Annotated in this window: 53 protein-coding genes, 1 tRNA gene and 3 pseudogenes (2 of these 57 running past the window's edge); 39 read left to right on the top strand and 18 right to left on the bottom strand. The window is 42.6% G+C overall.

Translation table 11 applies throughout. The annotated features are described in order from the left end of the window. From ffh to CQ839_RS10635, 5 genes are all read left to right on the top strand, one after another. On the top strand, positions 1-1,311 hold the 3' portion of the coding sequence (ffh, locus tag CQ839_RS10655) for a signal recognition particle protein (RefSeq protein ID WP_103668252.1). 123 nt of this gene lie to the left of the window's left edge; the window shows 1,311 of its 1,434 coding nt (coding positions 124-1,434); its start codon lies off the left edge, out of view; the stop codon is at positions 1,309-1,311. A gap of 232 nt (positions 1,312-1,543) precedes the next feature. Further along, on the top strand, positions 1,544-2,416 hold the full coding sequence (locus CQ839_RS10650; protein ID WP_103668251.1) for an isoaspartyl peptidase/L-asparaginase: 873 nt from the start codon (positions 1,544-1,546) through the stop codon (positions 2,414-2,416). 247 nt (positions 2,417-2,663) lie between these two features. Continuing rightward, complete coding sequence (locus CQ839_RS10645; protein WP_103668250.1) at positions 2,664-3,680, top strand: NAD(P)/FAD-dependent oxidoreductase; 1,017 nt, start codon at positions 2,664-2,666, stop codon at positions 3,678-3,680. 238 nt (positions 3,681-3,918) lie between these two features. Further along, on the top strand, positions 3,919-5,232 hold the full coding sequence (locus CQ839_RS10640; RefSeq protein ID WP_103668249.1) for an adenylosuccinate synthase: 1,314 nt from the start codon (positions 3,919-3,921) through the stop codon (positions 5,230-5,232). 75 nt (positions 5,233-5,307) lie between these two features. Then, positions 5,308-5,859 (top strand): 50S ribosomal protein L25/general stress protein Ctc, encoded by a 552-nt coding sequence (locus tag CQ839_RS10635; RefSeq protein ID WP_103668248.1) that lies wholly within the window; start codon positions 5,308-5,310, stop codon positions 5,857-5,859. A gap of 268 nt (positions 5,860-6,127) precedes the next feature. On the opposite strand, the gene CQ839_RS10630 is transcribed toward CQ839_RS10635, so the two are convergent. Together CQ839_RS10630 and CQ839_RS10625 are read right to left on the bottom strand one after the other, a co-directional pair. Then, positions 6,128-6,757, bottom strand: a complete 630-nt coding sequence (locus tag CQ839_RS10630) for a Crp/Fnr family transcriptional regulator (protein ID WP_103668247.1) — start codon at positions 6,755-6,757, stop codon at positions 6,128-6,130. Positions 6,758-6,895: 138 nt separating this feature from the next. Continuing rightward, the gene (locus tag CQ839_RS10625; protein WP_103668246.1) at positions 6,896-7,978 is read right to left on the bottom strand and encodes a metallophosphoesterase; all 1,083 of its coding nucleotides are present in this window, start codon (positions 7,976-7,978) and stop codon (positions 6,896-6,898) included. A gap of 269 nt (positions 7,979-8,247) precedes the next feature. Here CQ839_RS10625 and mutS point away from each other — a divergent pair, with 269 nt between their 5' ends. From mutS to CQ839_RS10600, 4 genes are all read left to right on the top strand, one after another. Beyond that, positions 8,248-10,920 (top strand): DNA mismatch repair protein MutS, encoded by a 2,673-nt coding sequence (gene mutS, locus CQ839_RS10615; RefSeq protein WP_103668244.1) that lies wholly within the window; start codon positions 8,248-8,250, stop codon positions 10,918-10,920. Between the two features lie 143 nt (positions 10,921-11,063). Beyond that, positions 11,064-12,323 carry a late competence development ComFB family protein gene (locus tag CQ839_RS10610; protein WP_103668243.1) on the top strand — a complete coding sequence of 420 codons (1,260 nt, stop codon included), beginning with the start codon at positions 11,064-11,066 and terminating at the stop codon, positions 12,321-12,323. An 82-nt stretch (positions 12,324-12,405) separates the two neighbouring features. Then, entirely contained in the window at positions 12,406-13,935 is a 1,530-nt protein-coding gene (malQ, locus tag CQ839_RS10605) for a 4-alpha-glucanotransferase (RefSeq protein WP_103668242.1), read from the top strand. 209 nt (positions 13,936-14,144) lie between these two features. Next, entirely contained in the window at positions 14,145-15,491 is a 1,347-nt protein-coding gene (locus CQ839_RS10600; protein WP_103668241.1) for a hemolysin family protein, read from the top strand. 73 nt (positions 15,492-15,564) lie between these two features. Here CQ839_RS10600 and CQ839_RS10595 read toward each other — a convergent pair whose 3' ends face one another. Next, the gene (locus CQ839_RS10595; RefSeq protein WP_103668240.1) at positions 15,565-16,134 is read right to left on the bottom strand and encodes a Crp/Fnr family transcriptional regulator; all 570 of its coding nucleotides are present in this window, start codon (positions 16,132-16,134) and stop codon (positions 15,565-15,567) included. A gap of 120 nt (positions 16,135-16,254) precedes the next feature. On the opposite strand from CQ839_RS10595, the gene CQ839_RS10590 reads away from it, so the two are divergent. From CQ839_RS10590 to CQ839_RS10570, 5 genes are all read left to right on the top strand, one after another. After that, positions 16,255-17,409 (top strand): sulfate ABC transporter substrate-binding protein, encoded by a 1,155-nt coding sequence (locus CQ839_RS10590; protein WP_103668239.1) that lies wholly within the window; start codon positions 16,255-16,257, stop codon positions 17,407-17,409. A 194-nt stretch (positions 17,410-17,603) separates the two neighbouring features. Further along, entirely contained in the window at positions 17,604-18,467 is an 864-nt protein-coding gene (gene cysT / locus CQ839_RS10585) for a sulfate ABC transporter permease subunit CysT (protein WP_103668238.1), read from the top strand. Then, complete coding sequence (gene cysW / locus CQ839_RS10580; protein ID WP_103668237.1) at positions 18,460-19,341, top strand: sulfate ABC transporter permease subunit CysW; 882 nt, start codon at positions 18,460-18,462, stop codon at positions 19,339-19,341. The genes cysT and cysW overlap by 8 nt, the downstream gene beginning before the upstream one ends. 73 nt (positions 19,342-19,414) lie before the next feature. After that, positions 19,415-19,687 (top strand): NIL domain-containing protein, encoded by a 273-nt coding sequence (locus CQ839_RS10575; protein ID WP_258040696.1) that lies wholly within the window; start codon positions 19,415-19,417, stop codon positions 19,685-19,687. Between the two features lie 73 nt (positions 19,688-19,760). Continuing rightward, positions 19,761-19,831 (top strand) — tRNA-Cys (locus tag CQ839_RS10570). Between the two features lie 41 nt (positions 19,832-19,872). Here the strand turns inward: CQ839_RS10570 and CQ839_RS10565 are convergent. Next, a complete protein-coding gene (locus tag CQ839_RS10565) occupies positions 19,873-20,817 on the bottom strand; it encodes a LysR family transcriptional regulator (protein WP_103668235.1) in 945 nt (314 codons plus the stop codon). A gap of 183 nt (positions 20,818-21,000) precedes the next feature. Here CQ839_RS10565 and CQ839_RS10560 point away from each other — a divergent pair, with 183 nt between their 5' ends. The 6 genes from CQ839_RS10560 to CQ839_RS10535 all read left to right on the top strand — a co-directional run bounded on the left by CQ839_RS10560 (position 21,001) and on the right by CQ839_RS10535 (position 27,478). Further along, positions 21,001-21,474 carry a phosphate-starvation-inducible PsiE family protein gene (locus tag CQ839_RS10560; protein WP_103668234.1) on the top strand — a complete coding sequence of 158 codons (474 nt, stop codon included), beginning with the start codon at positions 21,001-21,003 and terminating at the stop codon, positions 21,472-21,474. 142 nt (positions 21,475-21,616) lie between these two features. Further along, positions 21,617-21,736, top strand: a complete 120-nt coding sequence (locus CQ839_RS10555) for a photosystem II reaction center X protein (RefSeq protein ID WP_094533443.1) — start codon at positions 21,617-21,619, stop codon at positions 21,734-21,736. A 194-nt stretch (positions 21,737-21,930) separates the two neighbouring features. After that, a complete protein-coding gene (locus CQ839_RS10550) occupies positions 21,931-22,674 on the top strand; it encodes a Ycf66 family protein (protein WP_103668233.1) in 744 nt (247 codons plus the stop codon). A 243-nt stretch (positions 22,675-22,917) separates the two neighbouring features. Further along, entirely contained in the window at positions 22,918-24,546 is a 1,629-nt protein-coding gene (locus CQ839_RS10545) for a serine/threonine-protein kinase (RefSeq protein ID WP_103668266.1), read from the top strand. Positions 24,547-24,612: 66 nt separating this feature from the next. After that, a complete protein-coding gene (locus CQ839_RS10540) occupies positions 24,613-25,998 on the top strand; it encodes an FAD-binding oxidoreductase (RefSeq protein ID WP_219817764.1) in 1,386 nt (461 codons plus the stop codon). 91 nt (positions 25,999-26,089) lie between these two features. Next, the gene (locus CQ839_RS10535; protein WP_103668232.1) at positions 26,090-27,478 is read left to right on the top strand and encodes a (Fe-S)-binding protein; all 1,389 of its coding nucleotides are present in this window, start codon (positions 26,090-26,092) and stop codon (positions 27,476-27,478) included. A 119-nt stretch (positions 27,479-27,597) separates the two neighbouring features. On the opposite strand, the gene CQ839_RS10530 is transcribed toward CQ839_RS10535, so the two are convergent. Then, positions 27,598-28,881 (bottom strand): diguanylate cyclase, encoded by a 1,284-nt coding sequence (locus CQ839_RS10530; RefSeq protein ID WP_181016169.1) that lies wholly within the window; start codon positions 28,879-28,881, stop codon positions 27,598-27,600. A gap of 393 nt (positions 28,882-29,274) precedes the next feature. Between CQ839_RS10530 and CQ839_RS10525 the strand changes: the two genes are divergently transcribed. Beyond that, positions 29,275-30,420, top strand: a complete 1,146-nt coding sequence (locus tag CQ839_RS10525) for an acyl-CoA desaturase (protein WP_103668230.1) — start codon at positions 29,275-29,277, stop codon at positions 30,418-30,420. A 154-nt stretch (positions 30,421-30,574) separates the two neighbouring features. On the opposite strand, the gene CQ839_RS10520 is transcribed toward CQ839_RS10525, so the two are convergent. From CQ839_RS10520 to CQ839_RS10475, 10 genes are all read right to left on the bottom strand, one after another. Further along, positions 30,575-30,796, bottom strand: a complete 222-nt coding sequence (locus CQ839_RS10520; RefSeq protein ID WP_181016168.1) for a hypothetical protein — start codon at positions 30,794-30,796, stop codon at positions 30,575-30,577. Positions 30,797-30,913: 117 nt separating this feature from the next. Further along, positions 30,914-32,398: a glutamate synthase subunit beta gene (locus CQ839_RS10515; RefSeq protein WP_103668229.1), complete on the bottom strand. Its 1,485-nt coding sequence runs from the start codon at positions 32,396-32,398 to the stop codon at positions 30,914-30,916. A 359-nt stretch (positions 32,399-32,757) separates the two neighbouring features. Beyond that, the gene (locus CQ839_RS10510) at positions 32,758-34,098 is read right to left on the bottom strand and encodes an SLC13 family permease (RefSeq protein WP_103668228.1); all 1,341 of its coding nucleotides are present in this window, start codon (positions 34,096-34,098) and stop codon (positions 32,758-32,760) included. Between the two features lie 87 nt (positions 34,099-34,185). Then, positions 34,186-35,382: a pentapeptide repeat-containing protein gene (locus tag CQ839_RS10505; RefSeq protein WP_103668227.1), complete on the bottom strand. Its 1,197-nt coding sequence runs from the start codon at positions 35,380-35,382 to the stop codon at positions 34,186-34,188. A 49-nt stretch (positions 35,383-35,431) separates the two neighbouring features. After that, complete coding sequence (locus CQ839_RS10500) at positions 35,432-36,142, bottom strand: helix-hairpin-helix domain-containing protein (RefSeq protein ID WP_103668226.1); 711 nt, start codon at positions 36,140-36,142, stop codon at positions 35,432-35,434. A 76-nt stretch (positions 36,143-36,218) separates the two neighbouring features. Next, positions 36,219-36,554: an NINE protein gene (locus tag CQ839_RS10495; RefSeq protein WP_103668263.1), complete on the bottom strand. Its 336-nt coding sequence runs from the start codon at positions 36,552-36,554 to the stop codon at positions 36,219-36,221. A 42-nt stretch (positions 36,555-36,596) separates the two neighbouring features. Beyond that, positions 36,597-36,809, bottom strand: a complete 213-nt coding sequence (locus tag CQ839_RS10490; protein ID WP_146048723.1) for a hypothetical protein — start codon at positions 36,807-36,809, stop codon at positions 36,597-36,599. Positions 36,810-36,916: 107 nt separating this feature from the next. After that, complete coding sequence (locus CQ839_RS10485) at positions 36,917-37,150, bottom strand: hypothetical protein (protein ID WP_219817763.1); 234 nt, start codon at positions 37,148-37,150, stop codon at positions 36,917-36,919. Positions 37,151-37,153: 3 nt separating this feature from the next. Further along, positions 37,154-37,615, bottom strand: a complete 462-nt coding sequence (locus CQ839_RS10480) for a PIN domain-containing protein (protein ID WP_258040694.1) — start codon at positions 37,613-37,615, stop codon at positions 37,154-37,156. 87 nt (positions 37,616-37,702) lie between these two features. Continuing rightward, positions 37,703-38,269, bottom strand: a complete 567-nt coding sequence (locus CQ839_RS10475) for a Uma2 family endonuclease (RefSeq protein ID WP_103668222.1) — start codon at positions 38,267-38,269, stop codon at positions 37,703-37,705. A 164-nt stretch (positions 38,270-38,433) separates the two neighbouring features. Here CQ839_RS10475 and CQ839_RS10470 point away from each other — a divergent pair, with 164 nt between their 5' ends. Further along, on the top strand, positions 38,434-39,708 hold the full coding sequence (locus CQ839_RS10470; RefSeq protein ID WP_103668262.1) for an aminotransferase class V-fold PLP-dependent enzyme: 1,275 nt from the start codon (positions 38,434-38,436) through the stop codon (positions 39,706-39,708). Between the two features lie 81 nt (positions 39,709-39,789). Beyond that, entirely contained in the window at positions 39,790-40,392 is a 603-nt protein-coding gene (locus CQ839_RS10465; RefSeq protein ID WP_103668221.1) for a CPBP family intramembrane glutamic endopeptidase, read from the top strand. A gap of 87 nt (positions 40,393-40,479) precedes the next feature. Here the strand turns inward: CQ839_RS10465 and CQ839_RS10460 are convergent, their stop codons facing one another. Further along, positions 40,480-40,755, bottom strand: coding sequence for an HU family DNA-binding protein (locus tag CQ839_RS10460; RefSeq protein WP_094531843.1), 276 nt, complete (start codon positions 40,753-40,755; stop codon positions 40,480-40,482). A 202-nt stretch (positions 40,756-40,957) separates the two neighbouring features. Then, a complete protein-coding gene (locus tag CQ839_RS10455; RefSeq protein ID WP_103668220.1) occupies positions 40,958-43,219 on the bottom strand; it encodes a transglycosylase domain-containing protein in 2,262 nt (753 codons plus the stop codon). A gap of 177 nt (positions 43,220-43,396) precedes the next feature. On the opposite strand from CQ839_RS10455, the pseudogene dnaE reads away from it, so the two are divergent. The 16 genes and pseudogenes from dnaE to CQ839_RS10390 form a co-directional block, all read left to right on the top strand. Then, a pseudogene (gene dnaE / locus CQ839_RS26015) lies at positions 43,397-45,475 on the top strand (DNA polymerase III subunit alpha); the annotation flags it as partial. After that, a pseudogene (locus CQ839_RS26010) lies at positions 45,455-46,258 on the top strand (LAGLIDADG family homing endonuclease); the annotation flags it as partial. The pseudogenes dnaE and CQ839_RS26010, both read left to right, overlap by 21 nt. A 423-nt stretch (positions 46,259-46,681) precedes the next feature. Continuing rightward, positions 46,682-47,185, top strand: a pseudogene (locus CQ839_RS26005) (DNA polymerase III subunit alpha); the annotation flags it as partial. A 17-nt stretch (positions 47,186-47,202) separates the two neighbouring features. Then, complete coding sequence (locus CQ839_RS24795; RefSeq protein ID WP_181016167.1) at positions 47,203-47,367, top strand: hypothetical protein; 165 nt, start codon at positions 47,203-47,205, stop codon at positions 47,365-47,367. Between the two features lie 169 nt (positions 47,368-47,536). Continuing rightward, on the top strand, positions 47,537-47,851 hold the full coding sequence (locus CQ839_RS10445; protein WP_103668218.1) for an urease subunit gamma: 315 nt from the start codon (positions 47,537-47,539) through the stop codon (positions 47,849-47,851). Positions 47,852-47,858: 7 nt separating this feature from the next. Further along, positions 47,859-48,281 carry an urease subunit beta gene (locus tag CQ839_RS10440; protein WP_103668217.1) on the top strand — a complete coding sequence of 141 codons (423 nt, stop codon included), beginning with the start codon at positions 47,859-47,861 and terminating at the stop codon, positions 48,279-48,281. Further along, on the top strand, positions 48,271-49,977 hold the full coding sequence (gene ureC, locus CQ839_RS10435) for an urease subunit alpha (RefSeq protein ID WP_103668216.1): 1,707 nt from the start codon (positions 48,271-48,273) through the stop codon (positions 49,975-49,977). Before CQ839_RS10440 ends, ureC begins: the two co-directional genes overlap by 11 nt. A 2-nt stretch (positions 49,978-49,979) precedes the next feature. Beyond that, positions 49,980-50,609, top strand: coding sequence for an urease accessory protein UreG (gene ureG / locus CQ839_RS10430; protein WP_103668215.1), 630 nt, complete (start codon positions 49,980-49,982; stop codon positions 50,607-50,609). A 47-nt stretch (positions 50,610-50,656) separates the two neighbouring features. Then, positions 50,657-51,538 (top strand): urease accessory protein UreD, encoded by an 882-nt coding sequence (locus CQ839_RS10425; protein WP_103668214.1) that lies wholly within the window; start codon positions 50,657-50,659, stop codon positions 51,536-51,538. Next, positions 51,535-52,047, top strand: coding sequence for an urease accessory protein UreE (locus tag CQ839_RS10420; protein ID WP_103668213.1), 513 nt, complete (start codon positions 51,535-51,537; stop codon positions 52,045-52,047). Before CQ839_RS10425 ends, CQ839_RS10420 begins: the two co-directional genes overlap by 4 nt. A gap of 19 nt (positions 52,048-52,066) precedes the next feature. Then, positions 52,067-52,753: an urease accessory protein UreF gene (locus CQ839_RS10415; RefSeq protein ID WP_103668212.1), complete on the top strand. Its 687-nt coding sequence runs from the start codon at positions 52,067-52,069 to the stop codon at positions 52,751-52,753. A gap of 307 nt (positions 52,754-53,060) precedes the next feature. After that, positions 53,061-53,801 (top strand): DUF4337 domain-containing protein, encoded by a 741-nt coding sequence (locus CQ839_RS10410; RefSeq protein WP_103668211.1) that lies wholly within the window; start codon positions 53,061-53,063, stop codon positions 53,799-53,801. A 62-nt stretch (positions 53,802-53,863) separates the two neighbouring features. Then, positions 53,864-54,067 (top strand): DUF751 family protein, encoded by a 204-nt coding sequence (locus CQ839_RS10405; protein WP_103668210.1) that lies wholly within the window; start codon positions 53,864-53,866, stop codon positions 54,065-54,067. Positions 54,068-54,125: 58 nt separating this feature from the next. Then, positions 54,126-54,428 carry a DUF6464 family protein gene (locus CQ839_RS10400; RefSeq protein ID WP_219817762.1) on the top strand — a complete coding sequence of 101 codons (303 nt, stop codon included), beginning with the start codon at positions 54,126-54,128 and terminating at the stop codon, positions 54,426-54,428. A 147-nt stretch (positions 54,429-54,575) separates the two neighbouring features. Next, entirely contained in the window at positions 54,576-54,980 is a 405-nt protein-coding gene (gene rbfA / locus CQ839_RS10395) for a 30S ribosome-binding factor RbfA (protein ID WP_103668208.1), read from the top strand. Further along, positions 54,973-55,602, top strand: a complete 630-nt coding sequence (locus tag CQ839_RS10390; protein ID WP_103668207.1) for a MotA/TolQ/ExbB proton channel family protein — start codon at positions 54,973-54,975, stop codon at positions 55,600-55,602. Before rbfA ends, CQ839_RS10390 begins: the two co-directional genes overlap by 8 nt. Before the next feature lie 228 nt (positions 55,603-55,830). Here CQ839_RS10390 and CQ839_RS10385 read toward each other — a convergent pair whose 3' ends face one another. Beyond that, a protein-coding gene (locus CQ839_RS10385) for an ATP-binding protein (protein ID WP_103668206.1) crosses the window boundary here: on the bottom strand, positions 55,831-57,671 show its 3' portion. It continues 340 nt past the right edge of the window; 1,841 of the gene's 2,181 nt are visible here — the last part of the coding sequence; the start codon falls outside the window, past its right edge; the stop codon is at positions 55,831-55,833.

The following is a 57,671-nucleotide window of genomic DNA, read 5'->3' as shown; positions in this document are numbered from 1 at the left end:
GATGTCAACTTACAGGTTGTCAAAGAATTTGTCGAAGAAATCTCCAAACAGGCTCAAGGCGCTGATGTCATCGCAGGTGTGCGCCCCGATCAGCAATTTATCAAGATCGTCTATGACGAATTAGTCAGGACGATGGGCGAGGCAAATGTGCCGCTCGCAGAGGCTGCCAATAGCCCAACAGTAATTTTGATGGCAGGTTTGCAGGGTACAGGTAAAACGACTGCTACCGCCAAATTAGCTTTACATTTACGCAAACTAGAGCGCACGACTTTATTGGTCGCCACTGACGTATATCGTCCTGCGGCGATCGATCAGTTGATTACCCTTGGTAAGCAAATCAATGTACCAGTCTTTGAAATGGGTGCAGATGCTGACCCTGTGGAGATTGCGCGACAAGGCTTAGCAAAAGCTAAAGAATTAGGCGTTGATACCGTGATCGTCGATACTGCTGGACGCTTGCAGATCGATCGCGACATGATGGATGAACTCAAGCGCGTCAAGGATGCGATCGCACCCGATGAAGTGCTGCTGGTTGTCGATGCGATGACAGGACAAGAGGCGGCGACATTAACTCGTACATTCCATGATGAGATTGAGATTACAGGCGCGATCTTGACCAAGATGGATGGTGATACTCGCGGTGGTGCGGCACTATCAGTAAGGCAGATTTCGGGACAGCCGATTAAGTTTATTGGTGTGGGCGAAAAGGTCGAGGCACTGCAACCCTTCTATCCCGAACGCATGGCTTCACGGATTTTAGGCATGGGCGATGTGCTGACGTTAGTTGAGAAAGCTCAAGAAGAAATCGACATCACCGATGCAGCTCAACTTCAAGAGAAAATCCTTAAAGCTCAGTTTGACTTTGACGACTTCCTCAAGAATACCCGCATGATGAAAAACATGGGTTCCTTTGGTGGGATGTTGAAAATGCTTCCAGGCATGAAAATCAATGACGCGCAAATCCAAGAGGCAGAAAAGCAACTCAAGCGCTGCGAATCAATGATTAGCTCGATGACAAAACAGGAAAGGAAAGATCCCGACCTAATTGCGAAAAGTCCTAGTCGTAAACAACGGATTGCTAGCGGTGCTGGTTATAAACTTCAGGATGTAACTAAGCTCGTCGCTGATTTCCAGAAAATGCGATCGCTAATGCAGCAAATGGGACAAGGCAAGATGCCTAACTTCCCTGGAATGCCCAACATGGGCGGCGGCGGGTTCCCTGGAATGGGCGGCATGGGCAACCAAGCCCCAGCGGGCAATCCTGTTTATGGCAAGAAGAAGAAAAAGAAAAAGGGATTTGGAGAATTATAGTTTGCAAATCTGTAGGGGTTTAGCATTTGCGCCACCATTTCTAAACTCTCCACCAAAATCTCAATCCGCAAATGCTAAACCCTCTAGGCTTTAACCGATCAATTTCCCCTTCGTTTTGAGATTAAGGGCAAAGCATTCCCAAATTCAAAGGATCTAAGAATTTATAAATTTCTGCGGGAATGCTTTGCCCCTACATAAATGTCTTAAATTAATCACCAATTACCAAAATCAAATGCAACCAAAAATCATTATTCATGGCGGCGCAGGTAGCACTGTCGAAAGTAAAGGCGGCTATGAACCTGTCCGCAAATCTCTATTTGCCGTACTTGAAACCGTTTATCCAATGCTACTTGATGGAACTAAGGCGATCGATGCTGTTGTCAAGGCTTGTCAAATGCTCGAAGATGATCCCCGATTTAATGCTGGGACTGGCTCCGTATTGCAGTCCGATGGACAGGTGCGGATGAGTGCTTCGATTATGGACGGCGATCGCCAAAGTTTTAGCGGTGTAATTAATACAGCTAGAGTCAAAAACCCTATTGATCTCGCTAAACATTTACAAACTAGTGACGATCGCGTTTTATCCGATTACGGCTCGGCGGAACTCACCCGTGAACTCGGCATCCCAATTTATAATCCACTCACTGATGAACGCCTCGCTGAATGGGTGGAAGAGCGTAAGACCAACTTCACTCGCAAAATGGCAGATGTGGCGATGGGGACAATTGGCGTAGTTGTTCTCGATCTATATGGCAGCATTTGTGCAGGCACATCAACAGGGGGGCGAGGCTTTGAGCGCATCGGCAGAGTCAGCGACTCAGCAACTCCTGCGGGGAACTATGCCACTAAGTTTGCAGGGGTAAGCTGTACTGGTGTCGGCGAAGATATTCTCGATGAGGGCTTTGCAACTAGGGTTGTGGTGCGTGTCACCGATGGCATGACTCTTCAGCAAGCTGTCGAAAAGTCGATTAATGAAGCGAAAAGCCGCGATCGCGATTTTGGGGCAATTTGTCTTGATGCTACTGGCGCGATCGCTTGGGGCAAAACTTGCCCTGTATTGTTTGCTGCATATCATGATGGCGAAAAAATGCAAGATACTTTATAAAGATCCAGCTATTCTCATTTTTAAAATTGGTTTTGATTAAAGTCCGCTGTCAGCGGACTTTAATCAAAACCAATTTTGGGATTTGCAGCGCCGTCGGCGTTGCGAATCCCAAAATTGGTTTCATAATGAGAATTGCTAGTAAAGATCTAATCGGTCTTTACCACCTATGACGATGAAAAACTATTTTTGATTGTTGCGATTAATTAAAGATGAGCTAAGCTCTTCAAGAGGCATGAACTGAAACTGTATGAAAGATGTAATCGTGATCGGCGCAGGAATGGCTGGCTTAACCTGTGCTCAACAACTAAAGCAAGCAGGGCTAGATGTCACCATCGTTGAAAAATCCGCAGGAGTCGGTGGACGTATGGCAACTAGACGTTTGCAAGGAACTTGGGTCGATCATGGAGCACAACTGCTTTCAGTTAAAAGTGACAACTTTGGCAGGTTTATACGTAAACTGCAAGAAAAAGGCATCGTTCAAGAATGGACGCGCAATGTTTACCAACTGTCATCATCTGGCTTGCGTCCTCCCAATGCCGATGAGCGTCATCCTCGATATTGCTGTCCTATGGGCATGACTGCGATCGCAAAATATCTTGCTAACGAAATTCCGATTATTAACAATGCCCGTATTGTCGGTGTTAGTCACAACGATATCAAATGGCAATTAGTGACTGATCGCCAAGAAGTCCTCGAAACTTCAGCGATCGTGTCTACTATTCCTGCGCCCCAATTTTTGCCGATATTTGAAGAGGTACTAGCGCCAGCACCAAGCTTTTTGCAAGCCGTGCAATCAGTCAAATTTGCCCCCAGTGTGACGATCATGGCTGGGTACAATGCTAGTAATTCTGTGCCAGTAGAATGGCAAGCAATTAGATGTATTAATGATCCGATTCTTGACTGGATTAGCTACGATAGCAGCAAACATCCAGACAAAGCTATGCAACCTGTCTTTGTCTTGCAAAGTACGGCTGAATTTGCCAAACAATCAATGGAAGAACCAGATCTAGAAATCGCAGGTAAGCCATTGCTCAATCAAGTTGGCAGATTATTAGAAAAATGGTTAGCCAGTCCTGAATGGTGGCAAGTTCATCGCTGGCGCTATGCCCTTGCAGAAGAGTCTTTAGGCGTTTCTTGTTTATCCACATCAATACCTTTGTCTCTTGTATGTGCAGGTGATTGGTGCGCTGGCAAAAATATTGAAGCCGCCTATCATTCAGGACTTGCGGCGGCTGAATCTGCGATCGAATTGCTCAAAGCTTAAAACTAGAAATAAAATGGCGGCTGTCACCCGCTAAACAATGATAAGCACCTCGGCATAATTAAAAACCCAGAGCCAAAAAACTGTACTGCCCGCGCAGCGGGCAGTACAGTTTTTTGGGTTTTATACTTAATTGCTTAGCCACTTAATTTCTGATTTTTGAATAAAGTGATTGACAATCAATACAATCCTTTGAGATGATTGATGATTGTGAGATTTTATTGATTGAGCATAAAGACCCTTGGCTAATGTAATTGTTATTGGGGCGCAGTGGGGTGATGAAGGTAAAGGTAAAATTACCGACTTGCTGAGCCGCTCCGCAGATGTCGTTGTCCGCTATCAAGGCGGTAATAATGCAGGACATACGGTCGTTGTTGGCGATCGCACCTTTAAGCTACACCTGATTCCTTCAGGAATCCTGTATCCCAAAACGGAATGCATCATTGCCAATGGCACTGTGATCGATCCGAAGGTGCTTCTTGAAGAAGTGGATCGACTCAAAGATTTGGGTATATCGACAGAAAACCTGTTTATTTCTGAAACCGCCCATGTCACAATGCCCTACCATCGTGAGCTTGATCGTGCCTCTGAGGCACAAAGAGCCGAGCATAAAATAGGTACAACTGGGCGTGGTATTGGTCCAACCTACGCGGATAAATCTGAGCGCGTCGGTATCCGTATAATTGATTTGATGGACGAAAAACGTATGCCTAAAAAGCTGCGTTGGGCGATCGAGCAAAAAAACATTGTTTTACAAAAGCTCTATAATTTAGAACCGCTTGATGTTGAATCAATCATCGAAGAATATCGCGGCTATGCTGATCGCTTGCGTCCTCATGTGGTCGATGCTTCACTAAAAATTGATGCAGCTATCCGTGAACGTCGCAATATTTTGTTTGAAGGCGCACAAGGAACTTTACTTGATCTTGATCATGGAACCTATCCTTATGTCACATCTTCAAACCCTGTCGCAGGCGGTGCTTGTATTGGCGCAGGCGTGGGGCCAACTTGCATCGATCGCGTGATCGGTGTTGCCAAAGCATATACAACTCGTGTTGGAGAAGGGCCTTTCCCCACTGAGTTGCATGATGAAATTGGCAATCACATCGGTGAGCGTGGTGCAGAATTTGGCACAACCACAGGACGCAAACGCCGTTGTGGTTGGTTTGATGGCGTAATTGGTCGTTATGCAGTTCGCATTAATGGACTAGATTGCCTTGCTGTCACCAAACTGGATGTCCTCGACGATCTCGAAGAAATCAAGGTTTGTACTGCCTACGAACTTGATGGCAAAGTCCTGCGCGACTTCCCTAGTGATGCTCGTGCCTTTGCTAGAGCAATCCCCATCTACGAAACCCTTCCTGGTTGGAAGCAATCAACTAGCGAATGCAAAGTCGTTGACGATTTGCCCAAAGAAGCAAAAGACTATCTTAAGTTTCTTGCTGATCTGACGGGAACTCCAATCGCGATCATCTCTCTAGGCGCAAGCCGAGGACAAACCATCATTGTGGAAGACCCAATTCATGGGCCCAAACGTGGTTTGTTGAGAGCTTAGTCTTTTAATTGTCGTTTTCACTAAAAACGACAATTAAAAGTTAGTTACTAAATTACCAATCACTAAATTATCAAAATGCAACTACAAATAAACGCTACTACTCGTCCTCCAGCTAACAATCGCGCCCTCCGTCGCAATGGTCAAATTCCTGCAACTGTTTATGGACATAAAGGATCTGAATCGATCTCGATCACTTTAGATGCTAAAGAAGCAACTACTCTATTACGCGAAGCCACGATCAACAACACAATGATCGAAGTAAATGTAACTGATGGCGACTTCAAAGGCAAAACATTATTGCGCGAAGTTCAAAACCATCCCTACAAACCTGCTATTTATCACCTCAGCTTTTTTGCGATCGAGTCTCAGTCGAAGATTGAAGTAGACATTCCTCTGCACTTCGTCGGTGTACCAGTGGGTGTAAAAGTTGGTGGTGGCTCCATTGACACAATCAAAAACCATGTACGTGTAGCTTGTGCTCCAAACAATATCCCTGAAAGCTTTGAAATCGATATTACTAATCTTGATATCGGCAAGGGTGTCCATGTTAGTGAAATTGCTTACCCTGAAGGTGTTAAGCCTGTAACTGAAACCACTGCTCTTGTTATTACCATTCTCAAGAAATAAAGAAAGGGCGCTAAGCGCCCTTTCTTTATATTTAAATAGGGTTGTGACGCAAAGCGCCACAACCCTATTTATTCAATTAAGAGGGTAAATACCCCACCGCTCTGCGGTGTAAGTAAATTCTAGTAAAAAAGAATTTGATACCCCGTCCGCTTGCGGCGGGGTGATTCATTACAGCAATTATCGATACCAAGAAAGTTTTTGAAAGTATTGCTAAGCAACACTTTCAAAAAATTTCTCGGTTCGGTTTTGAGCGCAAAGCGCTAAAAGTCTATACAAGAACTATATGCCGATCGCGATCAACCTTTAGCCATCCTTCATCTTGTAATAGCTTCATTGCTCTAGTCACAGTTACACGAGTACTGCTAATGGCGCTGGCAAGATGTTGATGCGTAAGGCGAACGGTTAAACGAGTTCCACCTTCGACAGGAATGCCGACTTCTTGCTTGAGCAAAAGCAGAATTTGACGGAGACGCTCTTCTACCCGTTTGTTACTAACTAGGGCTAATAAAGACTCGGTTTGCTGAAGCCGACGATTGAGGTGTTGCAAAATCCCTTGATAGAGTAGTGGGGAATTCTCTAACTCGATCAAAGTAAAGCGCATCAAGTCAATATCTGATAGAGCGATCGCTTGATATGGGTCGAGGTTTGTTAGAGGTAAGCCAAAGGGCATTGCTTGCACCGCAAAGCCAACCAAAACTTCATCACCTGAAGGATGCAAGGTATTGAGTTGCACCACTCCGCGACAAACCACCCAGACTTCATGGGGATACATGGGAATGATTTGTCCACTTTTGTAAGTGTGCATGGTGCGACCGCGATAAATTTCTTCGAGCGATCGCCGCCAGTCAGTTACTGAGGTTGTGGAGTTAAGATTGAAACTTGAGAACGTATATGTCATAAAAGCGTGAGGTACACATTTGTAATCCTATGTGTTTCTCGACACTATCGGGTTAAGCCTAGTTTATCTAATCAATAAATTTTTCTTAAATACTTAAATAAACCGAAAAAGGTGTCACGAAGTGACACCTTTTTCGGTTTATTTAAGAACTAGCGTAATATTATTATCCTTGGGAGGAACATCACTAAATGCTTCAAAATATTCTTTCGCTACAGTAGGAAAATTAGGGAACTCAAACTTGGCATCACCATCAGCAATATAAGCCCAAAAATAACGAAGCTCAGGAGTGAGAGTCTCGGCAAGTTCTAGAGGCAAATTAAGAGGGGGATGCGTCAATAGCCTTACTACAAATGGATGTGAGTGATCACCCATCCATTCCCGTGAGAAATGCAATAAATCAGCTTGCTCAGGAATTGATTTGACTCGAAAAGATTCAATCTCTAAGCGATCGCCTGATGCATCAGAAATGTAATTAAGAACGCGATATGGATGAGGATAGCTGACCAAAGAGCCTGTCGTAATGTCATAAAGATTGTAGCGATCGCTATAGGCAATATCCTGCACATGCAGATGTCCAGTAAAAACCAGCTTCACATTTGCTTGATGTAAAATTTTGCATAAGCGCTCAGTGTTACCAAGCATATAGCGTTTACCAAGTGCATTGCGTGACTGATCATGCATATGCTCCAGCACATTATGATGAATGGTTACTAGATTCAATTCATAATCTTGATTTTCTAGAACCAATTGCAACCAATCTAACTGCTCTTCATCAATCCAGCCAATCTGTTGACCATCAGCATCAAATTGATTGGAATTCAATCCAATTAGGCGGACATTAGGCAATACTTCACATTCATAATAGAGTTTATTTGGTTCGCTAAGCCCATATTTAAAGCCAAACTTAGTATAGTGAGGAGTGAACTGATCAAAGGTTTCTATTCTTGGTACGTCATGGTTTCCTGCAATCACATAGACAGGATAGGGAAGTTGGGCGAGGCACTCCGATAGCCATTGATGGTTCTCTGGCTCGCCATGCTGAGTGAGATCACCTGGTAAAAGTAAAAAGTCTAAATCTAGGGTAGCCAGTTGCGACAGCACCTCTTCAAATGCGGGGATACTGTACTCAACGAGATGAAATCGCGAAGGATGCTGCCAAATCGTATGGGGCAATGCGATATGCAAATCGGAGGCGATCGCAAATTTAAACTTAAGTGCCACCTAGATCCAAACCATGAATAATTACCTTTTGATTATAGGCTATAGCTAGATAAAACCCCAAAATGAGGTGTGGCACGAAGCGCCACATCTCCGCTGTAGCAATTTCCAATTAAACGAACCACAAGAAACTTTTTGAAAGCGTTGCTTTGCAACGCTTTCAAAAAGTTTCTTGGTTTGGGTTTGAGCGCAAAGCGCTGTAATTGCTATGTAATAGAGTCTAAATGCCATTTACAATGGTTGAATAACATTGTTTTAAGACCAAAATTGGAATGGCTGAATTAGCTCTATCGTCGGCTCTAGTTAATCGCGCTGCCCTCACACCGATGATGCTGCATTATATTGAGATGAAAGAGCAGTATCCTCATGCAGTGATGTTGTATCGGCTGGGGGATTTTTTTGAGGCGTTTTTTGAAGATGCAGAGCTAATTTCACGGGAATTGGAATTGGTGCTAACAGGTCGCGATGGGGGCAAAACAATTGGGCGCATTGCCATGGCAGGAATTCCTCATCATGCTCTTGATCGCTATGCTAATCAATTAGTTGAAAAGGGCTACTCGATCGCTGTTTGCGATCAAATGGAAGCTGCCTCCGAAGCGCAAGGACTAGTACGACGCGAAGTTACTAGAGTGATTACCCCTGGCACAGTGATCGAAGAGGGAATGTTGGCGGCTAAGAAAAATAATTTTTTGGTGGCGATCGCCAATGGCGGCGAGAATTGGGGCTTAGCATACACTGATATTTCTACAGGCGAGTTTTCCGTCACACAGTTAAATAGCACCGATCATTTAATTCAAGAACTATTACGATTACAACCTGCTGAAGTTTTGATTCCCATCGATGTACCAAATCCGCAATTATTTCGCGGTTCTAAAGCTGAGAAAACTGGAGCATTTTGGGAAGGAATTTCGCAGAAAAAACAATCCGTTTTACCTGAGCCTTATAGCGCTTTGCCTGAAAGCTTCTGCTATACACCGCGATCGCAAGCTCCTTTTGCCTTAGCTGAAGCCAAGCAGCGTATTCTCGACACATTCCGAGTGCGATCGCTTGAAGGTTTTGGCTGTAAAGCCTTACCTTTGGCAATTAGGGCGGCAGGTGGCATTTTAGAATATTTAGAATCCACCCAAAAAAGTGTAAAAATGCCATTGCAAGGAATTTCCACCTATGCGATCGCCGATTATCTAATTCTCGATAACCAAACGCGCCGTAATTTAGAAATCACCCAAACTGTTCGTGATGGCACTTACTATAGTTCGCTATTATGGGCACTTGATAAAACTACAACAGGCATGGGGAGCCGAGCTTTACGGCGTTGGCTATTACAACCTCTCAAGGATATTGCCGCCATTAATGAACGTCTTGATACAATTACCGAATTACTCAAACAACATTCTCTCCGCAAAAATTTGCGAAGTTGTTTGAGTCAAATCTATGATATCGAACGTTTATGCAGTCGCATTGGAGCAGGTACGGCAAATGGGCGAGATCTGATTGCTGTAGCAATGTCACTAGAAAGAATGCGTGATGTTGCCGATGTTGTCGCCAAATCTAATTCTCGCTATTTAAAAGCTTTACAGTCTGTGCCATCGGAACTATTACAACTTGGTTCACAGTTACAACGCACGCTCGTTGAAGAACCACCGATTTATATTACCGAAGGAAATATCATTCGTTCAGGAGTCAATGAGCAGCTCGATCATCTGCGTCAACAGAGTCGTGATGATGTGGAATGGTTGGCTGCTTTTGAGAAACAGGAAAAAGAACGTACAGGTATTAACACACTCAAAGTTGGCTTTAACAAAGCTTTTGGCTATTACATTAGTATCTCGCGCGGCAAAAGTGAACAGGCTCCAGATGATTACATCCGCAAGCAAACTCTCACTAATGAAGAGCGTTATATCACTCCAGAACTAAAGGAACGAGAAACAAGGATTCTCAATTCTGATAGTGAGTTAAAGCAGTTGGAATATGACTTGTTTGTGGAGTTGAGGCTACTTACAGCCAAGCATATCGAACCGATGCGAATCCTCGCTACTGCCCTCGCTGCTGCCGATGTCTTGTGTAGCCTAGCGGAAGTAGCCGTTACCTATAACTATTGCCGTCCCCAAATTACCAGCGATCGCGCGATCGCAATTCACAATGGTCGTCATCCCGTCGTTGAGCAGTCTCTCCCCGCAGGTTTCTTTGTTCCCAATTCCACTTATTTAGGCAATGAAGATCAAGCGCCTGAATGTCCAGACTTAATCGTGCTAACTGGCCCCAATATGAGCGGTAAAAGTATTTATTTACGCCAAGTTGGACTAATTCAACTGATGGCTCAAGTAGGTAGTTTTATCCCTGCGGAATCGGCGACTTTGGGGATCTGCGATCGCATATTTACCCGTGTTGGTGCAGTCGATGATCTTGCCACAGGTCAATCTACGTTTATGGTGGAAATGAATGAAACTGCAAATATTCTCAATCATGCTAAAGATCATTCCTTAGTACTGCTTGATGAGATTGGGCGCGGTACTTCGACTTTTGATGGCATGGCGATCGCATGGTCAGTCGCTGAGTATATCGCCAATAAAATCAAAGCACGCGGGATTTTTGCAACCCATTACCATGAGCTTAATGAGCTGGCAAGTTTGCTGCCCAATGTGGCTAATTTCCAAGTTACAGTCAAAGAATTAGAAGATGAAATTATTTTCTTGCACCAAGTCCAAAAAGGCGGCGCTGACCGTTCCTATGGAATTGAAGTGGGGCGCTTAGCAGGCTTGCCTGCAAGTGTGATCAGTCGTGCTAAGCAAGTATTAGAACAAATTGCAAAAAACAGTCATATTGCCACTGGATTGCGAACAGGTGGATCGACTAAAGGCGATCGCTTACAAAAGTCAGCATTAAGACTAAGTAAAGATTCGCAAAATGAAGCACAGATGACGATCTTTGATACTAATTCTCCCTAGAGTAACCACGATGAGCCTTGCAAAATGCGCTATTCTCTAGTCTTGGAGCTTTTTAACGATTGCTATGCATTACTTTAATTTTGGGCAGCTTAGTAAATATGTATAAGGGTTATCAAATATAAAATTTCTAGTAGTAAAAGCTTATGACTAGCCTCAAAAATGTCCTTGAGGAAATCGTTGTCGTCGAAGTACAAGAACAACTCAAACATCTCAGCCAAACCGCCCGCGAGGCAATTAACCTTAGCGAGGTAGCTGCTTTTGCACTAAATCGATTGCCAGCACTTTATGCAAGTACGAGCCGAGGATGGTTGCAGCAACGCAAACGTGCTCATAATGAACTCCAGCAACAGATTGTCAGTGCTGTTCAGCAGGGTTTGCTAGGAGTAAAGCGCGATCCGTTGCGGAAATCAACGAAAATTGCGGCTAGTAAGGTTGAGACACCTGCTCATATTCTTACTAAATTACAAAAACTTTTTAGTAAGCCTACTTTGCAATGGCATCAGGTTCCGCAGTTTTTTCAGGAAGCACTCACTCTAGTTAGTCACACACCTGAATATGTAAGTTTGAGCGTTAATGATCGCAATCGATTGCGAGACATAAAAGGTTATTTACAACGGAAGGATGCTCCTCAACATGGGCTTCGGGATTGGCAAAATAATGTTGAACTGCCAAATCCTGAACTTAACTCCTATATCCTTTCAGCTTCTTATTTCCTAACTAATGTTTTAGAAGATTTAGCAAAACAAGAAGTAAAAAATCAATTGATTCATATGGCAAATGTTTTGCCACGCAAAGTTGGTGTTGATGATGTATGTGCTTATGTTCTGAATCGTCTGCCTGCATTGTATGCCACCACTGAACAAGGCGTGATCTGGCAAACTCAAAAAGCTAAAGAGCAGCTATCCAGCCAGATAGAATCAACCGTAATTCAATCACTGATGACTTTGGGCAAAACACCCCGTCGTTTAGCCGATCCAATCCCTCTCCTTAAATTTGAGGGAGACTGTGAACAAGCTATTAGCGAGTTACGCCTAATTTTTCAGAGAGAAGATATTACTTGGCAGAATATTGCAACCTTAGCTGAATATGCGATCGAGCATGAAAGGCAAGGGATGACTTATTGGCGGCAGCAGTGGCGAATGCTAGGACAAATTTATAGCGAAATGTATTTAAAACCTGGGGATGCCGAGCTATCACTAAGTCATACCGCAGATGGAGAAATCTTAACCGTAAGAGCACATACTAAAGAAGCTTTTGGTTGGCTAGCAGACAATCCTAAAAATTTAGGCATTAGTACTTTACGTCTTTTTCCTGCGGTTGCAGAGATCGAACTTTACGGCTTCTTCTTAGATTTTTCAATTAACTACACTCGCGAAGAAATGGCAGCCGATGGGATCATATAGAGTTCTCTATTTTGCCTGCGGCAAAATAGAGAACTCTATACATAAGGCGGTAAAGTAAAGCTAGATCTAAAAATTTGTGTTTATGCCCTTTCAACGTTCTAGTGGAATTTTGTTGCATCCAACCTCACTACCCAGTAAATTTGGGATCGGAGATTTAGGAGAGACAGCTTATCAGTTTATTGAGTTTTTATCGCGTAGTGGTCAAAAGCTATGGCAAGTGCTGCCCCTTGGTCCCACGGGATATGGAAACTCTCCCTATATGAGCTTTAGCGCGATCGCAGGTAGCATGTATCTGATCAGCCCAGAGCTTTTAGCAAAGCAATATTTACTCAAAGAAGAAGATTGGGCGGATATTCCAGAATTTAATCAAGATCGAGTTGATTTTGAGGCAGTGATGCCATATAAACGGAAATTGCTTGAGATGGCATTCATTCGCTTCAAACAAGGATATGTCGATCAAGATCTTAAGCATCATCACGATCTATATCTATTGCAAGAGCAGTTCAAAAAGTTTTGCTACGAAGAAGCTGATTGGCTCGAAGACTATGTGCTCTTCATGGCGCTGCATGAACAAAATCCTAAAATCCTTTGGAATAATTGGGAACCTGCGATCGCTAGACGGGAAACTCAATCATTACAACAAAAGCGTGAAGAATTGCATGACCAAATTGAGTTTCAAAGATTTGTGCAATTTATCTTTTTTGATCAATGGTTGAAACTCAAGCAATATGCCAATATGCGAAGCATTCAAATTATTGGCGATATTCCCATTTATGTATCGCACAATAGCTCTGATGTCTGGGCAAATCCTCAAAACTTTGTGCTTGATCCTGAAACCTATGAAGTCGCCCAAATGGCAGGAGTCCCACCTGACTATTTCAGCGCCACAGGTCAACTATGGGGCAACCCAGTCTATAACTGGGAATATCTCCAAGAAACTGACTTTGCATGGTGGATCGATCGCTTTAGATTTTTAAATCGGTATGTAGATATTATTCGCATCGATCACTTCCGAGGATTTGAAGCTTTTTGGCAAGTTCCCGCAGGTGAAGAAACTGCCATCAATGGCGAATGGGAAACTGCCCCAGGAACTGAGCTATTTACAAAGCTGAATGAGGTGATGGGTGAGTTACCAATTCTTGCCGAAGATTTGGGCGTAATCACTCCTGAAGTTGATAAGTTGCGCGATGATTTTGGGTTTCCTGGGATGCGCGTCCTCATGTTTGCGTTTGGAGGTGGCTCCGACAATTTCCATTTACCCCACAACTATGTTCGCAATTGTGCAGTTTATACAGGAACTCATGACAATGACACGGCTGTGGGCTGGTGGCAGCGAGCTAGTAGATACGAAAAAGAATTGTTCTACAAATATATAGTAGGTTTTGCCGCAGGTGAGCCGATTAACTGGGTGCTGATCCGTATGGCGATGGCAGCAGTATCGGTAATTGCGATCGTGCCTTTACAAGATGTCCTTGGCTTAGACAACAGTGGACGCATGAATACCCCAGGAACTGCGACAGGAAATTGGGGCTGGCGCTATAGCGATCCCAATTTACTTAATCAAGATCTTAGCGATCGCCTACTTGAAATTACCCAACTCTATAGCCGTTAGAAAAAAAGGTGTGTCACTTCGTGACACACCTTTTTTTAGGGTTTACATTACCTCAGACTCGGCAAACTCAAAAATTGGCTTTTAAATTAGAATTTCTTACCTTTATTATTAGTCTTAAGAAACTTGACACAAAATTTGGTATGAGAATATATATCTACTATTAACAAATTTCACAAACGATTCCTATAAAATCGTTCTGCCCCAAAACAATGTCTTCCGTCGCGTCTGAAGCTTTACTCATCATTTTACTAATTCTTGTCAATGGTGTTTTTTCGATGTCCGAGCTAGCGATCGTATCTGCTCGCAAAGTGCGCCTAGAGCAATGGGCAAAGGAAGGAAATGCAAAAGCCAGAGCAGCTTTAAGATTGATAGCTTCACCCACAAATTTCTTGTCAACCGTTCAGATTGGGATTACCTTAATCGGAATTTTAAGCGGTGCATTGGGTGGTGCAACCGTAGCCCAAACTTTGCAACAGTCATTCGAGACCATTCCTTTTCTCCAACCCTATAGCAAAACCCTCAGCTTTGCGATCGTGGTCGGTATCATTACTTACTTGTCTCTAGTGGTTGGCGAGCTTGTGCCTAAGCGCTTAGCGATGAGCAATGCCGAGCGGATTGCCTGTGCAGTTGCCCCGCCAATGCGATTTCTTGCCAATATTGGCACTCCAGTTGTTTATTTGCTAAGCATTTCAACCGAAGCTTTACTTGCCTTACTGGGAATTCAGGTAATAGAAGAATCGCAAGTTACAGAAGAAGAAATTAAGGTGATGATTGCTCAGGGAGCTGAATCGGGCATGTTTGAGGAGGCAGAACATGACATGGTTGAGCGTGTTTTTCGTTTGGGCGATCGCCCAATCAAGTCTCTAATGACTCCTCGCACAGAAATCGACTGGCTCGATGTTGATGCACCTTTTGAAGAAACACAGCGCGAAGTTCTAAGCAGTGGACATTCCCGCTTTCCTGTCGCAAGAGAAAATCTTGATGATTGTGTAGGTATTGTCGAGATTAAAGCATTTCTCAACGCTAGTCTCAATGGTACTCCCATCGATTTAGTCAAAGCCAGTAGTCCTCCTCTATATGTTGCCGAGACTGCCAGTGCTTTGAGTGTCTTGGAGCAGTTTAAACAATCTGGCGATCGCGTCGCAATGGTGACCGATGAGTATGGCGGTGTCGAAGGACTTGTGACCCTTACTGATCTTCTCGAAGCGATCGTTGGGGATCTGCCATCTAATGATCGTCAAGGTGATCCCGATGCTATGCAAAGAGAAGATGGTTCTTGGCTAATCGATGGCATGATTTCTAGCGATCGCCTCAAAGAGATTCTCGAAGTCGAAGAGCTACCCTATGAAAAAGAGCATAACTACCACACTCTTGGTGGGCTGATGATGACTTACCTCCGACATATTCCCCTAGTTGGTGAACATTTCACTTGGGAGAGAATGCGCTTTGAAGTCGTAGATATGGACGGCAACCGCGTAGATAAAGTACTAGTTAATCTTTCTCCGCCACCATCGGTAACAGAGGACGAACCAAAAAGTAATTCTAAGCGGCCATAGAATTCATAAAAAAGGCGATGCAATGCATCGCTTGTTTTACAGATAAAACAGTCAAGCTAAAGATTACTTATTTTTAAATTTCATAATGCCATTGATCAATATTCTCAGCTAAAAATCTTAACTTACGCCCCTTTCTTGATAGAAAACCAAGCTCTTCTAAATTATTAATAATGCGTGTTACTGTCACACGAGTTGAGCCAATTAACTCCGCAAGTTCTTGATGAGTTAATTGCAGACCAATTACTCTTCCGTGACGATCATCTTCCCCAAAACGGTTTGTTAGCCAACCAAGTAATTGACGCAAAGCCTCATCCTTTGAACGGTAGTGGGAAATCTTTAACAAAAATTCAGTATTCTTAGTATGGCGAATAATTTCAGTGACATATTCACCCCAATTAGATTTTGAAATTTCGGTTAATTGCACATCAGTTAAACACTCCATTTCATAGGGATGTAAATTAGATAGCTCATTGCCAATTACATCACCATCTGCCCACAATCCTGAGCAAATAACCTGCCCATCCTCATTCCAAGTCAGCGATCGCACCACCCCATATTCAATTTTCGATATAAAGTTTGCTTTGCAAGGAAGCATTTCACGGCGCTTGTAGATACGGGAAGTAGTTGTTTCTAGATAAATCATCTTATAACCAGTCGAGAAGCCGTAGATTTATTTGTATTACATTGAAAAATATTGTATCCTAATAAATAACGGTATCTACACCGAGATATAGTAGATTGTTTTTTTTGGAGATCAAAGCTCATGAGTTCAAGGCAACATCCTTTAAACGTCAACGCTGTCAAATCTTTCGTTAAGGAGATCACCAATTTATTTGGCAATATATTTAGTCATAAATGGGGACGTAAATTTGTATCTTTCTTCTTGGCAGGTGCATTGATCAGTGTCACGATGGCAGCTTGCACAGCCACTACGGAGACATCTCCTAACAACACGTCGCAAGCAGGAGGATCTGCCAAAAAGGATGTTGAACTAACCCTTGTATCTTTTGCTGTAACAAAACAAGCTCACGAAGCCATTATTCCGAAATTTGTCGAGAAATGGCAAAAGGAACAGAACCAAAAAGTTACTTTTAAACAAAGCTATGGTGGTTCAGGCTCTCAAACCCGCGCTGTCATTGACGGTTTAGAGGCTGATATTGTTCACCTTGCTCTTGCGGCTGATACTAGTAAAATTGAAAAAGCAGGATTGATCGATAAAGGTTGGGAACAGGAATATCCTAACGATGCAATTGTCTCTAAATCTATTCCAGTTCTAGTGACCCGCGAAGGAAACCCTAAAGGTATTAAAGACTGGTCGGATTTAGAAAAGAATGGTATTAGCTTAATCACTGCCGATCCTAAAACTTCAGGTGTGGCGCGTTGGAACTTCCTCGCTTTGTGGAATGCCGCAGTCAAAAAAGGCGGTAGCGATGAAAAAGCTCTAGAAGCATTGACAAAAGTATATACAAATGTACCAATTTTGACCAAAGATGCTAGAGAAGCAACCGATGCTTTCTTTAAGCAAGGGCAGGGCGATGCATTGATCAACTATGAAAATGAGATCGTTCTTGCATCGCAAAAAGGTCAGAAAGTCAATTACGTAATTCCTGATGTCAATTTTTCCATCGACAATCCGATCGCTATTGTTGACAAGAACGTGGCAAAGCATGGCACAAAAGAAGTTGCGGAAGCTTTTGTCAAGTTCCTCTATTCTCCTGAAGCCCAAACTGAATTTGCTAAGGTCGGTTTCCGTCCAGTAGATGAGACTGTCGCTAAAGAAAAACAATTTGTCGAGCTTTACCCTAAAGTAAAAGATCTTTCAACCGTTAAAGATCTTGGTGGCTGGGATGCAATTAACAAGAAATTTTTTGTTGATGGTGCAGCTTTTGACCAAATTCAATCAAAAATCAAGCGTTAGAGATTAAATTAATTTCACATTGATTTCATGCAGACAAGAGGCTTACAGCAATTTGTTTTCAATCCCGCCACAAATAAAAATATAAAACCCATTGCGGGGCTTCGCCCTGCGCCCCTTTTTGTAGCAGGTTTGATCGACAACTGCTGTAAGCCCCTTGCTTGATATACCCCAATCTTTTTAAAATTAAAGACAACATGGTAACGACAACACCTGACTCTCCGCCAGACGGAAAGCAAAAATCTAATCCCTTGCTGAATTTCCTTGGCAAAATACCTTGGGCATGGGTAATTACTTTTACTTATCTTGCATTTTTGCTAATTTTACCGATCGCCGCCTTGCTTACAAAAGCCGCCAGTGAACCATTAGAGAGCTTCTGGAAAACAGCCACTAGTCCACTCGCTGTATCTAGCTATGAAATTACCTTTGTAACCGCCTTTGCAGCCGCCGCCGTTAATGGCGTATTCGGGACTTTGATTGCTTGGGTTTTAGTGCGTTACGATTTTTTTGGCAAAAGGTTTCTGGAAGCCGTAGTTGATTTGCCCTTTGCCCTACCCACCGCCGTTGCTGGTTTGACCCTAGCAACTGTCTACAGTGAAAAAGGTTGGATTGGATCATTGCTTGCCCCAGCAGGAGTCAAAATAGCCTTCACCCGACTTGGGGTTTGGATTGCGATGATGTTTATCTCATTACCCTTCATTGTGCGGACAGTTCAGCCCGTACTCACCGAATTAGAGAAGGAAATTGAGGAAGCAGCTTGGTCGCTGGGAGCTTCTAAATTCCAAACCTTCATGCAAGTGATTCTTCCTCCGCTTACACCTGCGATCTTGACAGGAGTTGCCCTCGGCTTTTCCCGTGCAGTCGGCGAATATGGCTCGACTGTAATTATTGCCTCCAATACTCCATTTAAGGATCTGATTACGCCAATTTTGATCTTCCAACGCCTAGAGCAGTATGACTATGTGGGCGCAACGGTAATTGGCACTGTGATGTTAGGAATTTCCTTTGTCAGCTTACTTGCTATTAACTTATTACAAGCATGGAGCAAACGCTATGGCTAATCTCAATTCTTCCGTAGTCGATCGCCCAAGCAATTTACCCGAACCAACCAAAATCACTCAAAAGAAAAGTTGGGTTCCAACAATCTTAATTGCGATCTCTTTTGTTTATCTGGGACTAGTGCTGCTAATTCCTGCGGCGAATGTTTTTGTTACGGCATTTAGTAAAGGCTTTAGCCCCATAATAGATGCGGTAAAACGACCAGATTTTCAAAATGCTGTCAAGCTCACTGTTAGTTTAGCCGTGATCGCCTTACCTCTAAATACGATCTTTGGGCTCAGTGCTGCTTGGGCGATCGCCCGCAACAAATTTCCAGGGAAGGCTTTCTTACTGAGTATCATCGATTTGCCATTCTCGATATCACCTGTAGTTGCGGGTTTGATGATTGTCCTGCTCTATGGAAGATTAGGCTGGTTTGGCTCATGGCTAGAATCCCATGACATCAAAATCATATTTGCTTTCCCTGGAATGTTGCTAGCAACGATCTTTGTGAGTATGCCCTTTATTGCTCGTGAAGTCATTCCTGTACTTGACGAAATGGGAACCGACCAAGAAGAAGCAGCCCGTACCCTTGGCGCAAATGATTGGCAAATCTTTTGGCGAGTGGTTGTTCCCAATATTCGTTGGGGATTACTCTATGGATTGGTTTTAACCAATGCCAGAGCCATGGGCGAATTTGGGGCAGTATCAGTAGTTTCAGGAAATATCGCTAGTAAGACTCAGAGCTTACCTTTATTTGTTGAAGAATCTTACAAGCAATATGAAACCGAAGTAGCATATTCTGCCGCCGTACTACTAGCATTGTTAGCAGTCGTAACCCTTGTACTGAAAGAGATTTTGGAACGCAGAACTCATAACTCTAATTCTCGTGAATAATCGTAATTTAAAGAATGGCAATGCCATTCTTTAAATTCTCAAAAACATTAAACATTAATAAAAAGGAGATTTGATGATGACTGTCGATACACGTTCCATAACAATGGATATCAAGATTCGTATTCCCGAAGAATTGCACAGTGAACCTGTGATTTCAAACTTAATTTTGCAACATGGGGTAACAGCAAATATTGTTTCCGCAACTCTGGGCATAAATGCTGGCAGTGGTTGGTTTCACCTCAGTCTTAGAGGTAATCAAGCCCAAATCCAAACCGCGATCGCTTATCTCAACGATCTAGATATTGAACTCTGGCAAGAGAATATTGAAACAAATACATCTCTTTAAATGAGAATTGCTGATCAATATGATTTAAAATTTGCAACAAATTACATTAGTTTGTTATAATCATTCTCCGTTCGGCGGCATGGCCAAGTGGTAAGGCAGGGGTCTGCAAAACCCTCACCCCCAGTTCGAATCTGGGTGCCGCCTTTAATAAAAAAAGAGTGAATGCAAAGCATTCACTCTTTTTTTTACCATGTAGTATCTTCAGCGATCTGTTTCCCTTCGGTCTGCAAATACTCTAGAAAAGCTTGAGCTACAACTGATAACTGCTTACCAGCCAGATGAATAACATACCAGTTACAAGGAATTGGGAAATGCTCTACATCCAAAACTGCAATCTGCCCCGAAGCCCCCTCTAAAGCGATCGTATGTCGCGACAAAACTGAGATTCCTAAACCACCTGCGATCGCCTGTTTAATCGCCTCATTACTTGCAAGCTCCATTTTTATTTTCGGAGTAACTTTGTGTTCATCAAATAGCCTTTTTACATATCCCCTTGTACCAGAGCCAGACTCTCTGGTGATAAATGGCTCATCTGCTAACTTTTGAATGGGAATATTTTTCTCGTTAGCCAAATGATGATCGTGACTTGCTAGAACCACTAATGGGTTTGACAAAAACTGATGAGACTTTACATCAGGCTCATCAGGAACTTGGCTAAGAATATATAAATCATCTTTATTCTCAGCAAGCCTCTCTAAAACACCGCTATGGTTAGTTACCTTCAAAGATATCTCTACCCCTGGATAGCGCTGACAAAATGGGCCCAGCAAACGCGGGATTACATATTTTGCTGTTGTCACCACCGTAATCTTTAAATATCCCTGTTTTAGACCTTTCATATCGGCAACACTCATCTCAAATTGGGATATGCGACCGAAAATCTCTTGACAAGTTGTAAACAGCTCCCTGCCAGCCTGAGTTAAAAAAAGTTTTTTGCCAACCTGCTCAAACAAAGGCATCCCAATCGCCTTTGTCAAATGCTTAATCTGCATCGAAACTGTGGGTTGTGTTAGAAATAGCTCCTCAGCAGCACGGGTATAGCTGCCGTGTCGAGCAGCTACTTCAAAGACCTGCAACTGATGCAAGGTGATATGAGTAGCTAATTGAGCATCAGATAAGCGGTAACTCATATTAGTGATAAAACCATAGATTAAGTTCTATGATTTTATCACTAATATACATTTTTAGTCTATGCATTTAATCTATATAATCTTTTCTAGAGCGATTACCAGTAAATTTATTCGGAGATGTTTTGACATCGCCATCTATATTCTGGTTCTGACGAATAAAAAATTAAAAGGTGTGGGTCTGGAATGAGATTAAGGCAACAAGTTACAAATTTATTTCGCTTTTTGACTCTTGCCTGTAAAGATGAGAGCTTTCTAAAAGCAATTAGAACAGTCGAAAACGTTGTTTCTAAAATAATGGCGATCGCTCTAGTATTTGTCATTTTTGGCGCACTATTTGACCTGTTGCGGATACTAACCTTTGATCTTTTTCTTACTGACCCAAGAGGAGCTTTTAGCATCCCTTTACTCAAAATATTTGGGATGTTTCTGAATGTATTGATTGCCCTTGAACTCATGGAAAACGTGACGGCTTACTTGCGCCATCACACAATCCAGCTAGAGCTAGTGATCATTACTGCCTTAACTGCGGTTGCGCGTAAAGTCATTATCTTTGATAGCAAAGCTGATGGTGACCTTACGGGGCTTGCGATCGCAGTGCTTTCACTTTCAATCAGTTACTGGATTGTTCGTAGCCAAAACAAAATTCACAAACATTAAAACCAATTTTTATGTTTGCGGTGCTTAAAGCACCGCAAACATAAAAATTGGTTTTAATGCGAAGAGCTGACTCCATAGCTTTTTAAGCTAAAATTATGTTAAGAATTTAATCTGTATATAAAAACTTTACCCACATATCTATATGACACAATCATTAACTAATTTTCTAGGAAGCCTTGTTGCTGGTGGCGTAGTTCTTGGATTAATCTTCGCAGCAGTGTTGATCGTTAGCCAAAAGGATCGCATCATCCGCCGAGGTTAATCAAAATCCAAAAGACAAGAGGCGGCGCTTTGCACCGCCTCTTGTCTTTTGGATTTTGATTTAAAGAAATTTACTCCAGGGCAAAGCGCTGTATTGTTATACTGAATGACGTAGATAGTCTGAAAGCACTGAACTAGTTATACATTCAGTGTTAGAGACAAAAACACAGGTATTTTTAGGAGAAATATAGAGCCATGATCAACATCGGTGGCAACCCGCTAATGATTCTTTTGGCAATTGTTGCCGCTTTAGGAGGTGTGGGTTTATATTTTGTGCGGAACTTTCGCCCTGAACTAGCCCGTGACCACGACATTTTCTTCTCGGCGATCGCCTTAGTCTATGGCATCATCTTACTAGCTTTTAATTTTCGGATGGAAATTACCACACAGCTAGCGCAAGTCCTAGTTGTCGGTTTTGCGGGTTGGTTTGCCGTAGAGTCCTTAGTACTACGTCAAGCTCTAGCCAATCAAGCCCGTAGAGCACCTTCCAGTCCTCTTGTTGATGATGAGGAACCCATTGGTTCTGATTATCGAGTCGAGATTGATCCCACTCGTGAAATTGCACCTCGCCGCGATCGCGATCCGTCACGTCGTATGCGCGGTGCAATTTCTAACAGCGCTGAAGCAAGCGAGCTTCGTGGCGATACCACAGATCCTCGTCGTTCACGCCGTCCAAAGCGTAGTGGTGAGTCCAATGGTAATGACTCAGTGATTGACATCGACGAAAGCGATATTCGTCCTGTTAGTCCAAAGCGTCGCCCACGACCTAGCGATGATAATATAGTTGGAGAACGCCCCAGAAATCGTAACGGCGAAACTGACAACTTTGGTAATGGCGAATCTGGCAAAGACACTGCTGCATCTGGACGTAGAAGAAGACCATCAGGTCGTACTTCCCCATATGCTAATAACGATGGGACAAATACTGATGATTTTTAGATTTATTTACTTGAGTCATCACAAATATACATTTGATATTTATCCAGATTCGCTTAAATTAAAGTTTTCTAAATAACTTATAATATCTGCAATCTTTTGCTGCAAATTTTGTAAGTTTCAAAAAATCACCAGAATTTTTGAAATTGATATAAGCTATGAGTTTCCGTAGGGCGATGACATATTAAACTGTTATTATCCCTGCAACTTGATTTGATCAACCATCACTTGGGCTTTCGATCAACCGTGAGTTATTGCGTTAATCCGAACTGTGCTAATCCGAATAATGAACCATTTGCCATTAATTGCGCTGCTTGTGGTTCTAATTTAAAGCTGCGAAATCGTTATCGAGCTAGTCGCCCATTGGGTAAAGGTGGATTTGGCGCAACATTTTTGGCTGCTGATGAGGGTCTACCTGGATTCCCATCTTGTGTGGTCAAGCAACTGCGCCCAAACACCCAATCCGCAAGTGTGATGAAGATGGCGCGCGAATTATTTGAAAGAGAAGCTTTTACTCTTGGCAAAATCGGTAGTCATCCGCAAATTCCGCGCTTACTAGATTATTTTGAAGAAGATAGTAATTTTTATCTGGTTCAAGAATTTGTCGATGGGGAAACTTTAAAGCAAGAATTTGAGCGTCGGGGGGCATTCAACGAAATTGAAATTCGGAAAATACTAGCAGAAATCTTTCCAGCTCTTGGGTTTATGCATGAAAACGGGGTGATCCACCGTGACATTAAACCCGCTAACATCATGCGTCGTAAACAAGATGGGCAATTGGTACTGATTGACTTTGGTGCAGTTTCTAGCCAAGTTAACAAGCCATCGGCGGATGATGATCCCAGTGGTTTATTAACTAACTTTGCGATCGGTACACCAGGATTTGCGCCACCAGAACAGATGGCAATGCGTCCTGTGTACTCTAGCGACCTATATGCTACGGCGATGAGTTGTCTGTATCTCATGACAGGGAGATCGCCTAAGGACTTACCCCACGATCCCTATACAGGTGAAATTAATTGGAAGTCGCAGGTTAAACTAAGCGATCGACTCAGAGTAGTTTTTGAGAAGCTCCTTCAGCAATCTGTTGCCCAACGATTTCGCTCAGCGGAAGAAGCTTTACGCGCCTTAGAGTCTGGTGGCATTTCTGAAGAACCGCCAAAAGCTACGACACCATCAGCAAGCTATACACCTCATAATGCACCTTCTTCTGTGACCGTTAGACCTGCAACGCAGATGCCTAACTCACGCATTCAATCGCAGAAACATGGCAATGGTCAGGGAACACAATTTGATAACAGTGGCATGTTGACCACTGGTAGTACCAGATCAGGCAGTCGGATTGGTACTGGTGAGCTGAAAGGTGGGCGTAGAGTTATTGTTGAATACAATCAAGGCAAGCGAAACTTTGCCAACCAAGATTACACTAAGGCTGCATTTGGTAGTGCAACCCTTTCGGGCATTGTGATGAGCCGATCTAAATTAGTTGAGGCAGATTTTTGTCATAGTGACTTAACTGGAGCTAGTTTTCAAGGTTCTAATTTATCTCAGGCTAAGTTAAATAGTGCTAATTTACGGGAAGCAAAAATGCAACGCGCTATCCTGATAAAGTGTGATTTGGGCAGTGCTTCGATGATTCTGGCTGATTTACGCGAGGCAAATCTCCAATCAGCTTATATGAGTAAAGCAGATTTGTCTGGAGCAAATTTAAGTGGAGCTAACTTGAAAGGAGCATATTTAAGTCAAGCAAACTTAAATGGTACAAATCTTTGTGGTGCAGATTTAAAGGGGGCTAAGATTTCTGAAGATCAATTAGCCCAAGCCAAAACCAATTGGGGGACGATTCGCCCTGATGGTAGTAAACGCTTATTTTAAAAACTTAGATATTGGAGCAGCACGAAATGCTGCCCCAAATAGCATGTATGTACGGACATTAATTTTGTGAGACTTACTGATAATCAACTGATTGCATTATTTACTGACTTGCTTGGAGTGGATAATGTCGTTTTATTTGATCGCTTAATACCAAATTTGCATGATCGGATTGTGAGTAGCCTTACACCTGATAGCCTATCGCCTGCCTGTGTGCTTTATCCTCAGACGATCGCCGAACTATCGAAGGCGATCGCATTAGCCTCCGAACATCGATTACGAGTTTTACCTTGTGGCAATGCTACTAAGTTAGATTGGGGTGGCTTAGTGAGTAGAGCGGATGTAGTAATCAGTACATCAAAGTTAAATCGGGTGATTGAGCATTGTGTTGGGGATCTTACTGTCACAGTCGAGGCAGGGGTGAAGTATCAGGATTTGCAAACAGTCTTAGCAAAAGCAGGACAGTTTTTAGCGATCGATCCTCCTTATAGAGCTAATGCAACTATTGGCGGAATTCTAGCCACTGCTAGCGCTGGTTCGTTGAGACATCGCTACAACAGTGTGCGGGACATGTGCTTGGGTATTGAGTTTGTGCGAGCTGATGGTGAAGTCGTGAAGGCGGGTGGGCGTGTAGTCAAAAATGTGGCTGGCTATGACCTGATGAAATTATTGACAGGTTCTTATGGAACTTTGGGAATTGCTTCTAGGATTACTTTTCGGCTTTATCCTTTGCCTGAGTATACGCAAATTGTGGTGATTACTGGCACAGCCGAGGCGATCGCCCAAGCTCAGCAAAAAATTGGTACCTCGGTACTTACGCCCACTGCCTGCGATTTACTCTCAGCAACAATGATCGCAGATCTTGGTTTAGGACAAGGGATCGGCTTAGTTTTACAATTTGCGAGTCTCAAGGCTAGCGTAATCGAGCAATGCGATCGCATTGCTGTATTGGCGAAAGAATTGAATTTAGAAGTGCAAATGTTGGGTACGGCTGAAGAATTCTGGGAGCTGTTAGAGATTTTGATCTGGCAGGAAGAGCTGCGTAATTCAGATCAGTCTGAAGATGATGCTTCTATGGTTTGTAAGTTGGGTGTATTGCCATCGGCTAGCGTGTCATTACTGCAAGAATGCGAACAAATTTTTGATGAGCAATCCCATTATTTGCAAATACATGCTGGTAGTGGTTTAGGCGTTTTGCGTTTAGAAGATGTGCAGGATTTAGGTGCGATCGCAAATCAGATCTCGAAAGTGAGAAGCATTGCCGAATCCCATAGTGGATTTTTGACTATTCTTGAAGCTCCTCATGAATTGAAGTTTAAAGCTAATGTTTGGGGATATACAGGCAATGCCAGCGCTGTTATGGATAAAATTCGCCAACAGTTTGATGCACGAGGCTTACTGAGTCCAGACCGAATGTTTTCTTACAGCGCTTTGCGCTCAGTCCCAAACCAATAAACCCATTAAAAGTGTTGCAATGCAATACTTTTAATGGGTTTATTGCCGTAAATGATTTTTTTCTTAGATATAAGCTAATAAGCAGGTACATATGCAAGTTTCTGACAAGCCAAACTCTGAAAACCTACCTCAAAATTTGATTGAGCCAAATTCTCAAATCTTCTCACAAACATTTGATGCTAAGAATCCACCAAATTCACAGCTAATTGATGCTTGTGTACATTGTGGATTTTGTTTGTCTACTTGTCCTAGTTATCGTGTCATTGGAAAAGAAACAGATTCGCCTCGCGGCAGAATTTATTTAATGGATGGAATCAATGAAGGTGATATTCCTTTGTCGCCTGCGATCGCACAGCACTTTGATACTTGCCTAGGATGTCTTGCCTGTGTAACTACTTGCCCATCAGGTGTGCAATATGACCAACTAATTGAATCAACTCGCGCTCAAGTTGAGAGAAATCATCCGCGATCGCTACCTGAAAAACTATTACGTCAATTTATCTTCTCAACTTTTCCCTATCCCAATCGTCTAAGGATTTTGCTTGCACCTCTATTGGCTTATCAGAAACTAGGCTTACAAAAATTAGTGAGATCGCAAGGTTGGTTAGAAAAGTTTTTGCCCAAGCAACTAGCTGCAATGGAATCAGTGCTACCCGAATTGACTCCCCAAGCTTTTCAGGATAATTTACCTGAAGTAATTGCTGCCCAAGGAGAAAAGCGTTACCGTGTGGGAATGCTCTTGGGTTGTGTGCAACGTGTATTTTTACCAGAGGTGAATAATGCAACAGTGCGCGTACTAACGGCAAATGGATGTGAAGTTGTAGTTCCCAAATTGCAAGGTTGCTGTGGTGCATTATCCCATCACCAAGGACAGGAATCCCAAACTCTAGAACTTGCAAAGCAGACCATTGATGCTTTTGCCGAATTAAATCTTGATGCAGTGCTGGTTAATGCTTCAGGCTGCGGACATACATTGAAAGAATATGGTCATATTTTGAAAGATGATCCTATTTATGCAGAGAGAGCGAAGCTTTTCTCTCAAAAAGTAAAGGATGTTCAAGAATTTCTTGATCATGTGGGATTGACTGCAAAGCTCTCTCCTTTGCAAGATCAACCTTTAGCGATCGCCTATCAAGATGCTTGCCATATGCTTCATGGACAAAAGATCAGCCTTGAGCCACGTCGTTTGTTGCGTCAAATTCCTAATGTTCAATTAAGGGAATCAGTTGATGCTTCTTTATGCTGCGGCAGTGCGGGAATTTATAACATTTTACAACCAGAAGTTGGACATGAATTGGGAGAGATGAAGGTAACCAATCTCACGGATACTGGCGCTCAATTAATAGCTTCGGCGAATGTTGGCTGCATTACCCAAATTCGCAAGCATTTAAAGTTGCAAAATAAAAATGTTCTCCTCATGCATCCAATGGAGCTATTAGATTATTCTATCCGAGGCAAAAAATTGGACAAGCAAAATTGAGCCTAAGTATCTACTTCCTTCCCAGACAAGAATTGATGGTGCGGAGTTTTGCCCCGCACCATCAATTCTTGTCTGGGAAAGGCGGCGCTTCGCGCTGCCTTTCTATATTGCTGAGGTACTTAAAATTTTGTAGTAACAATACGAGATCTACCTTGAGCTTTGGCTTCATACAAAGCTAGATCTGCGTGATGAATTAATTCTTTAATAGTTGTGTCAATAGAAGGAACGCAGACACTGATGCCAGCACTGATGGTAACAAAAGAACTAACCTTGGATTTCTCATGGGGAATTTGCAAATTAGCGATCGCCTGTAGTGTCATTGAGGCAGCTTTTTCAGCATCCGCAGGCATGGTATCAGTTAACAATAAAACAAATTCTTCGCCACCATAACGAGCCGCCATATCAGTTTTACACTGAGCCATGTTATTGATGGTCTGAGCAACTTGTTGAAGACAATAATCGCCCATTTGGTGTCCATAATGATCGTTATAAGCTTTGAAGTAATCAATATCCAACAAAATTAAAGCTATAGAATGTTGATTACGAAAGGCTCTCTCGAATTCCTTTTCTATGAAAGCATCAAATGAACGACGATTAGGAATTTCGGTCAAACTATCAAGATAAGATATTTTTTCTAATTGTTGATTGAGAATCAAGATTTCTTCTTGAGCTAATCTGAGAGCCCGTAACTGCTCACGAGATCGGATTGCGAACCATACAGCGATCGCAATGACAATTGAAAATAATCCCCCAAAAATTAGAATTCCTTCTGCAACAAAATTTTTTGTTTTAATGCCATATTGAGTCGTGATATATAATTCAGCCGAATAGAGTGCTTGCCAAAGGCAAATAGTAATCGTAAAGCCTAAAATACCGAGGATCAGTGGCAGCAATACTGTAGGTGATTTTTGTTGTGTTTTCCAACTCAAATATCTTGCTACTAGAATTAACATTAACCCCACGATGATGAAACCGATCGCAGTATGGATTGCCATCTTCGTTAGATTTCCCCAGCCATAAGCTGTTTCAACATTAGACAAATACCCAAGGAAAGCGACACTTCCAAGCCCCATAGTCACAGATCCCAAAAAGCTACTAACTAAGATTTGGGTTAGACTAATTCTCATCGCTGACATTGTTAGAATGGAAATGCCGCTTAATAAAAAATTTAAAGCAGTATTTGGAGCCATTCGTCCAGGTGTAGAGGTGGAGATCGTAATGTAATGCTTCATAAATAATTCGTCAATATACAAATTCACCCCGAAAATATGTTGAATTAGAGTTAATCCTCCTAATAAAATTGACGTAATTCCAATGTACTTAACAAAACCCCTGCGATTATTTGTTAAACCCAAAAGCGCTAGACTTATAAGTAAAAAACCCAGAGCTGTATTGAACTGCATAGGCACAAATCGCGGACTGATCTGAATAAGCCTTTCAGAGCCTGTATACCACCCAAATATCACTGTCAAGCCTAGTGCTAGCAATAAAGATGCACCGAAGTTAATGCAAATTCTTAAACAAGTATGTCTATGCATCTTTGATGATGAAGGAGAGCTAATTCGGTTTGCATTGCTTTTTGCAAAATCGCTTAGGGAATATTCAATTGAATCATGTAACATCAGGGATATAGTGCGATCGCTTACCTAAAGCCTTTTTACTGTAGAAAAACAATTCTTGACCAAATAAAACACAAGTTTGAGCTTAAATTGTATTTGCCTAAGGTTTTGTAACACTTTAGATAATTAGTATAAGTGAAAAATTATAAATACGATATTGATTAGAAATGGTAAAAGATGCAAGAGCGAAATGAATCTCAGCAGTTTGTGATTAGTCAAGAGAAAGAACCAGCAAAAAAACTAAAATTTGCTAAGAACAGTGGCTTTCAGGCTGAACTGAGACGAAGAGTTGACGAACTTTTTCAAAGCAGTGATCTTAGGGAACGTGATTGTCCACAAATGTATGCCAAGACAATAATCTTGCTACTAAGTTTTTTTGGAATATATTCTGGATTAATCTTCTTGGCTCAGACATGGTGGCAAGTAATTCCCCTTTGTATTGTGCTAGGTGTTATTACCGCAGGAATCGGGTTTAGTATTCAGCACGATGGTGCACACCATGCTTATTCAAGTCATGCATGGGTAAATAAGCTCATGTCCATGAGTTTAGATTTGATTGGCGGCAGTTCTTATGTTTGGCATTGGAAACATGATGTGCTGCATCATACCTATGTGAATATTGCTGGTTACGATATGGATTTAGAAGTGGGAATTTTTGGGCGACTTTCTCCTTCCCATGCCCGACTTCCATTTCATCGTTGGCAACAATATTATTTGTGGCTGTTGTATGGTTTGCTAGCGATCAAATGGCATTTTTATGATGACTTTTATTGCCTGATTACTGGCAAAATTGGCGATCGCACTTATCCTCGTCCAAAACAAGCCAATCTCGCCATATTTTTTATTGGAAAGCTAGTCTTTTTTACAATTGCCTTTGTAATTCCTTTGCTATTCCATTCGATCTGGTTAGTTTTAGCTAGTTATGGACTAGTTGCTGTAACTTTAGGAGTCGTACTTAGTGTAGTCTTCCAATTAGCTCATGTAGTCGAAGAGGCGAATTTTCCGACACCAATTGCAGAATCTAGCGTTATTGAGAATGATTGGGCAATTCATCAGATCGAAACTACGGTGAACTTCTCGCGTAATAATGCTTATGTGACATGGTTACTGGGTGGGCTCAATTTCCAAATTGAGCATCACCTATTCCCTAATATTTGTCATATTAATTATCCTGTAATTTCTAAAGTGGTTGAGCAGACTTGTCGAGAATTTGGGGTGAAATATAACCAGCATAGTTCTCTCTGGGCAGGATTTTTATCTCATTACCGTTGGCTACGGCGTATGGGGACATATAGCGCATTGCAATCAAACCCGAACCAATAATACCAAAGCACAAAGTGGCTACGCCACTTTGTGCTTTTAAAACCCTTACGGGGTTTGCTTTTTAATTCACAGAAGTGTTGTCACACTTTTGTGAATTGGTATAAATTACTGTTGCAAAAAAAAGAAAGAGCGCGATGCGCTCTTTCTTTTTCTATTAATAACTATCGGTTTTGCTAACTGTCGTATTAATTAGTTGCTGATTGGCTTGATTGAGGCGATCTGCGATCGCTTCTCGAACATCACGGGCAACGCCTGAGTCAGCCAGAACATCCTGAGCCATTTCACGATATTCAGCGCTGGTGGTGAGGTCAACTTGATCAAGTTGATTGAGATTCTCATATACAGTCTCAGGGGAGACCAACACATTACTTTCCATGAATTATTCCTTAAGTTATAAGAACCATAATAAATTTTTTAAAAGTGTTGCAAAGCAACCATTTTAAAAAATTTATTGGTTTGGGTTTAAACGAAAAGCGCTGTCAGCCACTTGTTACTAGGGTAAATCTGTGTCACCCATGAGATAGCGATCGCATTCACGCGCAGCGCCACGACCTTCGTTAATTGCCCAGACAATTAGGCTTTGGCCACGGCGACAGTCTCCCGCCGCAAAAACACTCGGAAGGCTGGTGGTGAATTGACCATGATTAGCTTTGACGTTACTACGGGCATCACGTTCCACACCAAGAGAATCAAGCAGTGGTTGCTCTGGGCCAAGAAAACCCATAGCTAATAGGATAATCTGAGCAGGAATTACCTTTTCAGTTCCAGCCACTTGCTTAGGAATGAACTGACCTTTGTCATTTCGTTCCCATTGCACTTGTACAGTATGGACAGCTTTGACCTGACCGTTTTCATCTCCCTCGATTTTAGTTGCAGTAGTGATATAAGCTCTGGGATCGTCACCAAACTTTGCACTTGCTTCCTCTTGTCCATAGTCCATCTTGTAGACTTTCGGCCATTCAGGCCAAGGATTATCCTTAGCACGGGTTTCTGGTGGCTTGGGCATGATTTCTAGCTGGACAACACTATTACAGCCATGGCGGATCGATGTGCCAACGCAGTCGGTTCCTGTGTCACCGCCGCCGATGATCACAACATCCTTGCCCTGTGCAGAAATGAAGTCTTCTCCTGACTTACCGTTAATAACTGCCTTAGTATTTGCCGTCAAAAATTCCATGGCAAAATGGATGCCTTTAAGTTCCCGTCCTTCGATACTTAAATCACGGGGCTTGGTTGCACCAGTACAAATTACAACTGCATCAAATTCTTTTAGCAAGTCTTCCGCAGGCATATCTTTGCCAATTTCGGTATTGCAAATGAATTTCACGCCTTCTTTTTCTAGGATATCCAATCGACGCAATACCACTTTCTGCTTGTCCAACTTCATGTTGGGAATGCCATACATTAGCAATCCCCCTGGGCGATCGGCACGTTCATAGACAGTTACCCAATGCCCTGCCTTATTAAGCTGGGCGGCAGCGCTTAATCCTGCGGGGCCAGAGCCAATTACTGCAACTTTCTTCCCAGTGCGTTTAGCAGGAGGTTCGGGAACGATCCACCCTTCTTCCCATCCCTTGTCAATGATCGAATATTCGATATTCTTAATTGTCACAGGTGGATTCGTGATCCCCAATACACATGAACCTTCGCAGGGTGCGGGACAAACACGACCTGTAAATTCTGGGAAATTATTGGTTTTATGTAGACGATCAAGGGCTTCGCGCCAAAGTCCGCGATATACCAAGTCGTTCCATTCGGGAATCAGGTTATTGACTGGGCATCCGCTTGCCATGCCACTAATTAGATTGCCTGTATGGCAAAATGGCGTACCACAGTCCATGCATCTAGCGCCCTGTATGCGGAGATTTTCATCGGGCATATGGACGTGAAATTCATCCCAGTTTTTGATGCGATCGCTTGGTGGTATTTCCGTCGGTGCTTCGCGGAGGTACTCAATAAATCCTGTCGGTTTTCCCATTAGTTTACTTTTCTATGTTTTGCGAAATAGCCTATAAATCATTTTTAAACTGCTTAACTTGTTCTAAGCGAATTTTGCGGCTTTCCTTAATATTAGTTAATATTACTGCCTTAGTAGCTTGTCAATCCAATCTAGTTTAACCATGTATGCAAAGCGCTTTAATTCTTTTGAGTAAGAAGTGGTGGGCATTGCCACCTTATACCAATTCACAGAAGTGTGACAACACTTCTGTGAATTAAAAACCAAACCCTGTAAGGTTTTTAAAAACACAAAATGGCTGCGCCACTTTGTGTTTTGGTATTACTACTTGTTTAGCTATGTGCGAAAAGCGATGTAATTCTTTGGATGAGAAAAGATTATCAAAAAATTAAAAATCGCAAGGTGACATATATAGCTGCAACCACAAGCTGCAAGATCATTACAGGAATGCCATAACGCAAAAATGTCTTAAATGAAATTCTTCGCCCATGTTGTTCAGCAACGCCTGCGGCGACAATATTTGCCGAAGCTCCCACTAAAGTTCCATTACCGCCAAGGGTTGCTCCATACATCATTGCGTAAAACAGAGGTAATACGATCGCTGGTAACTGACCTGCAAAATCGGGTGAGAGAATCTCAGAGCCAGCTAAACCGACATTTACCACATATTGCTTTAGTAAGGGAACCATTGCGACAACAAGGGGGATATTTGGAACAACACTGGAAATCAATCCTACAAAAAAGATTAGAATAATCGAACCAAGAGCAATATTTTTCCCTAAAATTGCCGCTAAGATTCCTGACATACTGCCAATGACACCTGTTTTTTCGAGTCCGCCTATGAGCACGAAAATACACATAAAGAAAATCAAGGTACTCCAATCAACATCTCGCAAAATATGCTGAACAGAGTCGATTTTGCTATGGTGCGATAGCATCAGAGCTAGGGCGGCTCCTAATAAAGCGACGGTTGCTGGCGTTACAGGAACTGGCAATGATTCACCAATCACAAAAAATATCAGCACAAAGGCAGTAATAACTGCTCCAACGATAAGTACACGGGGATGATTGATGGTAGGACTAGGAAGGCGCTCAAGGTTTTCTAACTTTTTATTCCAGATTTTGCGAAATAGAAATGGCAATATAGCCACAATCACACCAACAGCTAGCGCACCACCAAGACTTAGTTTGAGCAAATAATCGACGAAGCTCATGTTGATTGCATCACCGACAATAAAAGTTGCAGGATCGCCAACAATAGTTAATAAGCCTGAGCTATTTGCCACAAATACCAGCAAAATTAGTAGTGGTACAAAATCCACTCCGATTTCCTCTGCCATAGGCGGAATGAGCGGTGCTAGTAACATTACAGTTGTGGCATTGGGTAAAACGGCACAGATTGGAGTGGTAATGGCGACTATACCTAATAGCAAGCGATCGCCTCTACCTTTAGCGAGGATTACCATCTGAGTGGAAAGAAACTCAAAGACTTTAGTTGGTTGAAAGGAACGTACCATCACCATCACGCCAAAGAAAAGTCCTAAAGTGCCATGACTTTTGCCAATGTACCCAATGGCTTCGGGCATGGTCATTACATTAGCTACGATCAGAATGAGCGCACCCAGAAAAGCAGCGATCGTAAAATGTAGCCACTCAGTAATTAGTAGAACGATCACGCTGATAAAGGTAACCAGCGACAGTATTGCTTGCCAAGTTGCCATTCTAGTTAAGTCTTTATAAATATAGTTAGGATATCACCAACAAAAAGAGATGGCGGCGCGTTGCGCCGCCATCTCTTTTTGTTGATTCTATAAAAAATTTACTAGAGTTTCTGGAGATAAATTTACAAAAGAATTATTTTGTAATAGATCAGTTAATAGTTGGTTTGGTGAATTGATTGCTTCCAATAAACGCTCTCTAAATGCCAAATCTTCTTTAGACTGATAGTGAATTTCTAATTTAAGAATTATTTGGCGATCGCTTTCCGATGCATCAGCGTATCGTTGTGAATATTGCTCAGACAATTGCTCAAAAATTTGATGTAGTTCTTCAAGAAGAATATGTTCTTGGAGAATCTCTGAGCCATACTTCTCTAATTCTGTACCTGCATTTCCCTTGCTAATCAACTTTGCAAAATCACCTTGAGCAAATTTTGCCTTGGGATTAAACGGACGGCGATCGCAATATTTTCTGAGAATGTAATCAGGTAAACTTCTCAGAACATGCTTTAAATAGATGGAATCACAGATCACATCATCCAACTTAGTGTCGCGATCGATCATCCATTCTTCAATACAAGCGTCAGTGAGATTTGCAGAACTAAAGTCAGTTCCTAGCGCCTTTACTCGAAATAGATCTGCGTCCTCAAGATTGGCAGAAGAGAGATTAGCCTTGCTAAGATTAACCTCAAATAGTCTTGCCTTCTGTAAACTTGCACCACTAAGGTTTGCTTCAAAAAGGTTCGCAAAATCAAGATTTGCTTCACTGAGATTAGCTCCTCTCAGATTCGCTTCTTTTAGATTAGTTTGATTGATATTTACAAAAGGAGTCGTACTTCCTAACAAGAGAGACTGAATATTTTTTGCTTTAACAAATTCTGGGATACCGAGGCTGAGATTGGCTTTGTGAAGGTTAGCATTACTGAGATTCGCGTTACCTAGATTGGCTTCACAAAGAAGTACTTCAGTCAAATTTGCATTCTGAAGCGTTGCATTTTGAAGTTCAGCACCACTCAGCGATGCACCACTTAGATTAGCGGCATTAAGATTTGCACCACTCAGTTTTACTCCAAATAAAGTTGACTCACTGAGATTAGCTTCACTGAGATTAGCTTCACTGAGATTAGCACCACTGAGATTAGCTTTACGCAGATTAGCGCCACTAAGATCAGTTTTCTCAAAGTTAGCTCCAGCCGCACTAAATCTTTGCCCATGATCCCCATGACTCTCTAGCCATAATTGATGTTTGGCTAAATTGTCTTTTAGCGTTGCTCGAAAAATTAGCATAGTAACCCTCTAACAATTGGCGTGGCGCAGATCGCCGCGCCTAATCTATTTAAGTAAGTTGTCGATACGCGCTAAAAGGTATTCCAGTACGTTTTTTGATATCCATAATTGACTTAAATTCGCCACGTTGTTGCCGCTCTTTAGCGATCGCGATCGCAACTTGTGGTTCCATTCCAATTGAGATCAATTCATCCGCAGACATGGAGTTAACCCGCTTCCATGAATAACCTGATTCTTGTCGATAGTCATAGCTAAAAGTGACCATTGGTTCAATTTTTTGCAGAGTGGCGTTCGGAATTTCGAGAATGTCGTGTAGTTCTTCTAGGCTAGTGAAAATATGTCCTTCAGCACGCAAGGAGTCAATATCATTGGCATAAACGATCGGTAAGCCCAAAACATTAACTAAGTCATTCTTGGAGCAGCTATTGATCTCAATCTTGGGTCGGCTAGCGGCGATCGCCTGAAATAATTTATGATCTTCAGGCAATGGTAAATGTTTTGGATAAGTCTTTGTTAAGTATTCACGCTTAAGGGCAAAAGCCGTACCAATTTGGGCAAACCAAACAATTGTTGCAAAGCTAGAAAGATATGGGGTTGAGTAGAAAACAATTCCAGCAGTAACAAAGCCTGCACCGATACCAATCCAAATATTCGAGCCAGTTTTTGCACCAGCATAGGCGATCGCACCACCGCCCAATGCTGGTAAAAAAGACCACCAAACCCATGTTGGCGTTTGATCAAACCATGAAGGTTGAGACATAGTGATTAAAGTGATACTGGTGTATTGGGGATTAGCTTTTAGCTTGCAAGCTCATTTATTAACAGCTAGCTAATCGCTAAATATTTTTAAGTAGCTTTTTTCGTTTTTCTTCGTACTCTTCAGCAGTGATGATGCCATCATCGTAAAGTCTTTTGAGATCGCCAAGTGCAGCCGTAGAATCTTTGACCGAGGCTGTAGTTTGATTGGTAACGCCGTTAAACTTAAGATTAAATTCAGCATCTGCCATGACTAGCAGCATAATAAACTCAATAAAAGCAGCTAGAGATGGGATACCTGTCCAGCAAAATAGTAGGTAAGCTATTCCCCATCCAGATTGTCCTAGATAAAATTTGTGCGCTCCAAATGCCCCTAAGAAAAAACACCAAAGAATTGCATTAGTTCTAGTCCTCATTACCATTTTCCTTTTTTTACTGATATTAATGTGGCTACAGGCTTATCTTACAGTCTTGGAAATCTTTTTCGATAGTAAATATACTACAAGGATTCCCAGTTTTGCTTCGAGTAAAGCTATGGTGATTTGCAGATAGGGATGCATGTCGGGATTAGAGTTGAGGGCAAATGCGGCAATTCCGACAAGAGCAAAAGGTAAAAATCTCAAGTTTTTGCCTGTGGGTTTCACTCTCACATCTTTAAAAATAGACATCATTGTTTTTTCTCCGCAAGAGCAATCTCTAAGATAATGCCCTATGTACATTTAAAACTCAATGCCTCGATAGATTTCCGCGATCTAAGCAGTGTTAGTCTCTGTGCGTATCAACTAGCATCTGCTATCGACAGATTAATAGATTGCTCAGACTCTTCTCGTTGATGTTGGACTTGGTTAAAAATATCTTCAACTGTGAACTGATCTAGCCATTGATGCCGATCCTTTGTGTAGTCACCTGCTCCTAGCTCAAACTGCCGCACAAATCTGATCATGCCATCAAAGCCAAGAGCATCATTCAAAGCTTGATATCCCAATCGATTAATTTCTAGAGGTGTCATCATTTTTTAATCCCCTTGAGTTTTGCTAACATCAATAAACCATTGCACTGGATTGCTTACCTTAACCCTTAGCTGATCACTGTATTTAATAGATCGTTTTAATAGGCGATCATCAGTCGTCAGGAAAACATCCACACCACCAAACTCTGCACTAGCAACATGAGCGGCATCAAACGATTTAAACCCAATTTCAGTTAATTCAATCACACGTTGCTTAATTTCATTTGCAAGAATAATTTTCTCTTTAGCAATAGAAATTGCTAACTTTAGTTGTTCTAGCCTCTTAATATTCGGGGTTTTAGCGATTTCTAAGTCAATCACCTCACTACTAATCAACAACCATTCTCCAACTCGACATTTTCGATAAATCGATAGGATGGCTTCGGTCTCCAACCTTATCCGATCCTGTTGTGAATCGTCTAACGGTCGATTTAGACAACAGACATCCATGTAAATTCGATATTTCACAATCAGTAGTATGTGCTTTAACTGTGGAATATACGTAAGTTGACCACGTATACTAAGTTTACCAATATGATAATGCTCTATTTTTAGTTAAAACTCAAGCCCGCGATAAATTTCAGCGATCGCTAATTCAATATTTAGGGAATCTAATAAAATCGACTGCTCTAAACCATCAAAATCACTGTATGTCCAGATTTGGGCTTGTTTACTATAGCGTTCAACAAAAATTTTATTTTGGCGAATTAGCAAGTATTCACAGAAACTTGGAATAGAACGATACATCCGAAACTTATCAGTGCGATCATATTCTTCGGTTGAAGGGGAGAGTACTTCGACAATTAAAAGCGGATTTAAGACTTCATCTTCGCGATCGCCATTAAATTGCAAAGCCCCATCAAAAACCATCGCATCTGGATATACGCCACGTCGATAATCAGGAATCCATAGCCTTAGATCGTTATTAATTGCTTCAAAGCTCGTGTTTTGCAGCTTACTATCCAGAAGATTAAGCATATTCCGACTAAGACGGCTATGTTTAACAGTTCCACCAGTCATTGCAATAATTTCTCCATCGTGGTACTCACATTTTTCTTCAGAGGTATCAGCGATCACACGATATTCATCGAGACTGTAACGGCATTGAATGGTGGCAGTCATGGAGTTGTTACCTAAAGACAACATTTATATTCTAGCGTCACGATCAATTTATGGTAAGGATAGTCGGCGCTTCGCGCCGACTATCCTTACCTGTTTAGCATTTTTACTTGGTTGCAAGTCGCGATAGAATAAACAATAGCTGAATATTTGATTAGGAGTTGGTTTTGATTTCTTCAGCAGTACTTTCGGAGAGTATAAATTCTGATAACTTAGAGCGCGATCGCGAACTGGATTTATTCGCGCATCGATCGCATTTTCCTGCTTTAGAAAATCGCACTTACTTTAATTACGGTGGACAGGGGGTGATGTGTGGGGCATCTCTAGATGCGATCTCCAAAAATTTTCGACATATCGAGGCGCTGGGATGTTTTTCCAATGCCGCAGGTGATTGGATGATGTCCGAATATGACGCGACTAAAGTGGCGATCGCTCAAGAATTTCAAGTCAGTCCAACCACAATTACACTGACCGAAAATACTACCGTTGGCTGCAATATCGCCCTATGGTCAGTGGATTGGCAACAAGGCGATCGCTTATTACTCTCAGACTGTGAACACCCTGGAATTATTGCGGGGGCAATCCAAATTCAAAAACGCTTTGGCATCGAAATTGACTATTTCCCCTTAACCAATACCCGCAATAGTAGCGCTGAAGGTAAAGATAGTGAGTCGGTTGTAGATCTGTTAGTACGGCATTTGCAGCCTAAAACTCGGATGGTGATGCTGAGCCATATTTGCTGGAATACAGGACAGGTTGTGCCACTGAAGGCGATCGCCAAGGCTTGCCACGATCAGAATGTGTTAGTTGCAGTGGATGCCGCGCAGTCGGTGGGTGTATTGCCATTAAATCTTGCTGATAGTGAGGCGGATTTTTATGCATTTACCACACATAAATGGTGGTGCTCACCGCTTGGATTAGGAGCTTTGTATATTCGTCCTGAAATATTTGATGCGATCGAGCCAGTATTTGTCGGTTGGCGTGGACTAACAGGGAAATATCCAACTAGTCATAACCCAATTGTACAATGGCGAAAAGATGGGGCAAAGTTTGAGGTTGCTAGCTCAACCTATGCTCTTTATGAAGCAATGCGAACTGCGATCGCTCATGCAAATAGTTGGGGGACACAAATGCAACGATATCAGCGTATTTGTCAACTAAGCAAAATTTTATGGGAGCGATTAGATGCTTTACCTCATATTGATTGCATCAGGCAATTACCACCAGAATCGGGACTAATTTCCTTTAAGGTGAATCAAGAGTTAGCGCAAAGTGCGATCGCGAAAAAGCCTCATTCATTAATTGCTAAACAATTAGAATCTGAACATCAAATCTTAATCCGAGCGCTTCCCGAGCCAGATTGCTTAAGAGCTTCCGTTCACTATCTGACTTCCATTGCTGATATTGATCGTCTTGTCTCAATTTTTGAAGCGATGAATTAAATCCCCTCTTCCAATTCCTCTCATTAAGATGGTGAGGAATTCAGATTCTCAACTTTCAATTAAATCTATAAAACCTCTGCTATGTCCATATTCTCGCAAGCTCCTCAACAAAATCCTGATAAAAAAGATCAAACACTATCGCGATCGCAGGTACTAATTGCGATGGCAGTGACTGCAATTATCTTTTTGGGAATCTCTAAAGGTTGGGTGTACTTAACGGGCATACCTATGGTTCCACTTCGTTGGCAGCCAGAACATGCAGCGATCGGTGCAGGAATAGGTATAGGGGTTGCTTTACTTAGCAGTTTAATTTATGAGATTTGGGAAAGCTATCGCATTGCCGCGCAAGAATATCTAGAAATGGTACTTAAACCCTTAGAAACAGTTGATCTAATTTGGTTAGGTTTATTACCAGGACTAAGCGAAGAAATGTTGTTTCGTGGTGTGGCTTTACCAGCACTGGGTATGAATGGAATTGCTTTGGTAATTACCAGTGTTGTATTTGGGGCGCTACATATGGCAAGTGCTAAGCATTTGTCCTATACAGTTTGGGCGATCGCTGTTGGTATGATGCTTGGAGCCGTCACGATGTATACAGGTAATCTATTATCGGCAGTCATTGCCCATGTGCTTACAAATTCACTTTCAGGCATCATTTGGAAATACAAACAATCCAAAACCTAAAGATGACACAAAGCGCCATCTCTAGATAAAGAAGAGGGGCGGCGCAAAGCGCCGTCCCTCTTCTTTGGGTGATTGCGTTAAAACGCATTACTCAACTACTTTTTCTTTGAATTGCTTACCTGCCGAGAAAGCAGGAACGCGGGTGGCGGCGATCACCATTTTTTCGCCAGTGCGAGGGTTGCGACCTTCGCGCTCTTGACGATCGCGTGGCTCGAATGAACCAAAGCCAACTAAAGTAACGCGATCGCCTTCAGCCACGGCATCAACAATTGATTCGAGGGCAGCAGTAACGATCACTTCGATATTTTTCTTCGATACGGATACCTTTTCGGCGATCGCATCTACTAATTCACCTTTATTCACAGATGTAGCTCCTATGTCGCTTGAGATTAAGACGTAATTTTTCAGGCTTGCTCTCAGGATTGAAGCGGCGCTTTGCACCAATACAATCCATAAGACGGAATCAATACTACAGCACCTATGGCAGTCGTCAAGCGCTTTTGACAAATTTTTCGCAAAAGTTTTTAAACCAGTAAAGAATATGCTTCGCAAATTCTTTACTGAACTAGCGTACAGCTTGACGCATATAGTCGCCCCAAACCTGCGCAGCAACAGCACTTGAGCCATTTGTAACTCCTTCGTCATTGCCGAGCCAAACGGCAGTTACGAGGTTTCGTCTTGGCACAGCACCAATAAACCAAAGATCTCGTCCTTCGTCAGTAGTTCCTGTTTTCCCAATCACAGTGCCTTGAGGAATCGCCGCCGATCTCCCCGTCCCAAATTGCACAACTCCACGCATCATATCCACCATCGTGCTGGCTACACCAGCATCAATTTTCTGCTGGGGCTTAAAGAAAGTACCTGCATCAAAGATAACGCGACAGGTTTGGCGATCTTTAGGGTTTTGACAATCTGCGCTATCGAGAATGCGTTTGATGGCATGGGGCTTAATGTATTTGCCCTCATTAACAACTGTGGCATAGGCTCCCGCCATTTCTAGGATTTTGACTTCATTGCCACCTAAAACCATATTGCTAGATTCGTCTAGCTTGGCTGTGATCCCCAAGTTTTTTGCCATTTTGACAACATTATCCAAACCTGCGCTTTCTGCAACCCTAATCGCCACCACATTTTCCGATAGGGCAAAGCCGCGATACATATCGATCGCACCGCTACCGCCATTGTGACAACCTACAATTCCAGATAGTGCACTACAGGAAAAAGTCCTACTAGGCGAAATTCCGCGATCGACGGCGGCGGCGTAGCTAAATAATTTAAAAGTTGATCCTGGCTGGCGCAGGGCTTGGGAAGCACGATTAAACTGGCTGGCTCTGTAATCAACGCCGCCTGTCATCGTCAAGAGTGAGCCATCGCTACTATTCACGGTCACGATCGCCCCTTGACTAAATCCGTAACTGCCACCATCGCGAGCAACAGCATCACGTAAAGCATCATCGGAAGCCTTTTGCATGGCAAGATCGAGATTAGTCTCAACGATCAGATTGCCTTCTCTAGCAAAGTTGTCACCGAGAATATCTTGCAACTCCTCAAACACATAGCTGTAGTAATAGGGCGCAACTGAGCCTTGCAGTTTAGTTTTGGCAGCCTCATTAAGAATTAATACCGATCGCCTTGCGCGTTCAGCATCTTTATCGGTGATCATCCCCAATTCCGCCATGCGATTGAGAATGCGATCGCGATATTCGATTGCTAAGTTTTTGTTCTTAAAAGGATTAATCGTTTCAGGTGAAGGTAATAGCCCAACTAAGGTTGCCGCTTCTGAAAGCGACAATTCTGAAGCTTCTTTGCCAAAATAAAGTTTGGCAGCATCTTTAAATCCGTAAACTCCATAGCCCGTATAGGCACGATTGAGATAGAGACGGAGAATTTCTTCTTTATTGTATGTAAATGTGAGTTTAATTGCTGCTGCGGCTTCGCGCCATTTACGACCTGCGGAGTCATCAGTGCCTACATAGGTTTTGCCGAGCAAATTCCTAGCTAATTGCTGAGTAATCGTACTCGCACCTTCTAAGCGCTCACCCCTACTGCGAACATTCGTGACGATCGCCCTTGCCACTCCCACAGGATCAACGCCAATATTCCAATAGAACGAAGTATCCTCAGAAGCAATTACAGCTTTAGGAATAAATTGCCCAAACTCAGCTAAGGTAGCGTATTCAGTATGATTTGCGATATCAGTGGGATCGAGGCGCTTGATGTTATCACCAGCTAAAACTTCGACTGGCCCCTGTTGGGTGACTGGCAAAGGCTTAAGATCGGGGACACGACCAAGTTCATAGCTGATCGCTAAAACCATCATCCCTGCGATCGCGCCAATCCCAATCCCTGTATATTGCACAGTGCGAATATACCAAGGTGGCGGATCGATGTAGCGAATCGATGCGGCTTCCGCAAGTTCAGGCGGCCCAAGCGTAATCTTCATTTTGTGCTTTAAGGGCACTGACTTGAGACGCTGCTTTTGCCGATAAATGCCATTAGTTGAGTCTTGATCTTGGAGAATAAATTGTGCTTTCTTTTTTGTGCGATCGCGAACTAATTGGGCATGAACTTGGCTAACCAGTGGTGTTTGCACAACAATATCGCATTTGCCTGTACTTCGTCCGAGGATATAGCGATCGCCCACTAAGTCATAAATTTCAGGCTTATCCTTTTGCGATCGGCGCACTTCTAGCTTGGGGACGCGCTCTTTGGGATTAATTTTTAAGACACCATTAACTACCTGCGTGAGTTGATGAATTTGGGTCATCAACTTGGATTTAGGTGGCTTGGGTTGCGATGGCGGTTGAGGCGGTTGGGGCGATTTCATAAAAAGCTAGGACGTAAAATTTGAAAGCACAGTTTCCGATTATGCCTGCAAATTTTATTATGCACTTACTATGCATAGTAAATAAACCCAAAGTAGAGTAGCGGCGCTTTGCGCCGCCACTCTACTTTGGGTTTATCGTGTTAACCTAGCTATCTAGATTTGATTTTGTAGATCGTTATGACTGGATTTGTTGGGCTGCACGTTCATACCGAATATAGTTTGCTCGATGGGGCAAGCCAAATCCCTGATATGGTCAATCGAGCGGTAGAGCTGGGGATGCCTGCGATCGCATTGACCGATCATGGAGTGATGTATGGTGCGATCGAGCTAATCAAGATCTGCAAATCTAAGGGGATCAAGCCAATCATTGGCAATGAAATGTATGTCTTGAATGGCGACATTACGATCCAATATAAGAGAGAAGACAAAAAGAAAAAATATCACCAATGTGTCCTTGCCAAAGATACACAGGGCTATCGCAATCTAGTTAAACTCACTACAATTTCTCATTTGCAGGGCTACCAAGGTAAAGGAATTTTTGCGCGTCCTTGCATTAATAAAGATTATTTACTGCAATATAAAGAAGGCTTAATGCTCACCTCTGGTTGCTTGGCAGGGGAAGTGCCCCAAGCAATTATGAACCGCGATCCAAAACTAGCGCGGGAAGTAGCGGCTTGGTATAAAGAACATTTTGGCGATGATTATTATCTAGAAATTCAAGATCATGGCTATCCTGAAGATCGGGTTGTGAATGTGGAAATTTGCAAGATTGCCAAAGAATTAGATATTAAAGTAATCGCCACCAATGATTCTCACTTTACATCTTGTATGGATGTGGAAGCCCATGATGCGTTGCTCTGTATCCAAACTGGAAAATTAATTTCCGATGAGAAACGACTGCGTTATAGCGGTATGGAATATTTCAAATCCTATGACGAGATGAAGCAGCTATTCCGCGATCATTTGGAAGATGACGTAATCGAAGAAGCTCTAGCGAACACTCTTAAAGCCGCCGCAAAAGTCAAGCCTTACGACTTGATGCGCGATCCCAGTGCTGCTAATTATCCAATTCCTGAAGGGCATACTGCTGACACCTATTTTGAAGAAGTAACATGGCAAGGCTTACTACAAAGATTTAACGCCAAAACCCATGCCGAGATTTCTGCTAAATATCAAGAGCGTTTGCGTTTTGAGCTAGGCATCATCATGCAAATGGGGTTTGCGACTTACTTCCTAGTCGTATGGGACTACATCAAATATGCCAGAGACAAAAAGATCCCTGTGGGGCCTGGGCGCGGTAGTGCGGCGGGTTCGCTAGTTGCCTATTCTCTGGGAATCACGAATATTGACCCGATCCATCATGGACTTCTGTTTGAAAGATTTCTCAATCCTGAACGGAAGTCTATGCCTGATATTGATACCGACTTCTGCATCGATCACCGTAGTGAATTAATTGATTATGTGACTCAACGCTATGGACAGGAGCGAGTCGCGCAAATTGTTACTTTCAACCGTTTGACCTCTAAAGCAGTTCTCAAGGATGTGGCTAGAGTTCTAGACGTTTCCTACAGCGAATCAGATAAAATGGCAAAGATGATTCCTGTATCTCGTGGAAAACCTGCCAAGCTGAAGGTCATGATTTCCGAGGAATCACCCGCACCAGAATTTCGAGATCGCTACAAAAATGATCCGAAAGTATTTGAATGGCTAGACATGGCAATGCGGATTGAAGGCGTGAACAAAAGTTCAGGTGTTCATGCGGCTGGTGTAGTTATTTCGCCATTCCCATTGGATGAGGTTGTGCCATTGCAACGCAGCAATGAAGGTCAGGTGGTGACACAGTACACAATGGAAGATTTGGAGTCCCTTGGCTTGTTGAAGATGGACTTTTTGGGACTGCGAAATCTTACAACAATTGAGCATACAAGCAAGCTAATTCGTGACAATCAAGATCCGAATTTCCATATTGATGCGATCGCGCCCGATATGTCCACTGAGGCAAATCAAAAGACCTATAAACTACTCGAAAAAGGCGATCTAGAAGGAGTCTTCCAATTAGAATCATCAGGGATGAAACAGATCGTAAAGGATCTTAAGCCTTCCAACATTGAAGATATTTCTTCGATTCTTGCCCTCTATCGTCCAGGTCCATTGGATGCAGGACTGATTCCAAAGTTCATTAATCGCAAGCATGGTCGAGAAGCGATCGAGTATCAGCATCATACTTTAGAGCCAATTCTAAATAATACCTATGGAGTATTATGCTTAGCTAAGGGAACTTTAATTGCAAAACCTGATGGCACAAGTACACCGATTGAGAATATTCGTAAGGGTGATGTAATTCTCTCTTCTGATGGTAAGCGCGTATGGTCTGCAAAAGTTGCAAAGCAATGGCAAAGCGGGCTTAAATCTATTGTCAAAATCACGCTATCAACAGGTACAGAAATCTACTGCACGCCAGAACATCGCTTTCTCACGCCACAGGGTGACCAATTTGCCTATGAGTTAAAACCTCTTGGCAATATCAAGAATGCTCATGTGAACGGCTCAATTATTTATGAAACTTGGCAGATTTCTGAAAAGCATAGATCTCTAAATCCTAATGAAGCTTATTTGTTAGGTATGTTTGTTGGTGATGGACACTTAACTTCTAGTTCACCTAATATTGCTTGCTCTAGTGAAGAAACAGCTATTTGGATTGCGAATCTCATAGTTGAAACCTGGGGCGGTGAGCCAAAACATTATTTTCATACCCGTTGTTGGTATGCCTATGCGAAGTTTAATACACAACCAAAGCCAACACCTTTAACTATTTTCATGGATAAAATTTATGGAGATAGAAGTTGGAAAGTTAATTCTAAAGATAAACATTTACCCTTAGATATAGTTGATTATCAAGAAAGCGATCGCATTGATGTTTTGCGGGGTCTATGGGATAGCGATGGCTCCTATACTCAAAACCCTTATTTCCGTAGTATTTCCAATCAACTTATTAAGCAAGTAGGGCAATTACTGAGTAGTCTAAAAATTTCTTACTCTCTGCATTCAACCCATGTAATGGTTACAGATATCGCTCGGTTTTATAAGCTAATTGGTGAGCCGAGATTGCCAGCAAAACTTACTGGCGAGAAAAAATACAACTTTATTCCTATTCCATCTTTGCGAATGCAGGAAGAATTAGAAATTGAGATCTCTAGAACAGATCGTGAAAGCCGCAAAACTGCTAAGCGATCGCTCCAAGCAGGAGTTATGTTTAAACCTGTTCGTTCACAATATGCAACTCAGATAATAGGCTGGGCTGAAGCGTATCAAAAAATTTATACAGAGACGTATCTACAAGATGCTCGTCCAGTATTTGTAGTATCTGTTGAAGATTGGGGAACTGAAGAATGTTTTGACATTGAAATGGCAGACCAAAATTCTCCCTATTTCTTAGCAAATGGAATAGTTACCCATAATTGCTACCAAGAGCAGATCATGAAAATGGCACAGGATTTGGCAGGATATTCTCTTGGGGCTGCGGATTTGTTGCGTCGGGCGATGGGTAAAAAGAAACCTGAAGAAATGGAAAAACAGCGCTCTATCTTTCTTGATGGGTGTGCAAAAAATGGAATTAGGTCAGAGATTTCTAATGATCTTTTCGATCAGATGGTGATTTTTGCGGAATATTGTCTTAGCTACGATACGCTGGTGCGAACTGTGGAATTTGGTCTGATGCCGATCGGTAAAATTGTTGAGCATCAAATCGAATGTCAGGTCTATAGCGTTGATGAGAAAGGATTTGTGTATACTCAGCCGATCGCACAGTGGCACGATCGCGGTAATCAAGAAGTCTTTGAATATGAGCTAGAAAATGGCGATCGCATCAGAGCTACTAAGGATCATAAGTTCATGACTAATGACGGTGAAATGCTTGCGATCGATGAGATTTTTGATCGTGGGTTGGATATCACAAAAATCCTATAACAAGTAAAACGTCGAAGTTGATCTGGATTGGTTTACTAATATTTAGAAAGAATCAGAGCGATCGCATTAATCAGGAAGTCTTTGAATATGAATTAGAAAATGGCGATCGCATCAAAGCTACCAAAGATCATAAGTTCATGACTACTCTAACTAAATCTATTTTAACGGGTTTTATGCCCTAAGCAAGGCTTAAATTGCTATATTGCTGGGTCTATTGGGAAGTTCTAATATAAATAGAATACTAAAAATAATCCCAAAAGAATTCAGAAAAAATATTGTAACTTTTACTACTCATTAGTTAGGAAAGAAACAACATAATGCAAAAGCCATTAGACCGTTGAAAGAGTTGATATGTACTTAACTCCCAGAGAGGTTGAACGGCTGACTGTTTTTACAGCAGCCGAAATCGCCCGTCGTCGCAAAGAAAAAGGTCTGAAGCTGAATGTACCTGAAGCGATCGCCTACATTATTGATGCCATGATCGAAGGCGCACGCGAAGATAAATCCGTGGCGCAGCTGATGTCCGAAGGTGCGACCTTATTGACGACCGAGGATGTTTTACCTGGCGTAACAGAGCTAATTCCGTTGATTCAGGTTGAAGCTCATTTTGCCGACGGTACTAAGCTGATCAGTATTCACAACCCAATTCGTAGCCCTGGAACCTGAAACTGATATGACAAACCTTCCAACTTCAAACTCTCAAAATTCCTTTCCTGGTGAAGTGCTCTGCGAATCTGGCTCATTGCAACTAAATGCTGGTCGAGAGACTAAGACTCTTACAGTAGCAAACTTAGGCGATCGCCCGATCCAAATTGGTTCCCATTACCACTTTCTAGAAGTGAATCGGGCTTTGCAATTTGATCGCGCCCAAGCTTATGGATTTCGGTTGGACATTCCTGCTGGGACTGCGATTAGGTTTGAGCCGGGAGACAGCAAAACTGTTTCGTTAGTAGCGATCGGTGGCACAAGACATATCCAAGGACTGAATAGCTTGGTAAATCAGGCTTTAGATGCTCCCAATGCCAAAGAAATGGCAATGGAACGGGTGCAAAGATTGGGCTATAGCACAATAGAAGAGGAAAGTCATGGAAATTAGTCGGGAGCGTTATGCTGAGCTGTTTGGTCCGACCACAGGCGATCGGATTCGGTTAGGGGATACATCATTAATTGCGGAAGTACAGAGAGATACCACTGTCTATGGTGATGAGTGCGTATTTGGTGGTGGGAAAACCCTGCGTGATGGTTTGGGCTTAGCTTCTGGAGTCACTGCGGCGGAAGGAGCCTTGGATCTTGTCATCACCAATGTGGTGCTGATCGACCCCGTACAGGGGATTGTTAAGACAGACATTGGCATCAAGGATGGCAGAATTGTCGGTATTGGTAAAGCGGGCAATCCTGGTGTAATGGATGGAGTCCAGCCAAATCTCATTATTAGTGCAAATACAGATGTGCGATCGGCTGAAGGTTTGATTGCTACACCAGGTGGAATTGATTGTCACGTTCATTTTGATAGTGCGGGTCTCTGTGCCGAGGCGCTTTCTAGCGGATTAACGACGATGATTGGGGGTGGATTGGGGCCAGTCACCGTGGGCATCTGTTCGGGCGGAGCCTATAATATGGGCTTAATGCTGCAAGCCTCCGAGGGGTTTGCGATTAATTTTGGCTTTTTGGGTAAAGGAAGTTCGAGCCTCCCAGCAAGTCTCGTCGAACAAATCGAAGGCGGTGCGATCGGACTAAAAATTCATGAAGATTGGGGCGCAATGCCTGCTCTGATTGACACCTGTCTTTCTGTTGCCGATCTGCATGACTTTCAAGTTCAAATTCACACTGATACGCTCAATGAGTCAGGTTATGTAGAAGATACGCTAGCAGCGATTCGCGGACGCACAATCCACATGTACCATACGGAAGGTGCTGGCGGTGGACATGCTCCAGACATCATTAAGGTGGCTTCCTATTCTCACTGTTTACCTTCTTCTACTAATCCTACCAATCCCTATACGGTTAATACCTTTGATGAACATCTAGACATGGTAATGGTCTGCCATCACCTCAATCCAAAAGTTCCTGAAGATGTCGCCTTTGCGGAATCTCGTATTCGTGCTGAAACTATTGCTGCCGAAGATATTTTGCATGATATGGGAGCAATCAGCATGATGGGTTCCGATAGTCAAGGTATGGGCAGGATTGGCGAAGTAATTTGTCGCACTTGGCAATTGGCTTCCAAAATGAAAGATCAACGGGGCGCACTTCCTGAAGATAGCGATCGCCATGATAATCAACGGATTTTGCGTTACATCGCAAAGTACACAATTAATCCTGCCAAAACCTGTGGAATTGATTCCCATGTAGGTTCAATTGAGGCAGGTAAAATCGCGGATATTGTCCTGTGGCATCCTGGTTATTTTGGAGTTAAACCAGAGCTAGTAATTAAGGGAGGCTTTATCGCGTGGTCGCCTATGGGTGAATCAAACGCTTCGCTGATGACTTGCGAACCAATCCTGTATCGTCCGCAATGGGGCAGCTATGGCAGTGCCAAGCAGTCTACTTCTTTTTGCTTTGTGACTCAGACTGCTCTAGATTGCGGCTTAGCCGATAAGCTAAAACTTCGCAAACAACTTTTGCCCGTCAAAAATACTAGAGCTTTGAGCAAAGCAGATATGTTACATAACAATGCCTGTCCTGAAATCGAAGTCGATCCCGATACTTTTCAGGTGCGGGTGAATGGTGAAATTGCCACCTGCGATCCCGTTTCGCGTGTTCCTCTCGGTCGGCTGTATATCTTTAGGTAAAAATGAAAAAATCAGTGGCGCGTTTGGGTGTCGGTGGGCCAGTAGGCAGTGGCAAAACGGCTCTACTGGAAAGGTTGTTACCATTACTAATGCAGCAAGGGATCGAAGTAGCTGTAGTAACAAATGATTTGTTGACGCAAGAAGATGCCGATCGCCTCAAGCGTCAAGGAGTCTTACCCGCTAATCGAATTGTAGGTGTGGAAACTGGTAGTTGTCCGCATACAGCGATTCGCGAAGATCCGACGATGAATTTGTTGGCAATCCGCAATCTAGAGCGAGCTTTTCCAGAACTCGATCTGGTGTTTGTCGAAAGCGGTGGCGACAATTTGGCATCAACATTTAGCTATGACTTAATTGATGCCTATATTTTTGTGCTGGATGTGGGCGCAGGCGATGATATTCCTCGCAAAAATGGGCCTGGGTTTATGCAAGCAGATCTGGTAGTAATTAACAAAATTGATATTGCGCCTTATGTGGGAGCTGACTTGAACATCATCGATCGCGATGCTACGGAACGACGAAAAGGGAAACCGATCGCCTATACCAACTGTAAAACGGGTGAAGGATTAGATCGGGTGATGCAGTTCATCTTTGACAAATTACTATTTCAGTCTGTTCGAGAACTGGCTTGATCAAGTCGATTGAGAACACAATTTAAGAATATGAGCAAACGATAGATATGTTAGCTGAACTCATCGCTCCACCTATAACTAAGCTAGACCTTCCAGTTTCCCCACAACAACTCACCGTAGAGATTGGACTCGATCAATTTGGGCGATCATTTGTGTATCGTCAGTATGCAACCTATCCTTTCAGGCTGTCCCGACCGTTAAGGCTCGACCCCACCGATGCCCATCGCGCTTATCTATACATTATGAATTCCTCCCCTGGGCTGTTGGCAGGCGATCACTTTCAGATCGGGGCAAAATTACGCGATCGCACCAGTCTATATCTCACCGATCAGTCAGCATCAAAAGTCCATCTGATGCCATTTGGTCAGGTTGCCCGTATTCGTTATGACTTTGAGATTGGCGCAGGGGCAAGTTTAGAGTTTATCCCTGAACCACTGATTCTCTATCGCGATGCCAATCTGGAGCAGACTATCCAAATAGCGATCGCCCCAACAGGGAACCTGTTTCTGAGCGAAATCATGATTCCTGGACGGTTAGCAAGGGGAGAATGCTTCCATTTCAGTCAGTATTTCAGTCGCTTAAAAGTCTGTACCACTGACGGAAACTTGGTCTTTACCGATGCGATGCGGTTGCTGGGGAAATCTGAACCTCTGACTAACAACCCAATTTTTACATCTCAACCAATTCTTGCCAGCATAATTTTAGTTGCGCCAGAAGGCAATTTACAATCTCTGGAACTTGATTTAGAAAGGTTTGTCCACATCTATCCAGAGTTAACTGCCGCCTGTTCGTCCTTGCCCAACTGTAATGGGTTGCTGGTGCGTGCGATGTCTTCAAACGTACCGAGCCTTAAAGCCTATATCAACTATGCATTGACCAGAATGCGGCATCAAAATGCTCAACCACCTTTACCTGAGATCTACAAATGACAGTTCTAACCGAAACCTATTTAGGTAATCAAGAAATCGATCAATCTTTACAGCAGCAAGTATTGCAAGCTCAAGAAGCGGGAACCTTACTAGAGGTCTATTTGCAACCAGAAGATAGTGGCAAAGGTCGGATTCATGCTTTTTCGACAACAGGCATTGAGCTAGGCATCATTAAGAGCCGAGAGCAGTCTCTTGGAACAGGCGATTTATTCGCGATGCAATCTGGACAATTACTGTTAGTCAATCTCACTGACCAAACTGTGATGACTCTGAGTGTTAGTGGTGATGTATCAAAACATGCGATTGACCTAATCTATTTAGGACATGTACTTGGAAATCATCACTGGCCGATTCTAGTAAATGGCGATCGCATTTATGTAGAAATGGTAGCTGATCGTGCCGTAATGGAAACCACCGTAAGAAACGTCAATATTCCGAACTTATGTATTGACTACGAAGTTCGCTCTTCCGCTAATCAGATTCAATTTTCTTCCCATTCTCATCACTAATTATCACTAATCGATGGCTATGATTGATTCCCGTCTTGCTCTGATGCAATTGTCTGATTCTTTTTTCCCATCGGGTTCCTTCACACTTTCCCACGGCTTGGAAGCAATGGTGCAAACTAATCAGATTCATAATCCTCAGGATATAGAAACATTTCTCCATTTGTTGCTACACAACAAAGTGGGTAGTTCAGATTTAATTGCTCTCATCCATGCGCATCGTGCCAGCACCAACGATGATCTCAAGGAAGTGCGGCGAGCGGATGCATATTTGTATACCCAGATGTTAATTCAGACGACCCGTGAAGCGCAGCAGCGAAGCGGGCAGGCATTACTACTTGTAGCGCGAACGACTTGGAATGATTCTCAACTTGAAGCATTGCAGGAGGATATTGATGTTAATAAAACGCCAGGGTTACATCCGATCGTGTTTGCAATCGTTGGTCGTGCAGTGCATCTGAGTGAACGCGATACAAGTTTTGCATTCTTGCACAATTTTGTAACTGGGATTGTCAGTGCAGCAATCCGTTTAGGCATTTTGGGACATTTGGGTGCACAGAGTATTCTGTGCAAGATGGCAATAGAGATCGACGTGATTGTCTCTCAATCAATGTCACTCTCTTTGGATGACATGTGGTCTTGTACACCTGCGATCGATATTGCGCAAATGTCTCACCATCGACTGACTAGTAAACAGTTCTCGACATAATAAGCATAATAAGCCATAAAGAAGTAATGATAGGCGGTGCTTTGAGCCACCTATCATTACTTCTTTAGATTTACAATTCACAAAATGCGACAATACTTTTATAAATTAAAGGCTAACCTCAACAAATGTGACACACTACCCATAAATTTCTACCTTATAAGTTCCCTAAGACTAGATTGCCCATCACGTTGTCATATAATTTAACAGCTCAATAAGATATATGCTGCAATGCTCTGAGTATCTTAATTGACTGTCCAGATTTAACAAATATTTTTACTAACAATCACCTTCATTACAGCCAAAAGCTATGGAAATATCTGATCTCTCTGAAATTATTGAGGAAAACAACGAGGATGAAAATAAAGAGTTAGAAGATCAAGACGGCTCTAAAAAACCAGACGATCCCCAAAAAGAGCAAAAAACAAAAAATAAGAATCAGCTCAATAATTACGTGGCGATCACAGTAGTTTTGTTTGTCACCTTTATGGGGTTGTGTCAAGTCAAAAGTGGCAATGTCGTGCAAGCTATGCAAAAAGCTCAAGCCGATCGCATTGATACATGGTCGTTTTATCAAGCTCGAAACATGCGTGCCGAGATTGCCAAATCTACTATTGCTCAATTAAAGTTACAAGCTCTGGCTGCGGGATCGCCTAAAGTTCTTGCTGAGTACGGCAAAGAAATTGCTAAGTATGAAGCGATCGCTGCTAAACAAGATAACGAAAAGGAAAAATTGCAGCAACAAGCCTTGGATGCTGAAAAACTATACGAGCAGTTGAATGTCCATGATGACCAGTTTGACCTGTCAGAAGCCGCATTTGCCCTTGCAATCGCATTGCTTGCGATGACCTCTCTGACTCAAAAAGGCTGGCTCTATGGCGCAGCGATGGTTCCTGCCGCCTTCGGTTTGTTTATGGGGCTAGCTGGTCTATTAAACTGGGATTATCATCCTGAGGCTTTGACAAAATATTTGTCAGATAATACTACTCACAATACCGATCACAAAATCTCAACCTTGCCTTATCCACAGCTAAAAAGCACAAATCTATAGCTATAAAAGGTGCTGAGCGACTTTTATACTTTTTATCCTAATGTATTAAACTAAATTAAACGATGAAAAACTTTATCCAAAACCTGCTCCGCTATCCCAAATTTTTAGCCCTAATCACTGGGGGTGTTCTGTCTGTAGTGATTGCACCAATTATTCCCTTATTCAATAAGCCTCTGACGGCGATCGCGATGATTTCAGCGATCGTTAGTGGATTTATTGGTGTATCACTAGTATTAAGAGCTATGCTAGGGCTGGACATAGCTTAGGCAATCTTCACTCAGATTTGATTCGAGCTTCAACTTCGCCACATGTTGAACCATCATCATGTTAAGCATTATGTTAGATATCATCATCATCTTACTAGTGGGTGTAGCACCACCAATCCTATCCCTTTGGATGCTTCATCGTACCCAAGCTCATTATCGGCAAATAAATTCGGCGGCTATCTCCACTCCCATACTACCAAAGCTTAAAGCATTACCACCTGCCGAGATGACCTGCATTGATGGCTTTGGATATGTGATTGGAAAAGTTAGCTGCAAATATAATGCGCGATCACCTTACATTCGCTGTGCGGTCAATCCTAGTGGACCCTGTCAGGATTGTCGTCATTACGACAGCCTATGATAAAAGTTCTCCATGCCCTCAACCCTAACTTCTCTCCTAGAGGGAACAAGAAATTAGTTTTGATTCCCTTCTCCCAACGGCAGAAGGTTCAGGGAGATAAGGGCAACAATTTCAAAAACTAAAGTTTACTGTGATAAGTACAAATCTATGGCTACTACAAGACGAGTTGCTCGCGTTGCTGAATTAATTAAGCGAGAAGTCAGCAACATGTTGCTGAAAGATATTAAGGACGATCGCGTGGGTATGGGCATGGTCAGTGTCACCGATGCCGAGCTATCAGGCGATCTCCAACATGTGAAAATTTTTGTCAGTATTTACGGTACTGAAGAAGCAAGAGCACAAACTATGGAAGCGCTAGCTTCAGCTACAGGCTTTATCAAGCGTGAAGTTGGGCAGCGATTATCATTGCGCCGCGTACCTGAAGTTGTATTCCATGAAGATCGCTCCTTTGAGCGCGGTGTCAAAGTACTCTCACTAATTAATCAGCTTAGCCGAGAACGTGAAGAAAGGGAGTCAACCGCAGAAGAAAAGGAGTCTAGTACAAGTGATTGAGTTGATCAAGGCAGGTGGGCCAGTCATGTACCCACTCATAGCTCTATCAGTGTTTGCATTGGCTGGGATCATGGAGCGACTAATTTTTTGGTTTGCCATCATCAAGCAAGAGCGAAAAACTGCCGAAAATATTTTGGCGATCGCGCGTCAAGACTTAAAATTAGCATCAGTTGCGGCGGAGCAATCTTTAAATGTTCCCGTAGCGAGGTTTCTCTATGCTCCTTTAGCCTTGGAAGATCCCGATCCTGAACTATTTCGGCTCGCGCTTGAAAGTACTGCCGACGAAGAATTAGCGGGAATGCTTAAGGGCGAAAAGTTGCTCGAAGCTTCGATCACGCTCGCGCCTTTGTTAGGGCTTTTAGGGACTGTGACTGGACTAATCAGTTCCTTCGGTTCTCTCAAAATTGGTGATGTTGCGGCAAATACGAAGTCTGGCTCCCTAACCCAAGGGATTGCAGAGGCATTAATTACAACTGCAACAGGTTTAATTATTGCAATTTTTACATCTGCATTTCACCGTTTATTTTTGGCACTGCAAGATGAGCAAGCCAAGCTATTTATGAAGGTTGGCAATCAGTTAGAGCTTGCCTATCGCCAGCAATTCCAAAAGTTATCAAAGTAAAAAGGTAAAAGTAAAAAGGTAAAAGTAAAAAGGTAAAAGTAAAAAGTAAAAGTGACACAGTAGCACTACTTTAATTTTGTTTAGGGTTAGCCATGACATATTGTTGCCACAATTTTGTGGATTGGTATTAGAGACATAAAACCCCAAATAGTAATGGCGGCGCTTCGCGCCGCCATTACTATTTGGGGTTTTGATTTGTCCTTACTAAGCTGTAAAGACCTCATAGTCTCAATTCTTGGTTTGTTGTATGGGAATCTCAATCGCGAATTCAGTACCCTTACCTATTTCTGAACTAAAGGACAACTTGCCGCCATGATGTTCAGTAACGATCTGATAAGCGATCGATAGCCCTAAGCCCGTACCTTTACCCACAGGCTTAGTCGTGAAGAACAGGTCAAACAAGCGATTGCGCAATTCGTCAGGAATTCCATTGCCATTATCAGAAATTTTGATGACCAAGCGATCGCCCCTCTGCATATCGCTATTTTGAGCATCTGCAAGAATCTCTGTCTGGATTAAAATTTTGGAAACCTTTCCATCTTGCCTAATCCATTGAGGCTGCTCATTCACGATCTGCCAAACTCCATTTGCTTCAGCATCTTCTTCAAGAGCATCGATCGCATTGGTGAGCAGATTCATAAAGACTTGATTTAGCTGTCCCGCATAGCATTCAACATCAGGAAGCTGCGCATAATTTTTTTCAATCTTAATCTCAGGACGATGAGGAGTCGCCTTCAGACGACTTTGCAAGATCATCAAAGTGCTATCAATCCCCTCATGAATATCAACAGATTTGCATCCTTCTTCATCACTACGAGAAAATTTATTTAGTGATTGCACAATCTTTTGAATTCGCTCTGCGCCAATCCGAATTGAACCGACCAACTTCACAAAGTCATCAGCAAGAAAATCAATATCCATCTCTTCCAGCTTTACCTGTACTGCCTCGACAGGCGCTGGATAATGAGTACGATAAATTTCAACAAGGTTCAATAACTCGGATGTATAGGTGTCGGCATAGGAGAGATTTCCATAAATAAAATTTACAGGATTATTAATCTCATGGGCTATCCCTGCTACTAACTGACCCAACCCAGACATTTTCTCGGCTTGAATCAGTTGCGATTGTGTACTTTTTAACTCTTGCAAAGCATGTTGTAGCTTCTCAGCTTGGAGGCGATATTTTTCTTCGGAGGCACGGACTAGCGCTTCAGCCGCAAGGCGTTCAGTAATGTCGCGTAAACTCCAAACTCGCCCCGCGCAACTGTCCAAAACGTTTTGTGGTTGCGAATAGCATTCTAGGGTTCTACCATCATCTAACTCGACAATCTCAAAGCTATTCTGGTCAATACCAAGTCCTTTGCCAAATTGATGCAAATATTGAGCCGAGCTAATCCGCTTGGCAACATACTTGAGAATATATGAGTCGTCATTGGATCTAAAAATGCGATCAGGAATCTGCCAAAGATCGACAAATTTTTGATTGCAAATAATAATATTGCCGATCGCATCTAGTACCAAAATACCATCGGCTGTTGCCTCAAGTGTCGCACCGAGAGCGGCAAAACTTTTGTTGATTTCTGCTTCAGCAGCTTTGCGATCGCGGATATTTGTACAAATATAAGTTATGCCAATCACCTCTCCAGATGGATTTTTGACAGGATTTACTTTTAAGGAAATAGGAATATGCTGATGATCGCGATCGCGCATTTCTATTTCACTTGTCCAAGTGCCGCCATGCATCACTGCCGCATGAATTACTTGAGCAGTTTGCTCATCAATAAATAGAGGTCGTAAATTGGTTGTTTTCTTTAAGGTCGATAAACTATAGGCAAATAGATCGCTAAAAGCAAGATTGGTATAAATTGCTTGTCCTTCCCCATCAGTAATACAAATCGCATCATTAGCACTTTCAAGTGCCGTGCCAATTTTATTAAAAGCATCTTCAAGATACAGCCTTTCCGCAATTTCTTCGGCTAGCTGATTCTTTAGTAAGGCAGTCTGAGGAGCAGCTAAAGCATGGCTAGCAACTATAATCCCATCTGCCGAGCCATCATCGTTATACCAAG

This window comes from Pseudanabaena sp. BC1403, assembly GCF_002914585.1.
Lineage (GTDB): Bacteria > Cyanobacteriota > Cyanobacteriia > Pseudanabaenales > Pseudanabaenaceae > Pseudanabaena.
Note: the sequence above shows the minus strand (reverse complement) of the source record. Positions and strands in the feature narration are given on the sequence as shown.

What these genes read in the sequence shown, in the direction of transcription:
- CQ839_RS10555 (WP_094533443.1), top strand. Translation starts at nt 21,617, where the DNA reads ATGACACAATCATTAACTAATTTTCTAGGAAGCCTTGTTGCTGGTGGC.
- cysT (WP_103668238.1), top strand. Translation starts at nt 17,604, where the DNA reads ATGGTAACGACAACACCTGACTCTCCGCCAGACGGAAAGCAAAAATCT.
- CQ839_RS10455 (WP_103668220.1), bottom strand. Translation starts at nt 43,219, where the DNA reads ATGAAATCGCCCCAACCGCCTCAACCGCCATCGCAACCCAAGCCACCT.
- CQ839_RS10550 (WP_103668233.1), top strand. Translation starts at nt 21,931, where the DNA reads ATGATCAACATCGGTGGCAACCCGCTAATGATTCTTTTGGCAATTGTT.
- CQ839_RS10645 (WP_103668250.1), top strand. Translation starts at nt 2,664, where the DNA reads ATGAAAGATGTAATCGTGATCGGCGCAGGAATGGCTGGCTTAACCTGT.
- CQ839_RS10560 (WP_103668234.1), top strand. Translation starts at nt 21,001, where the DNA reads ATGAGATTAAGGCAACAAGTTACAAATTTATTTCGCTTTTTGACTCTT.
- rbfA (WP_103668208.1), top strand. Translation starts at nt 54,576, where the DNA reads ATGGCTACTACAAGACGAGTTGCTCGCGTTGCTGAATTAATTAAGCGA.
- CQ839_RS10440 (WP_103668217.1), top strand. Translation starts at nt 47,859, where the DNA reads ATGACAAACCTTCCAACTTCAAACTCTCAAAATTCCTTTCCTGGTGAA.
- CQ839_RS10515 (WP_103668229.1), bottom strand. Translation starts at nt 32,398, where the DNA reads ATGGGAAAACCGACAGGATTTATTGAGTACCTCCGCGAAGCACCGACG.
- CQ839_RS10650 (WP_103668251.1), top strand. Translation starts at nt 1,544, where the DNA reads ATGCAACCAAAAATCATTATTCATGGCGGCGCAGGTAGCACTGTCGAA.
- CQ839_RS10635 (WP_103668248.1), top strand. Translation starts at nt 5,308, where the DNA reads ATGCAACTACAAATAAACGCTACTACTCGTCCTCCAGCTAACAATCGC.
- mutS (WP_103668244.1), top strand. Translation starts at nt 8,248, where the DNA reads ATGGCTGAATTAGCTCTATCGTCGGCTCTAGTTAATCGCGCTGCCCTC.
- CQ839_RS10630 (WP_103668247.1), bottom strand. Translation starts at nt 6,757, where the DNA reads ATGACATATACGTTCTCAAGTTTCAATCTTAACTCCACAACCTCAGTA.
- CQ839_RS10405 (WP_103668210.1), top strand. Translation starts at nt 53,864, where the DNA reads ATGAAAAACTTTATCCAAAACCTGCTCCGCTATCCCAAATTTTTAGCC.
- CQ839_RS10425 (WP_103668214.1), top strand. Translation starts at nt 50,657, where the DNA reads ATGTTAGCTGAACTCATCGCTCCACCTATAACTAAGCTAGACCTTCCA.
- CQ839_RS10530 (WP_181016169.1), bottom strand. Translation starts at nt 28,881, where the DNA reads ATGCAGTTCAATACAGCTCTGGGTTTTTTACTTATAAGTCTAGCGCTT.
- CQ839_RS10415 (WP_103668212.1), top strand. Translation starts at nt 52,067, where the DNA reads ATGATTGATTCCCGTCTTGCTCTGATGCAATTGTCTGATTCTTTTTTC.
- CQ839_RS10505 (WP_103668227.1), bottom strand. Translation starts at nt 35,382, where the DNA reads ATGCTAATTTTTCGAGCAACGCTAAAAGACAATTTAGCCAAACATCAA.
- CQ839_RS10600 (WP_103668241.1), top strand. Translation starts at nt 14,145, where the DNA reads ATGTCTTCCGTCGCGTCTGAAGCTTTACTCATCATTTTACTAATTCTT.
- CQ839_RS10410 (WP_103668211.1), top strand. Translation starts at nt 53,061, where the DNA reads ATGGAAATATCTGATCTCTCTGAAATTATTGAGGAAAACAACGAGGAT.
- CQ839_RS10485 (WP_219817763.1), bottom strand. Translation starts at nt 37,150, where the DNA reads ATGATGACACCTCTAGAAATTAATCGATTGGGATATCAAGCTTTGAAT.
- CQ839_RS10610 (WP_103668243.1), top strand. Translation starts at nt 11,064, where the DNA reads ATGACTAGCCTCAAAAATGTCCTTGAGGAAATCGTTGTCGTCGAAGTA.
- CQ839_RS10465 (WP_103668221.1), top strand. Translation starts at nt 39,790, where the DNA reads ATGTCCATATTCTCGCAAGCTCCTCAACAAAATCCTGATAAAAAAGAT.
- ureG (WP_103668215.1), top strand. Translation starts at nt 49,980, where the DNA reads ATGAAAAAATCAGTGGCGCGTTTGGGTGTCGGTGGGCCAGTAGGCAGT.
- CQ839_RS10535 (WP_103668232.1), top strand. Translation starts at nt 26,090, where the DNA reads ATGCAAGTTTCTGACAAGCCAAACTCTGAAAACCTACCTCAAAATTTG.
- CQ839_RS10590 (WP_103668239.1), top strand. Translation starts at nt 16,255, where the DNA reads ATGAGTTCAAGGCAACATCCTTTAAACGTCAACGCTGTCAAATCTTTC.
- CQ839_RS10595 (WP_103668240.1), bottom strand. Translation starts at nt 16,134, where the DNA reads ATGATTTATCTAGAAACAACTACTTCCCGTATCTACAAGCGCCGTGAA.
- ureC (WP_103668216.1), top strand. Translation starts at nt 48,271, where the DNA reads ATGGAAATTAGTCGGGAGCGTTATGCTGAGCTGTTTGGTCCGACCACA.
- CQ839_RS10500 (WP_103668226.1), bottom strand. Translation starts at nt 36,142, where the DNA reads ATGTCTCAACCTTCATGGTTTGATCAAACGCCAACATGGGTTTGGTGG.
- CQ839_RS10420 (WP_103668213.1), top strand. Translation starts at nt 51,535, where the DNA reads ATGACAGTTCTAACCGAAACCTATTTAGGTAATCAAGAAATCGATCAA.
- CQ839_RS10520 (WP_181016168.1), bottom strand. Translation starts at nt 30,796, where the DNA reads ATGGAAAGTAATGTGTTGGTCTCCCCTGAGACTGTATATGAGAATCTC.
- CQ839_RS10445 (WP_103668218.1), top strand. Translation starts at nt 47,537, where the DNA reads ATGTACTTAACTCCCAGAGAGGTTGAACGGCTGACTGTTTTTACAGCA.
- CQ839_RS10475 (WP_103668222.1), bottom strand. Translation starts at nt 38,269, where the DNA reads ATGACTGCCACCATTCAATGCCGTTACAGTCTCGATGAATATCGTGTG.
- cysW (WP_103668237.1), top strand. Translation starts at nt 18,460, where the DNA reads ATGGCTAATCTCAATTCTTCCGTAGTCGATCGCCCAAGCAATTTACCC.
- malQ (WP_103668242.1), top strand. Translation starts at nt 12,406, where the DNA reads ATGCCCTTTCAACGTTCTAGTGGAATTTTGTTGCATCCAACCTCACTA.
- CQ839_RS10495 (WP_103668263.1), bottom strand. Translation starts at nt 36,554, where the DNA reads ATGAGGACTAGAACTAATGCAATTCTTTGGTGTTTTTTCTTAGGGGCA.
- CQ839_RS10510 (WP_103668228.1), bottom strand. Translation starts at nt 34,098, where the DNA reads ATGGCAACTTGGCAAGCAATACTGTCGCTGGTTACCTTTATCAGCGTG.
- CQ839_RS10575 (WP_258040696.1), top strand. Translation starts at nt 19,415, where the DNA reads ATGATGACTGTCGATACACGTTCCATAACAATGGATATCAAGATTCGT.
- CQ839_RS10400 (WP_219817762.1), top strand. Translation starts at nt 54,126, where the DNA reads ATGTTAAGCATTATGTTAGATATCATCATCATCTTACTAGTGGGTGTA.
- CQ839_RS10525 (WP_103668230.1), top strand. Translation starts at nt 29,275, where the DNA reads ATGCAAGAGCGAAATGAATCTCAGCAGTTTGTGATTAGTCAAGAGAAA.
- CQ839_RS10565 (WP_103668235.1), bottom strand. Translation starts at nt 20,817, where the DNA reads ATGAGTTACCGCTTATCTGATGCTCAATTAGCTACTCATATCACCTTG.
- CQ839_RS10490 (WP_146048723.1), bottom strand. Translation starts at nt 36,809, where the DNA reads ATGATGTCTATTTTTAAAGATGTGAGAGTGAAACCCACAGGCAAAAAC.